The 57,237-nt window shown below is 58.7% G+C and carries 47 protein-coding genes, 1 tRNA gene, 2 rRNA genes, 1 other RNA gene and 1 riboswitch; of the genes, 26 read left to right on the forward strand and 25 right to left on the reverse strand.

Annotated elements, in window-relative coordinates; translation table 11 throughout:
* From ACZ47E_RS12500 to recQ, 4 genes are all read left to right on the forward strand, one after another.
* Window positions 1-2,799: ribosomal RNA gene (locus ACZ47E_RS12500) — 23S ribosomal RNA — on the forward strand.
* A 264-nt stretch (window positions 2,800-3,063) separates the two neighbouring features.
* A 5S ribosomal RNA gene (gene rrf / locus ACZ47E_RS12505) occupies window positions 3,064-3,178 on the forward strand.
* Between the two features lie 219 nt (window positions 3,179-3,397).
* A tRNA-Met gene (locus tag ACZ47E_RS12510) sits at window positions 3,398-3,474 on the forward strand.
* A 401-nt stretch (window positions 3,475-3,875) separates the two neighbouring features.
* A complete protein-coding gene (gene recQ, locus ACZ47E_RS12515; protein ID WP_278067483.1) occupies window positions 3,876-5,684 on the forward strand; it encodes a DNA helicase RecQ in 1,809 nt (602 codons plus the stop codon).
* A 50-nt stretch (window positions 5,685-5,734) separates the two neighbouring features.
* Here recQ and ACZ47E_RS12520 read toward each other — a convergent pair whose 3' ends face one another.
* Window positions 5,735-6,967, reverse strand: coding sequence for an ROK family transcriptional regulator (locus ACZ47E_RS12520; RefSeq protein ID WP_004439004.1), 1,233 nt, complete (start codon window positions 6,965-6,967; stop codon window positions 5,735-5,737).
* A gap of 264 nt (window positions 6,968-7,231) precedes the next feature.
* Between ACZ47E_RS12520 and ACZ47E_RS12525 the strand changes: the two genes are divergently transcribed.
* The 8 genes from ACZ47E_RS12525 (at window position 7,232) to nrdF (ending at window position 15,420) form a co-directional block, all read left to right on the forward strand.
* Window positions 7,232-8,254: a sugar ABC transporter substrate-binding protein gene (locus tag ACZ47E_RS12525; protein WP_004439006.1), complete on the forward strand. Its 1,023-nt coding sequence runs from the start codon at window positions 7,232-7,234 to the stop codon at window positions 8,252-8,254.
* 224 nt (window positions 8,255-8,478) lie between these two features.
* The gene (locus tag ACZ47E_RS12530; RefSeq protein ID WP_004439008.1) at window positions 8,479-9,561 is read left to right on the forward strand and encodes an ABC transporter permease; all 1,083 of its coding nucleotides are present in this window, start codon (window positions 8,479-8,481) and stop codon (window positions 9,559-9,561) included.
* The gene (locus ACZ47E_RS12535) at window positions 9,561-10,343 is read left to right on the forward strand and encodes an ATP-binding cassette domain-containing protein (protein WP_004439010.1); all 783 of its coding nucleotides are present in this window, start codon (window positions 9,561-9,563) and stop codon (window positions 10,341-10,343) included. Before ACZ47E_RS12530 ends, ACZ47E_RS12535 begins: the two co-directional genes overlap by 1 nt.
* Entirely contained in the window at window positions 10,340-10,969 is a 630-nt protein-coding gene (locus tag ACZ47E_RS12540; protein ID WP_022555336.1) for a nucleoside triphosphate hydrolase, read from the forward strand. Before ACZ47E_RS12535 ends, ACZ47E_RS12540 begins: the two co-directional genes overlap by 4 nt.
* Before the next feature lie 132 nt (window positions 10,970-11,101).
* A riboswitch (cobalamin riboswitch) is annotated at window positions 11,102-11,325 on the forward strand.
* A 298-nt stretch (window positions 11,326-11,623) separates the two neighbouring features.
* Window positions 11,624-11,845, forward strand: coding sequence for a glutaredoxin-like protein NrdH (nrdH, locus tag ACZ47E_RS12545; protein WP_004439013.1), 222 nt, complete (start codon window positions 11,624-11,626; stop codon window positions 11,843-11,845).
* A gap of 11 nt (window positions 11,846-11,856) precedes the next feature.
* Window positions 11,857-12,255 carry a class Ib ribonucleoside-diphosphate reductase assembly flavoprotein NrdI gene (gene nrdI / locus ACZ47E_RS12550; protein ID WP_004439016.1) on the forward strand — a complete coding sequence of 133 codons (399 nt, stop codon included), beginning with the start codon at window positions 11,857-11,859 and terminating at the stop codon, window positions 12,253-12,255.
* Window positions 12,243-14,429, forward strand: a complete 2,187-nt coding sequence (gene nrdE / locus ACZ47E_RS12555) for a class 1b ribonucleoside-diphosphate reductase subunit alpha (protein ID WP_427832842.1) — start codon at window positions 12,243-12,245, stop codon at window positions 14,427-14,429. The genes nrdI and nrdE overlap by 13 nt, the downstream gene beginning before the upstream one ends.
* A gap of 16 nt (window positions 14,430-14,445) precedes the next feature.
* A complete protein-coding gene (gene nrdF, locus ACZ47E_RS12560) occupies window positions 14,446-15,420 on the forward strand; it encodes a class 1b ribonucleoside-diphosphate reductase subunit beta (protein ID WP_004439022.1) in 975 nt (324 codons plus the stop codon).
* 25 nt (window positions 15,421-15,445) lie between these two features.
* Here nrdF and ACZ47E_RS12565 read toward each other — a convergent pair whose 3' ends face one another.
* Window positions 15,446-16,558, reverse strand: coding sequence for an alpha/beta hydrolase (locus ACZ47E_RS12565; protein WP_464016861.1), 1,113 nt, complete (start codon window positions 16,556-16,558; stop codon window positions 15,446-15,448).
* Window positions 16,559-16,710: 152 nt separating this feature from the next.
* On the opposite strand from ACZ47E_RS12565, the gene recF reads away from it, so the two are divergent.
* Genes recF through ACZ47E_RS12580 form a run of 3 tightly spaced genes read left to right on the forward strand, consistent with a single transcriptional unit; the run spans window position 16,711 to window position 19,101 of the window.
* Window positions 16,711-17,838, forward strand: a complete 1,128-nt coding sequence (gene recF, locus ACZ47E_RS12570) for a DNA replication/repair protein RecF (RefSeq protein WP_278067122.1) — start codon at window positions 16,711-16,713, stop codon at window positions 17,836-17,838.
* A 22-nt stretch (window positions 17,839-17,860) separates the two neighbouring features.
* Entirely contained in the window at window positions 17,861-18,628 is a 768-nt protein-coding gene (locus tag ACZ47E_RS12575; RefSeq protein ID WP_278067123.1) for a molybdopterin-synthase adenylyltransferase MoeB, read from the forward strand.
* Window positions 18,625-19,101, forward strand: coding sequence for a GNAT family N-acetyltransferase (locus ACZ47E_RS12580; protein ID WP_113380824.1), 477 nt, complete (start codon window positions 18,625-18,627; stop codon window positions 19,099-19,101). Before ACZ47E_RS12575 ends, ACZ47E_RS12580 begins: the two co-directional genes overlap by 4 nt.
* 67 nt (window positions 19,102-19,168) lie before the next feature.
* Here ACZ47E_RS12580 and ACZ47E_RS12585 read toward each other — a convergent pair whose 3' ends face one another.
* Complete coding sequence (locus ACZ47E_RS12585) at window positions 19,169-20,173, reverse strand: 2-hydroxyacid dehydrogenase (protein ID WP_004439034.1); 1,005 nt, start codon at window positions 20,171-20,173, stop codon at window positions 19,169-19,171.
* A gap of 180 nt (window positions 20,174-20,353) precedes the next feature.
* On the opposite strand from ACZ47E_RS12585, the gene ACZ47E_RS12590 reads away from it, so the two are divergent.
* The gene (locus ACZ47E_RS12590; protein ID WP_034496360.1) at window positions 20,354-20,887 is read left to right on the forward strand and encodes an SH3 domain-containing protein; all 534 of its coding nucleotides are present in this window, start codon (window positions 20,354-20,356) and stop codon (window positions 20,885-20,887) included.
* Here ACZ47E_RS12590 and ACZ47E_RS12595 read toward each other — a convergent pair.
* Window positions 20,880-21,872 carry an adenosine kinase gene (locus tag ACZ47E_RS12595; RefSeq protein ID WP_004439040.1) on the reverse strand — a complete coding sequence of 331 codons (993 nt, stop codon included), beginning with the start codon at window positions 21,870-21,872 and terminating at the stop codon, window positions 20,880-20,882. The genes ACZ47E_RS12590 and ACZ47E_RS12595 overlap by 8 nt on opposite strands.
* Before the next feature lie 464 nt (window positions 21,873-22,336).
* Here ACZ47E_RS12595 and ACZ47E_RS12600 point away from each other — a divergent pair, with 464 nt between their 5' ends.
* A complete protein-coding gene (locus ACZ47E_RS12600) occupies window positions 22,337-23,281 on the forward strand; it encodes an AEC family transporter (RefSeq protein WP_004439041.1) in 945 nt (314 codons plus the stop codon).
* Window positions 23,282-23,286: 5 nt separating this feature from the next.
* Here the strand turns inward: ACZ47E_RS12600 and ACZ47E_RS12605 are convergent, their stop codons facing one another.
* From ACZ47E_RS12605 to rimP, 9 genes are all read right to left on the reverse strand, one after another.
* Entirely contained in the window at window positions 23,287-24,303 is a 1,017-nt protein-coding gene (locus tag ACZ47E_RS12605) for a class I SAM-dependent methyltransferase (protein ID WP_006699833.1), read from the reverse strand.
* A 75-nt stretch (window positions 24,304-24,378) separates the two neighbouring features.
* A complete protein-coding gene (pnp, locus tag ACZ47E_RS12610) occupies window positions 24,379-26,526 on the reverse strand; it encodes a polyribonucleotide nucleotidyltransferase (RefSeq protein ID WP_278067124.1) in 2,148 nt (715 codons plus the stop codon).
* Window positions 26,527-26,806: 280 nt separating this feature from the next.
* Window positions 26,807-27,076, reverse strand: coding sequence for a 30S ribosomal protein S15 (gene rpsO, locus ACZ47E_RS12615; protein WP_004439050.1), 270 nt, complete (start codon window positions 27,074-27,076; stop codon window positions 26,807-26,809).
* Window positions 27,077-27,257: 181 nt separating this feature from the next.
* Window positions 27,258-28,205 (reverse strand): tRNA pseudouridine(55) synthase TruB, encoded by a 948-nt coding sequence (gene truB, locus ACZ47E_RS12620; protein ID WP_004439053.1) that lies wholly within the window; start codon window positions 28,203-28,205, stop codon window positions 27,258-27,260.
* A 3-nt stretch (window positions 28,206-28,208) separates the two neighbouring features.
* The gene (gene rbfA / locus ACZ47E_RS12625) at window positions 28,209-28,625 is read right to left on the reverse strand and encodes a 30S ribosome-binding factor RbfA (protein ID WP_004439055.1); all 417 of its coding nucleotides are present in this window, start codon (window positions 28,623-28,625) and stop codon (window positions 28,209-28,211) included.
* 134 nt (window positions 28,626-28,759) lie between these two features.
* Window positions 28,760-31,495 carry a translation initiation factor IF-2 gene (infB, locus tag ACZ47E_RS12630; RefSeq protein ID WP_004439058.1) on the reverse strand — a complete coding sequence of 912 codons (2,736 nt, stop codon included), beginning with the start codon at window positions 31,493-31,495 and terminating at the stop codon, window positions 28,760-28,762.
* 102 nt (window positions 31,496-31,597) lie between these two features.
* Entirely contained in the window at window positions 31,598-32,299 is a 702-nt protein-coding gene (locus ACZ47E_RS12635; protein WP_278067125.1) for an RNA-binding protein, read from the reverse strand.
* Window positions 32,296-33,912 (reverse strand): transcription termination factor NusA, encoded by a 1,617-nt coding sequence (gene nusA, locus ACZ47E_RS12640; RefSeq protein WP_003524306.1) that lies wholly within the window; start codon window positions 33,910-33,912, stop codon window positions 32,296-32,298. Before nusA ends, ACZ47E_RS12635 begins: the two co-directional genes overlap by 4 nt.
* Window positions 33,913-33,975: 63 nt before the next feature.
* Complete coding sequence (gene rimP / locus ACZ47E_RS12645; RefSeq protein WP_004439068.1) at window positions 33,976-34,572, reverse strand: ribosome maturation factor RimP; 597 nt, start codon at window positions 34,570-34,572, stop codon at window positions 33,976-33,978.
* A 287-nt stretch (window positions 34,573-34,859) separates the two neighbouring features.
* On the opposite strand from rimP, the gene ACZ47E_RS12650 reads away from it, so the two are divergent.
* Window positions 34,860-36,488 (forward strand): MFS transporter, encoded by a 1,629-nt coding sequence (locus ACZ47E_RS12650; protein WP_004439071.1) that lies wholly within the window; start codon window positions 34,860-34,862, stop codon window positions 36,486-36,488.
* Between the two features lie 163 nt (window positions 36,489-36,651).
* Here ACZ47E_RS12650 and ACZ47E_RS12655 read toward each other — a convergent pair whose 3' ends face one another.
* Both ACZ47E_RS12655 and recR read right to left on the reverse strand, forming a co-directional pair.
* Window positions 36,652-37,917: a lytic murein transglycosylase gene (locus ACZ47E_RS12655; RefSeq protein WP_278067126.1), complete on the reverse strand. Its 1,266-nt coding sequence runs from the start codon at window positions 37,915-37,917 to the stop codon at window positions 36,652-36,654.
* A gap of 34 nt (window positions 37,918-37,951) precedes the next feature.
* Window positions 37,952-38,557: a recombination mediator RecR gene (gene recR / locus ACZ47E_RS12660; protein WP_278067127.1), complete on the reverse strand. Its 606-nt coding sequence runs from the start codon at window positions 38,555-38,557 to the stop codon at window positions 37,952-37,954.
* 37 nt (window positions 38,558-38,594) lie between these two features.
* Between recR and ACZ47E_RS12665 the strand changes: the two genes are divergently transcribed.
* Window positions 38,595-39,230 carry an MOSC domain-containing protein gene (locus ACZ47E_RS12665; protein WP_278067128.1) on the forward strand — a complete coding sequence of 212 codons (636 nt, stop codon included), beginning with the start codon at window positions 38,595-38,597 and terminating at the stop codon, window positions 39,228-39,230.
* Between the two features lie 64 nt (window positions 39,231-39,294).
* Here ACZ47E_RS12665 and ACZ47E_RS12670 read toward each other — a convergent pair whose 3' ends face one another.
* From ACZ47E_RS12670 to ffs, 3 genes are all read right to left on the reverse strand, one after another.
* Window positions 39,295-39,618 carry a YbaB/EbfC family nucleoid-associated protein gene (locus ACZ47E_RS12670; RefSeq protein ID WP_004439084.1) on the reverse strand — a complete coding sequence of 108 codons (324 nt, stop codon included), beginning with the start codon at window positions 39,616-39,618 and terminating at the stop codon, window positions 39,295-39,297.
* Window positions 39,619-39,642: 24 nt separating this feature from the next.
* Window positions 39,643-41,517, reverse strand: a complete 1,875-nt coding sequence (locus ACZ47E_RS12675; protein WP_072493779.1) for a DNA polymerase III subunit gamma/tau — start codon at window positions 41,515-41,517, stop codon at window positions 39,643-39,645.
* A 78-nt stretch (window positions 41,518-41,595) separates the two neighbouring features.
* An RNA gene (gene ffs, locus ACZ47E_RS12680) (signal recognition particle sRNA small type) lies at window positions 41,596-41,692 on the reverse strand.
* A 65-nt stretch (window positions 41,693-41,757) separates the two neighbouring features.
* On the opposite strand from ffs, the gene ACZ47E_RS12685 reads away from it, so the two are divergent.
* A complete protein-coding gene (locus ACZ47E_RS12685) occupies window positions 41,758-42,186 on the forward strand; it encodes an HIT domain-containing protein (protein WP_006699828.1) in 429 nt (142 codons plus the stop codon).
* Window positions 42,186-43,148 carry an NAD(+) diphosphatase gene (gene nudC, locus ACZ47E_RS12690; RefSeq protein WP_006699827.1) on the forward strand — a complete coding sequence of 321 codons (963 nt, stop codon included), beginning with the start codon at window positions 42,186-42,188 and terminating at the stop codon, window positions 43,146-43,148. The genes ACZ47E_RS12685 and nudC overlap by 1 nt, the downstream gene beginning before the upstream one ends.
* Window positions 43,149-43,163: 15 nt before the next feature.
* Here nudC and ACZ47E_RS12695 read toward each other — a convergent pair whose 3' ends face one another.
* Together ACZ47E_RS12695 and ACZ47E_RS12700 are read right to left on the reverse strand one after the other, a co-directional pair.
* On the reverse strand, window positions 43,164-44,027 hold the full coding sequence (locus ACZ47E_RS12695; protein WP_004439096.1) for a prephenate dehydratase: 864 nt from the start codon (window positions 44,025-44,027) through the stop codon (window positions 43,164-43,166).
* Window positions 44,028-44,038: 11 nt separating this feature from the next.
* The gene (locus ACZ47E_RS12700; protein WP_004439098.1) at window positions 44,039-44,794 is read right to left on the reverse strand and encodes a 3-deoxy-manno-octulosonate cytidylyltransferase; all 756 of its coding nucleotides are present in this window, start codon (window positions 44,792-44,794) and stop codon (window positions 44,039-44,041) included.
* 149 nt (window positions 44,795-44,943) lie between these two features.
* On the opposite strand from ACZ47E_RS12700, the gene ACZ47E_RS12705 reads away from it, so the two are divergent.
* Window positions 44,944-45,519, forward strand: a complete 576-nt coding sequence (locus tag ACZ47E_RS12705) for a c-type cytochrome (RefSeq protein WP_153776440.1) — start codon at window positions 44,944-44,946, stop codon at window positions 45,517-45,519.
* A gap of 79 nt (window positions 45,520-45,598) precedes the next feature.
* On the opposite strand, the gene ACZ47E_RS12710 is transcribed toward ACZ47E_RS12705, so the two are convergent.
* The 3 genes from ACZ47E_RS12710 to ACZ47E_RS12720 all read right to left on the reverse strand — a co-directional run bounded on the left by ACZ47E_RS12710 (window position 45,599) and on the right by ACZ47E_RS12720 (window position 49,530).
* Window positions 45,599-46,327, reverse strand: coding sequence for a sugar transferase (locus ACZ47E_RS12710; protein ID WP_035206493.1), 729 nt, complete (start codon window positions 46,325-46,327; stop codon window positions 45,599-45,601).
* 288 nt (window positions 46,328-46,615) lie between these two features.
* Window positions 46,616-48,928 carry a transglycosylase domain-containing protein gene (locus ACZ47E_RS12715; RefSeq protein WP_184285117.1) on the reverse strand — a complete coding sequence of 771 codons (2,313 nt, stop codon included), beginning with the start codon at window positions 48,926-48,928 and terminating at the stop codon, window positions 46,616-46,618.
* Window positions 48,929-49,071: 143 nt separating this feature from the next.
* Window positions 49,072-49,530: a YbaK/EbsC family protein gene (locus tag ACZ47E_RS12720; protein ID WP_107339862.1), complete on the reverse strand. Its 459-nt coding sequence runs from the start codon at window positions 49,528-49,530 to the stop codon at window positions 49,072-49,074.
* 470 nt (window positions 49,531-50,000) lie between these two features.
* Between ACZ47E_RS12720 and ACZ47E_RS12725 the strand changes: the two genes are divergently transcribed.
* The gene (locus ACZ47E_RS12725; protein WP_003492998.1) at window positions 50,001-50,210 is read left to right on the forward strand and encodes a cold-shock protein; all 210 of its coding nucleotides are present in this window, start codon (window positions 50,001-50,003) and stop codon (window positions 50,208-50,210) included.
* 386 nt (window positions 50,211-50,596) lie between these two features.
* On the opposite strand, the gene ACZ47E_RS12730 is transcribed toward ACZ47E_RS12725, so the two are convergent.
* Both ACZ47E_RS12730 and ACZ47E_RS12735 read right to left on the reverse strand, forming a co-directional pair.
* Window positions 50,597-51,988, reverse strand: coding sequence for a dipeptidase (locus tag ACZ47E_RS12730; RefSeq protein WP_006699824.1), 1,392 nt, complete (start codon window positions 51,986-51,988; stop codon window positions 50,597-50,599).
* A 164-nt stretch (window positions 51,989-52,152) separates the two neighbouring features.
* Window positions 52,153-52,587: a MarR family winged helix-turn-helix transcriptional regulator gene (locus ACZ47E_RS12735; RefSeq protein WP_035206501.1), complete on the reverse strand. Its 435-nt coding sequence runs from the start codon at window positions 52,585-52,587 to the stop codon at window positions 52,153-52,155.
* A gap of 414 nt (window positions 52,588-53,001) precedes the next feature.
* On the opposite strand from ACZ47E_RS12735, the gene polA reads away from it, so the two are divergent.
* From polA to rpmF, 3 genes are all read left to right on the forward strand, one after another.
* On the forward strand, window positions 53,002-55,989 hold the full coding sequence (gene polA, locus ACZ47E_RS12740; RefSeq protein ID WP_278067485.1) for a DNA polymerase I: 2,988 nt from the start codon (window positions 53,002-53,004) through the stop codon (window positions 55,987-55,989).
* Between the two features lie 75 nt (window positions 55,990-56,064).
* A complete protein-coding gene (locus ACZ47E_RS12745; RefSeq protein ID WP_278067131.1) occupies window positions 56,065-56,784 on the forward strand; it encodes a DUF1868 domain-containing protein in 720 nt (239 codons plus the stop codon).
* A gap of 192 nt (window positions 56,785-56,976) precedes the next feature.
* A complete protein-coding gene (gene rpmF, locus ACZ47E_RS12750) occupies window positions 56,977-57,162 on the forward strand; it encodes a 50S ribosomal protein L32 (protein WP_003507205.1) in 186 nt (61 codons plus the stop codon).
* Window positions 57,163-57,237: the final 75 nt, after the last annotated feature.

Raw genomic sequence — 57,237 nt, forward strand, 5'->3', positions numbered from 1 at the left:
GAAGAAGTGAATTAAGGGCATTTGGTGGATGCCTTGGCATGCACAGGCGAAGAAGGACGTGATACGCTGCGAAAAGCCGTGGGGAGCTGCGAATAAGCTTTGATCCATGGATCTCCGAATGGGGCAACCCACCTTAAATGCTTGGAAAATCCAGTCTGTTTTAACGAACGGCCTGGGTTTCCAAGCATTGTGATAAGGTATCTTACTTTCGAATACATAGGGGTAAGAAGCGAACGCAGGGAACTGAAACATCTAAGTACCTGCAGGAAAGGACATCAACCGAGACTCCGCAAGTAGTGGCGAGCGAACGCGGACCAGGCCAGTGGCAATGATGAATAAAGCGGAACGATCTGGAAAAGTCGGCCATAGAGGGTGATAGCCCCTTACGCGTAGAACAGTCATTGTCCTTGAGTAGGGCGGGACACGTGAAATCCTGTCTGAACATGGGGAGACCACTCTCCAAGCCTAAGTACTCGTGCATGACCGATAGCGAACAAGTACCGTGAGGGAAAGGTGAAAAGCACCCCGACGAGGGGAGTGAAATAGAACCTGAAACCGGATGCCTACAAACAGTCGGAGCCCGCAAGGGTGACGGCGTACCTTTTGTATAATGGGTCAACGACTTAGTGTAACTAGCAAGCTTAAGCCGGTAGGTGTAGGCGCAGCGAAAGCGAGTCTGAACAGGGCGATTGAGTTAGTTGCATTAGACCCGAAACCGAGTGATCTAGCCATGAGCAGGCTGAAGGTTGGGTAACACCAACTGGAGGGCCGAACCCATAACTGTTGCAATAGTTCGGGATGACTTGTGGCTAGGGGTGAAAGGCCAATCAAACTCGGAAATAGCTGGTTCTCCGCGAAATCTATTTAGGTAGAGCGTCGACCGAATACCCTCGGGGGTAGAGCACTGGATGGGCTATGGGGACTCACCGTCTTACTGATCCTAACCAAACTCCGAATACCGAGGAGTACTAGTCGGCAGACACACGGCGGGTGCTAACGTCCGTCGTGAAAAGGGCAACAACCCTGACCTCCAGCTAAGGTCCCCAAGTCATGGCTAAGTGGGAAAGGATGTGAGGATCCCAAAACAACCAGGATGTTGGCTTAGAAGCAGCCATCATTTAAAGAAAGCGTAACAGCTCACTGGTCTAAATAAGGGTCTTTGCGCCGAAAATGTAACGGGGCTAAAGCCATGCACCGAAGCTGAGGATTTGCAGCAATGCAAGTGGTAGCGGAGCGTTCCGTAAGTCTGTGAAGGCGGACCCGTGAGGGCTGCTGGAGATATCGGAAGTGCGAATGTTGACATGAGTAACGATAAAGGGAGTGAGAGACTCCCTCGCCGAAAGACCAAGGGTTCCTGCTTAAAGTTAATCTGAGCAGGGTTAGCCGGCCCCTAAGACGAGGCGGACACGCGTAGTCGATGGGAACCACGTTAATATTCGTGGGCCTGGTGGTAGTGACGGATCTCGTGTGTTGTTCAACCTTATTGGATTGGTTGGGCGGCGAAGAGGTTCCAGGAAATAGCTCCACCGTATAGACCGTACCCGAAACCGACACAGGTGGTCAGGTAGAGTATACCAAGGCGCTTGAGAGAACTATGTTGAAGGAACTCGGCAAATTGCACGCGTAACTTCGGAAGAAGCGTGACCCTTTTGTACGCAAGTATGATGGGGTGGCACAGACCAGGGGGTAGCGACTGTTTATCAAAAACACAGGGCTCTGCGAAGTAGCAATACGACGTATAGGGTCTGACGCCTGCCCGGTGCTGGAAGGTTAAAGGGAGGGGTGCAAGCTCTGAACTGAAGCCCCAGTAAACGGCGGCCGTAACTATAACGGTCCTAAGGTAGCGAAATTCCTTGTCGGGTAAGTTCCGACCTGCACGAATGGCGTAACGACTTCCCCGCTGTCTCCAACATAGACTCAGTGAAATTGAATTCCCCGTGAAGATGCGGGGTTCCTGCGGTCAGACGGAAAGACCCCGTGCACCTTTACTATAGCTTTACACTGGCATTCGCCAAGGCATGTGTAGGATAGGTGGTAGGCTTTGAAGCAGGGACGCCAGTTTCTGTGGAGCCATCCTTGAAATACCACCCTTATCTTCGTGGATGTCTAACCGCGGTCCGTTATCCGGATCCGGGACAGTGTATGGTGGGTAGTTTGACTGGGGCGGTCGCCTCCGAAAGAGTAACGGAGGCGCGCGATGGTTAGCTCAGACCGGTCGGAAATCGGTCGTCGAGTGCAATGGCATAAGCTAGCCTGACTGCGAGACTGACAAGTCGAGCAGAGACGAAAGTCGGTCATAGTGATCCGGTGGTCCCGTGTGGAAGGGCCATCGCTCAACGGATAAAAGGTACGCCGGGGATAACAGGCTGATGACCCCCAAGAGTCCATATCGACGGGGTTGTTTGGCACCTCGATGTCGACTCATCGCATCCTGGGGCTGGAGCAGGTCCCAAGGGTATGGCTGTTCGCCATTTAAAGCGGTACGTGAGTTGGGTTCAGAACGTCGTGAGACAGTTCGGTCCCTATCTGCCGTGGGTGTAGGAATATTGACAGGATCTGTCCCTAGTACGAGAGGACCGGGATGGACGTATCTCTGGTGGATCTGTTGTCCTGCCAAGGGCATAGCAGAGTAGCTATATACGGAATGGATAACCGCTGAAGGCATCTAAGCGGGAAACCAACCTGAAAACGAGTGTTCCCTATCAGAGCCGTGGAAGACGACCACGTTGATAGGACGGGTGTGGAAGCACAGCAATGTGTGAAGCTTACCGTTACTAATAGCTCGATCGACTTCTTCGTTCCCATTGTTCATGCTCATCAAGCGAAGCTTGATGATCTGTTCTGTCTTCACGCTGACGTGGCCTTCGGCCACTACGCTGCAGACGGCGCGCCAAACGATTGGCGACGGACTAGCGTCCTGTATGGGCGCCACGCTCGACCTCGAGCAAGGCAACATACGGATAAGTCACAGAAACGACGTGTAAATTAAATAGAGCCTTGAGCTCTCCAGCTTCTCGAAAACAACGTTCATGTGAAAACATGAACAATGTTGCGTTTTGCCGACCTGGTGGTTATCGCGGGGCGGCTGCACCCGTTCCCATTCCGAACACGGCCGTGAAACGCCCCAGCGCCAATGGTACTTCGTCTCAAGACGCGGGAGAGTAGGTCGCTGCCAGGTCTGCAAAACGCATCAAAATCTTCTCATCACATCCCTCGGCCCAGCCGAAAAAAAAGGGCCGCCAAAAGCGGCCTTTTGCAGTTTAAGACAAAACTTAAGGAAAACGCCAAGTGCGTCCCTTACAGGAGATAAATTGCTCCGCAATTTACTCCGGCAAAGATCCGTCGTCGCTAAAGCAACGACGTAACCGCGACATTCGGCCTTGCCGAATGCGCTGGACGCGGGGTGGAGCAGCCCGGTAGCTCGTCAGGCTCATAACCTGAAGGCCGCAGGTTCAAATCCTGCCCCCGCAACCAAAATTACGAAGAAAGTAAACACGAAAGCCCTCTCCCAAAAGAGGGCTTTCTTGCGTTTCGGGCATAGCATAACACTAGCACAAATCCGCCCCCGAGCACGCGCGCAAGTGGATGCACCCAAACACAGTCGAACAATCCGAAAACAACCCGGCTTCACAAAGTCTCGGATGCACCCTGGCCCGAAGCCGTGCAATCTGAAGCCATACAGGAAGCCGCTCGTTCCAGGCGTCCCTCCGGGGAGGACCCGACCGGATGGCTTGTGATGTTGGCGTGCCTCAAGCGGTTTCTGTACGCCAACGCCTGACACCGCTTCTGTCTTAGCGGCCAATTCCACATTCGGGATTGCCATGGAACCGAAACTGGCGATGATGCGCCATCCTCGAGACACAGAAGAAGAAGCCGTGAACGACGATCCGTTGCAAATCCTCAAGACCGTTTACGGCTATGACAGCTTCCGTGGGCGACAGGCGGAAATCATTCGGCATGTCATGGCTGGAAACAACGCCTTCGTGCTGATGCCGACGGGTGGCGGAAAGTCACTGTGTTACCAGATTCCGGCGCTCGCCCGCAAAGGCATGGGGCTGATCGTCTCGCCGCTGATCGCGTTGATGGTCGATCAGGTGGCGGCGCTTCGGCAGGCCGGCGTGCGGGCCGAGGCACTCAACTCCGACCTTTCGCCAGAAGAGCGGCGTGCGCTCTGGCAGGCCATGCGCTCCGGAAATGTCGATATTCTCTATGCTGCGCCGGAAACCCTTCTCAAACCGGAGGTTCTCGAGGCACTTCAATCCATTGATCTGTCGCTAATCGCTGTCGACGAGGCTCACTGCCTTTCGCAATGGGGGCACGACTTCCGTCCGCCCTATCGCCAACTCGATCTGCTTATCGAGCGTTTTCCGAAGACGCCGCGCATGGCGCTGACGGCGACAGCCGACGAGCCTACCCGCGCCGAGATCCTCGGCCATCTGGATATCAAAGAGGACGATGCCTTCATCGCGGGTTTCGATCGTCCCAATATCCGCTACGCGATCATGGAAAAGGATAATCCCCGCGCTCAGATCAAACGTTTTCTGAAAGACCGGGAAGACCAAAGCGGCATCGTTTACTGCCTGTCGAAACGCAAGGTCGAGGAAACGGCCGCCTGGCTGCGCGAAGAAGGACGTGACGCACTGCCTTATCATGCCGGCATGGACAAAGCCGCGCGGGAGGAGAACCAGACCCGTTTCCAGCACGGCGAAGCCGTCATCATCGTCGCGACGGTTGCCTTCGGCATGGGCATCGACAAACCGGACGTACGTTTTGTCGTCCATATTGATCTGCCCGGCAGCATTGAAGCCTATTATCAGGAGACCGGCCGCGCAGGCCGTGATGGTCTCCCGTCCGACGTGCTCATGCTCTACGGTTATGAAGACATTGCGTTGCGTAATCGTTTCATCGAGGAATCGGACGCCGCGGATCAGCGCAAACATATGGAGCGGCAGAAGCTGGATGCGCTGCTCGGTCTTGCGGAGACGGCAAGCTGCCGCAGGCAGATATTGCTTTCCTATTTCGGCGACAGATGCGAGCCATGCGGCAATTGCGATACATGCACAGAGCCGCCGGATCTGTTCGACGGTGCCATAGCCGCACAAAAACTGCTTTCCTGTATTTACCGCACCGGAGAAAGATTCGGACAAGCCTATGTCATCCGCGTCCTGCTGGGCCTCGAAGACGAAAAGATTTCCCGATTCGGGCATGATCGCATAACCACTTATGGCATCGGTAAGGAGCACGACAATCGCACTTGGCGCGCCATTCTTCGCCAGCTGGTCGCGTTGCGACTGATTGATGTCGATTTGTCCGGACATGGCGGATTGTCCATTTCCGCCGACGGGAGGCAGTTCCTGCGTGAAAAACCGTCGCTGATGCTGAGAATACCATCTGCGCCCCGTGCAGCCCGGCAGCAGGCGCCGCGAAACGCCGCATCTGCCGCCCTGCCAGACGCTGACCGCGGCCTCTTCGAGGTTCTGCGCGCAAAACGCATGGAAATCGCCCGCGCACAGAACGTTCCGCCTTATGTGATTTTTCACGATAAGACGCTCATCGAGCTTGCCGCCGCAAAACCTGTCTCCGTGAAGGATATGGCGCAGATTCCAGGCGTGGGGGATACCAAACTGGAACGTTACGGTCCGGCCTTTCTTGAGGCGATCATGCAGCATGCCGCCAGCGACTGACCGGCCGACACCCAGAGGAAATCCCGCCGGAATAAGTCACATGAGCCGGGTCAGCCGGTCGTGTCTTTAAACAGAACGTTCTGATCGATGAGGTAGCGAGAAAACAAGGGCAGGCTGGCGCCACCGATTGCACGCGCCTGGCTGCCGACGGCGCCTTCGACGATCTCCGGCAGCGTGACGCCCTGAAGATCGTGGCGTTTGAGCGCCTCCCGGGTGGCCGCAACGATCCTTGTCCTGACCCAGTCCGGAAAGCCGCCATCAATGATGACGCTGGAAAAATCGATGATGGATGCTGCGGCGATGACAGCCTGGGCTAGGGCTGCCGCAGTTTTTCCGATCCAGCTTTCCAGCGGCTCGCCAAAATCGATCCATTCGTCGGGCGAGAACCAGAGGGGTCGCGGATCGATGCCCCTTTCGCGCAGCATGTTCTCAAGAACGAAGATGGATGCGATTTTGAGGAGCTGAACGGTATTACCATCCTCCCCCTGGACGGGCAGTGGGCCGATTGCGCCTGCGGTACCGGTCTTTCCGGAAAACAGCGCTGAATTCAGGACCACGCCGCCGCCTATGAAGGAGCCGATAAAGACGTAGAGAAAATCGGTATAATTCTGGCCCGCACCAAATACCAGTTCAGCACCGCAGGCGCTGGTTGCGTCATTCTGCAGAAACACCGGGTAGCTGACGTTTTCGGCGATGCCCGCCCGAATATCGACATCCCGCCACCGTTCCATCTCAATCTGCGGCGCCCCGACCTCCTGCGCCCAGTTCCAGAGTTCGAACGGGGCGGCGATACCCACACCGGCTATTTTCTGCCGTTCTGCGGGGGAAAGCTTCGATTCCAGTTCCGCCATACCCTCGATCACGAAGGGCAATATCCATTCCGGTAGCGGATAGGGGTAGGTCCTGCGGAGCTTGAGCCTGATGTGGCCGACAAAATCCATCAACACCAGATCGACGCTGCGCCGGCCGATCTTGACGCCGAAGGAGAACACGGCGTCGGGATTGAGGCGCATTGGGGTCGATGGTTGGCCGACCCTGCCGCGCAGCCTTTCGCCGCGAATGAGAAGCCCGTCCTTTTCGAGTGAGCGCATGATAACCGAAACGGTCTGCGCGGAGAGACCGCAAAGTCTGGCAATTTCGGCTTTTGACAACCCGCCATGGCGGCGAACGAGGGAGAGCACAAGCCGCTCGTTATAAGCGCGCACACCGATCTGGTTGGCGCCACCGCTCATATCCATGGTAGTGGGCGGCGCTTGCTGCGCCGTCTCGACAGATTGTCTCATAATGTCATCCTCCCGCCTTCCATATCTGCCGCGGCCGATACAGCTGGCTTTATGGCAATCTTGCTATCGCAACGTAAACGTCATTGGCGATATTCCTCCATGCCGGGCCTCAGAATGCCACACAGAATTAATAATTCAATCGGATTTATTTATTGACAGCCGTTTCCTTTGGTGGTTCCATCGGAGCTAACGATCATTGTTCTCGGAGGAGACGAGATCGTCGGGTAGCCGAATAGGTGCTCAAATATCCATTGGGAGGATCTCATGAAGACCACTGTTTCCGCTCTTCTGGGCGCGCTTGCGCTTGGCGTTTCTTTCGCTTCCGCCGCTTCCGCCGCCGACACATCTGTTTGCCTCATAACCAAGACCGACACCAATCCATTCTTCGTCAAGATGAAGGAAGGCGCGACTGCCAAGGCCAAGGAGCTTGGTGTGACGCTGAAATCCTACGCAGGCAAGATCGACGGCGATTCCGAAAGCCAGGTCGCAGCGATCGAGACCTGCATCGCCGATGGCGCCAAAGGTATTCTGATCACAGCATCGGATACCAAAGGCATCGTTCCGGCCGTGCAAAAGGCACGTGATGCGGGGCTTCTGGTCATTGCCCTCGACACGCCTCTGGAGCCTGTCGATGCCGCTGATTCCACCTTTGCCACCGACAATCTTCTGGCTGGCGAGCTGATCGGTAAGTGGGCCGCCGGCACGCTGGGCGACAAGGCCAAGGACGCAAAAATCGCCTTCCTCAACCTCACCCCTTCCCAGCCGACTGTGGATGTGCTGCGCAACCAGGGCTTCATGAAGGGCTTTGGCATTGATGTGAAGGACATCAACAAGATCGGTGACGAGAACGACCCGCGTATCGTCGGCCACGATGTCACCAATGGTAACGAGGAAGGCGGCCGTGCGGCGATGGAGAATCTGCTGCAGAAGGACCCGACCATCAATGTCGTCCACACCATCAACGAACCTGCGGCTGCCGGCGCTTATGAGGCGCTGAAGGCCGTCGGCCGTGAAAAGGACGTGCTGATCGTTTCCGTCGATGGTGGTTGCCCGGGCGTCAAGAACGTCGCGGAGGGCGTTATCGGCGCGACCTCGCAGCAATATCCGCTGCTGATGGCGGCGCTTGGCGTCGAAGCCGTCAAGAAGTTTGCGGACACGGGTGAAAAGCCGAAGCCGACAGCAGGCAAGAACTTTGTCGACACCGGCGTGACGCTGGTAACCGACAAGCCGGTCAAGGGCCTCGACTCGATCGATACGAAGGAAGGTCTCAACAAATGCTGGGGCTGATGCCTCACCGTTGAAACCCGCGGGGGCATTCGTGCCCCCGCCCTTGGGCCAGAATGAATATCAGGCACGATCCGGGGGATCGGACAAAGGAATAAACGAGCGCGTTGCGCGCCCTTCGGGGATGACAAAGGCCGCTTCAACACTTTGAAATCTACGCATCACTCTCTTTGGAGATAGACCTCGGTGTCAGGGCGGATGCGATGGAGCGATCGGGAGGAAAATCCATGAGCGATCAGCCGGTGCGGGCTCAGCCGCATAATGAATTTGAAAAAGTGCTCTCCGGAAGTTCGACGCAGGTCGCCGCTTTCGATACGCACGACAAGAGCGCGCTGGAAAAATTCCAGCACTTTCTCCATTCCAGCCCGGCAGCCGTGCCGCTTATCGTTCTGGTGCTGTCGCTGATTATTTTCGGCCTGCTCCTCGGCGGCAAGTTTTTCTCGGCCTTTTCGCTGACCCTCATCCTGCAGCAGGTCGCGATCGTCGGCATCGTCGGCGCGGCACAGTCGCTGGTCATCCTGACGGCGGGCATCGACCTTTCGGTCGGCGCGATCATGGTTCTGTCCTCGGTCGTCATGGGGCAGTTCACTTTCCGTTACGGTCTGCCAGCGGAGCTCTCCATTCTCTGTGGTCTCGCCGTTGGCGCATTTTGCGGCTTCATAAACGGCGTTCTGGTTTCGCGCATGCGCCTGCCGCCTTTTATCGTCACGCTTGGCATGTGGCAGATCGTGCTCGCGACCAACTTCCTCTATTCCGCAAATGAGACGATCCGGGCTCAGGACATTGCCCAGCAGGCACCGATCCTGCAATTTTTCGGCGCCAATCTTCGTATAGGCAATGCGGTCTTCACCTACGGCGTCATCGCCATGGTTCTGCTTGTTGCTCTGCTCTGGTATGTCCTGAACCGCACCGCCTGGGGCCGCCATCTTTATGCCGTGGGTGACGATCCGGATGCCGCAGAGCTCGCCGGTGTCAATGTCAAACGTATGCTGACCACTGTTTACACCCTGTCAGGCCTCATCTGCGCCTTTGCCGGTTGGGCTCTCATCGGCCGCATCGGGTCGGTTTCGCCGACTGCTGGCCAATTCGCCAATATCGAATCCATCACGGCGGTGGTTATCGGCGGTTTATCACTGTTCGGTGGACGCGGCTCCATCATGGGCATGATCTTCGGCGCCCTGATCGTCGGCGTCTTTTCGCTCGGCCTCAGGCTTATCGGGACAGACCCGCAATGGACCTATTTGTTGATCGGCGTCCTCATCATCTTGGCTGTCGCAATCGACCAGTGGATCAGAAAGGTAGCAGGCTGATGACAAAAGAACCCATTCTCACAGCACGCAATCTCGTTAAGCGCTATGGCCGTGTAACGGCCCTGGATCACGCCGATTTCGATCTCTATCCGGGCGAAATCCTGGCCGTGATCGGCGACAACGGCGCCGGAAAATCCTCTCTCATCAAGGCGATTTCAGGCGCGGTTACGCCCGATGAGGGGGAAATCCGGCTGGAGGGCCAGCCTGTGCAGTTCCGTTCGCCGATTGAGGCGCGCAAGGCGGGTATTGAAACCGTCTATCAAAACCTGGCCTTGTCTCCTGCACTTTCCATAGCCGACAATATGTTTCTTGGCCGGGAAATCCGTAAGCCCGGCATACAGGGCAGCCTCTTCCGCGCGCTGGATCGTCCGGCCATGGAAAAATTCGCCCGCGAAAAACTGTCGGAACTCGGCCTGATGACGATCCAGAACATCAATCAGGCGGTGGAAACCCTCTCGGGCGGTCAGCGCCAGGGCGTCGCCGTGGCACGTGCAGCCGCCTTCGGTTCCAAGGTCGTGATCCTCGACGAACCGACTGCCGCGCTTGGGGTCAAGGAAAGCCGCCGTGTCCTGGAACTTATTCTCGACGTGCGTTCCCGCGGCCTGCCGATCGTTCTGATTTCGCATAACATGCCGCATGTTTTCGAGGTTGCCGACCGCATCCATATCCATCGGCTTGGCAAGCGCCTGTGCGTCATTAATCCGAAGGACTATTCCATGTCGGATGCCGTCGCCTTCATGACCGGCGCCAAGGAAGCACCGAAGGAAACGCTTGCCGCATGACGCTGAAGCTTGAGACGATCGTCGAAGAGGTTCTTCAGCGGGCAGAAGGCCACTCCCGTTTCATCGTCGCGATTGCCGGTCCCCCTGGGGCCGGCAAATCCACGTTGGCGGATGCTCTTTGCGACGCCTTGCGCGCACGGGGCGAAACGGCCGCCATTCTGCCCATGGACGGCTTCCATATGGACAATGGCATCCTCGAAGAGCGAGGACTGCTGCCAAGGAAGGGTGCGCCGGAAACATTCGATGTGCGTGGCTTCCTCGATATCGTCTCCGCCGTTCGCAAGGGCGGGCAGGAGGTGCTTGTCCCGGTGTTTGATCGCTCCCGTGAAATCGCCATTGCGTCTGCCCGTGCGATTGCTCCGGAAACACGCTTCATCCTCGCCGAGGGCAATTATCTGCTGCTGAACGAAGCGCCCTGGACAAACCTTTCCGGAAGCTTTGATCTCACTATCTTCGTGGGTCCGTCCGTCGCGGTGCTGGAAGAGAGGCTGCGAAACAGATGGCTGGGTTATGGTCTCGATGCAGCTCAGATCCACGCCAAGCTTTTCGCAAACGATCTTCCCAACGGGAAGAGGGTGATCGAAAACGCCCGTCCCGCCGATATCCATATCGATATCTGGGAATAGATTAAGATCTTCATCTCCCGCGCGGTGTGTCCGGCCTGCCGTTAAGTCATTGTTGACCATGCGTTGAATCTTTTTGATCCACAGGGCGGGGCTTTTGTGTGTCTATTTATTGACGAGAAAATTTCCTCATATACTATATGTGGTGTTCGAGGTTCTTCCGATTCGCAAGGATTGGGAGCTAAGACGGGAATTCGGTGCGTGACGCCATCGTGGTGAAGCAAGGCCGAAACTGCCCCCGCAACTGTAAGCGGCGAGCATCGTTCCGATTTGAGTCACTGGAGCTGAGCGCTCCGGGAAGGCCGGAATAGATGTTGTGACCCGCAAGTCAGGAGACCTGCCTTGAGCGCAAACGTCCACGGGCGGGGTGTCCGGAGGAAGGTGTAGACGCAGATGATTTGCGTGCGCCCTTTTCTGCCCCCTCCAGAACAAGCTTCGGGGTGAAGTCATGCCAGTGCATATTTTTGAGTTGCTACGCTCGTCTGCGTAGGGAGTGATTTTTCTGCGGCTTTCAGCAGTTCCAGGAGAACCCAGTCGGATTTCCCAAGGAAACTCCGAGAGAGCACGCCCCACCTGAATGACAAAACCACCGCCGCCCGATTGCGATTGCAATCGGCAACGCTTTGCCGCGTCCAAAATGGCTTCGAAAGGGAAATTATGACCATCACCGTTTACAGCAAACCCGCCTGCGTCCAGTGCACCGCCACCTATCGCGCACTCGACCGCATAGGCGTTCCCTATGAGATCGTCGATATTTCCGAAGATGCTGACGCTCTCGATCATGTCCGTGGTCTCGGTTACATGCAGGTTCCGGTGGTGGTTGCCGGTGAACGCCATTGGGCGGGGTTCCGGCCGGACATGATCGGCTCGATCGGCTGAGGCGGCAGGCGATGGGTCTGATCGTCTATTATTCCAGTCGTTCCGAAAACACCCATCGTTTCCTTCTGAAACTGGGGCGGCGGTTGCTTCGCCTGCCGCTCGGCGCTGAGGATGACGTGCCTCAGGTGTCGGAACCCTATGTGCTCGTCACGCCCACCTATGGCGGCGGCGGCACCAAGGGTGCCGTGCCGAAGCCGGTCATCCGGTTTTTAAACGAGCCCTCCAACCGCAATCTCATTCGCGGCGTCATCGCGGCGGGAAACACCAATTTTGGCGCAGCTTTCGCATCCGCCGGAGATATCGTCTCGCGCAAATGCGCAGTGCCGTTTCTCTATCGCTTCGAGCTTCTCGGCACTGAGGAGGATGTCGCCAACGTCAAACATGGATTGGAACGATTTTGGACACGCTGACCGCTAGCGCGCTGCGCAAGGACACCAAACAGCCAACAGCCGCAAGCCAGACGCCGCTCGATGCAGGCCTGGACTACCACGCGCTGAACGCGATGTTGAACCTTTATGACGAGAACGGAAAAATCCAGCTCGACAAGGATCGTCTTGCTGCCCGTCAATATTTCCTCCAGCACGTCAACCAGAACACGGTGTTTTTCCATAACCTCAGGGAAAAGCTCGATTATCTGGTAGCGGAGGGCTACTACGAACAGGAGGTGCTGGACCAGTATTCCTTCAATTTCGTTCGTGACCTCTATGACGAGGCCTATGCCCGGAAGTTTCGCTTTCCGACCTTCCTCGGTGCGTTCAAATATTACACCTCCTACACGCTGAAGACTTTCGACGGAAAACGTTATCTGGAGCGTTACGAGGATCGCGTCTGCATGGTGGCGCTTTCCCTTGCGCGCGGTGATGAGCAGCTGGCACGCAATCTGGTCGACGAGATCATTTCCGGCCGCTTCCAGCCGGCGACCCCGACGTTCCTGAACGCGGGCAAGAAGAGCCGCGGCGAGCTGGTCTCCTGTTTCCTGCTGCGCGTGGAAGACAATATGGAAAGCATCGGCCGCTCCATCAATTCGGCGCTGCAGCTCTCCAAGCGTGGTGGCGGCGTTGCCCTTTCACTGACCAATATTCGCGAGGCTGGCGCGCCGATCAAACAGATCGAAAACCAGTCCTCCGGTGTCATACCCGTGATGAAGCTACTGGAAGATTCGTTTTCCTATGCCAACCAGCTCGGCGCCCGCCAGGGCGCGGGTGCTGTCTATCTGCATGCCCACCACCCCGACATCATGCGTTTCCTCGATACCAAGCGTGAAAACGCCGACGAAAAAATCCGCATCAAGACCCTGTCGCTCGGCGTTGTCATCCCCGACATCACCTTCGAGCTCGCCCGCAACAACGAGGATATGTATCTGTTCTCCCCCTATGATGTGGAGCGGGTCTACGGCGTGCCCTTCACCGAAATCTCGGTGACGGAAAAATACCACGAGATGGTCGCCGACAGCCGCATCCGCAAGAAGAAGATCAAGGCGCGCGAATTCTTCCAGGTGATCGCCGAAATCCAGTTCGAGAGCGGTTATCCCTACATCATGTTTGAGGATACGGTGAACCGCGCCAATCCGATTGCCGGTCGCATCAGCATGAGCAATCTCTGCTCGGAAATCCTGCAGGTCAGCGAAGCGAGCGCGTTCAACGCCGATCTCTCCTATAGTCACATGGGCAAGGATATTTCCTGCAATCTCGGTTCATTGAATATCGCCGCGGCAATGGATTCGGCCGATTTCGGGAAGACCATTGAAACCTCCATCAGGGCACTGACGGCGGTGTCGGACATGAGCCATATCTCCTCCGTTCCGTCTGTTGAAAAGGGAAATGACGAAAGCCATGCCATCGGGCTCGGTCAGATGAACCTGCACGGTTATCTGGCGCGCGAGCGCATCTTTTATGGCTCGGAGGAAGGCATAGATTTCACCAATATCTATTTCTACACCGTGACGTATCACGCTATCCGCGCCAGCAACCGGCTGGCGGTGGAAAGAGGCCAGAGCTTCAAGGGCTTTGAAAACTCCCAATATGCCTCGGGCGAATATTTCGACAAATATACCGACCGGGAATGGTTGCCCGCGACGGAAAAGGTCCGCGACTTGTTCGAAAAGGCCGGTATCGCCATTCCGACGCAGGAAGACTGGAAGGTCTTGAAGCAGGAGGTCATGGCATCAGGCCTCTATAACCAGAACCTTCAGGCCGTGCCGCCGACAGGCTCGATCTCCTATATCAACCACTCCACATCCTCCATTCATCCGATCGTCTCGAAGATCGAAATCCGTAAAGAGGGCAAGATCGGCCGAGTTTATTACCCGGCTTCTTATCTCTCGAACGACAATCTCGAGTATTACCAGGATGCCTATGAGATTGGCCCTGAAAAGATCATTGATACCTACGCGGCGGCTACCCAGCATGTCGATCAGGGCCTGTCTCTGACGCTGTTCTTCCGTGATACGGCCACGACCCGCGACATCAACCGGGCACAGATTTATGCCTGGAAGAATGGCATCAAGACCATCTACTACATCCGTTTGCGCCAGATGGCGCTGGAAGGCACGCAGGTTCAGGGCTGCGTTTCCTGCACGCTCTGATTTGAGGGAAAAGTCCATGAACATCGCCGTAAAACCCGTGTCCCGCATCCGCGCGGTCAACTGGAACCGCATCGAGGACGACAAGGACCTGGAAGTCTGGAACCGCCTGACCTCGAATTTCTGGCTTCCGGAAAAAGTGCCGCTTTCCAACGACATCCCCTCCTGGGGAACACTGAGGCCCGAGGAGCAGAAACTGACGATCCGTGTCTTCACCGGCCTGACATTGCTGGACACAATCCAGAACGGCGTCGGCGCGGTGCGCCTGATGGCAGATTCGGCAACACCGCATGAGGAGGCGGTTCTCTCAAACATTTCATTCATGGAAGCGGTGCACGCCCGTTCCTATTCATCGATCTTCTCGACGCTCTGCCTCACGCCTGACGTCGATGATGCCTATCGCTGGTCGGAGGAAAACGAGTTCCTGCAGCGCAAATCCGCACTCATCATGCGGGAGTATGACAGCGGCGATCCGCTGAAGAAAAAGATCGCCAGCGTCTTTCTGGAAAGCTTCCTGTTCTATTCCGGCTTCTACCTGCCGATGTTCTGGTCAAGCCGCGCCAAGCTTACCAACACGGCGGACCTGATCCGCCTCATCATCCGCGACGAGGCCGTGCACGGCTATTATATCGGCTACAAGTTCCAAAGGGCGGTAGACCGCCTTAATGAAAACGAAAGGCAGGAGATCAAGGATTTCGCCTTCGACCTGCTTCTTGAGCTTTACGATAACGAGGCAAAATATACCGAGGACCTCTATGACGGCGTCGGCCTGACCGAGGACGTCAAGCAGTTCCTGCACTACAACGCCAATAAGGCCCTGATGAATCTGGGTTACGAGGCACTGTTTCCCGCCGAGGCTTGCCGGGTCAATCCGGCGATCCTTTCAGCGCTCTCGCCCAACGCGGATGAGAACCACGACTTCTTCTCCGGCTCCGGCTCGTCCTACGTCATCGGCAAGGCGGTCGCGACCGAGGACGAAGACTGGGACTTCTGAAACCTTTGGGTAACCCGCAGTATTTTTACTGCGGGTTCACCACCTGGCTGGCAAGCCGGAAGGGGCTCGATACGGTCGCGCCGATAGCATCGAACACGAAAGCGCCCGCACGGCCGATGCCGTTTTGTCCATTGCCGTTGCGGCTTGCCTCCAGCTGCGGCACGAGTGACGCCAAAGCAGCATAGCGGTCGTGGTTGAGCGGGTCCGACGCCTTCAGCTTGGAAATATCCACGAACTGAACGCCCTCCTTGAGGGCGGCGTCCTGCACCTTCGGATCCGTGACGTCAAGTGCGCCGATCCGCGTGACGTCTGCGCCCAGTATGGAGGAGGCTTTCAGGGCGCGGTCGTCCTTGGAAACCAGAACGGTGAGCGGCGGGTTGAGCCGGCCAACCACCTCGATCTGTTTGCGGAAGACATCGGCATCGATGTCGGGCGCGGCAAGAACCACCTGCAGCTTGGCAATAACGTCGCTTCGCCCCTCGAAACGCAATTGGCGTAGCGCTTCCATGACCAGCCAGCCGCCCATGCTATGGCCGAAAACGACAATGTTCTTGCGTGGAGAACGGCGTGTGAGGTCTGTCAGCAGATTGGCGAGTGCGTCACGGGAGTAGGTCGCCGATTCCTTGTCGGCAACGTAGCCGGCGACATTCGCCTGCGAGGGCCAGGAAAATACCAGCGGCACACCATCCAGATTGGCATCGGCTGCCATCTGCGCTGCCCGGAAAAGCGCTTCCTGATAGCTGTAATTATAGCCATGCACGAAAAGCGCAATCTGCTTGCCGGAGCGGGTGATATCTCCGAGGTCATCGTTGAAACGAGCCTTGCTCAACATCTGCGCCTGCGTGACGACAAAATCCTTCTTCGCGTCGGGTTTGCCGGTCGACCACTCAATTTTTCCGCTCTTGTGGGTGGGTGGTATCGAAATGTCGAAGCGGGCATAATTCGGTTCGGCCGCTCTGAGCGCACTGAAGCCCTTTTTGGCCTCCTCGCTTCTTTCGCGCGTGCTTGCCACATAGGCGGTCACGATTTTGGCATCCTTCGCCCTGGTGTCGACCGCTTGCAGCACGTCCGCTCCCGGCCGTCCGGCGCAGGAGGAAAGAAGACCGAGCATGATGAAAAGAGGCAGAAGGAGACGCATGGAAGAGTTACCGGTGATAACGAACCGGCTATAAATAGCCGCCCGCTAAAAAAGTTGCCACTACTGAATAATTCGCATGGTTTCGGCGCTAGGCAATAAACATGGGCAAGAGCCGCCTTGCCATCGGGGCAGCTTCGTTTTAGGCCGTAACCATGACGAACAAGGTCTCGCTTTCCCGACTGAAACTCACGGACTTCCGCAACTACGCGGCGGCATCGCTTTCCCTGGATGAACGCCATGTGGTGCTGACCGGCGACAATGGGTCCGGCAAGACCAACCTTCTGGAGGCGGTGTCGTTTCTGTCGCCCGGACGCGGACTTCGCCGCGCGGTCCTGTCCGACGTCACACGCGTGGGTGCGGAAGCCACCGGCTTTTCTATTTTCGCAGATGTCGATGGCATGGATGGCGAGGTCGCGATCGGCACGGGGATTGAAGGCGATGGCGAGGTGGTGTCGCGCCGGCTGCGGCTGAACGGCACGGCAGTCAAATCCGTCGATGAATTGACCGACCATCTGCGTGTCCTGTGGCTCACCCCCGCCATGGACGGCCTTTTTACAGGCTCATCGTCTGACCGCCGGCGTTTCCTTGACCGGCTTGTGCTATCGCTTGATCCCGCCCATGGTCGACGCGCCAGCGATTTTGACAAAGCGATGCGTGGGCGTAACAGACTGCTTTCCGAGGGCCGTTTTGATCCGGTCTGGCTGGATGGTATCGAAAAGCAGATGGCTGAACTCGGCATCTCCATGGCGGTTGCCCGTTATGAGATGCTCGGCCTGCTCCGGAGTTTGATCGAAGGGCGGACGGGCGATGCGGCCTTCCCCTCAGCGATGCTGTCGCTTTCCGGCTTTATGGATGATGGCCTGAACCGTCCCGCCGTCGATCTGGAAGACGAATATGGCTTGATGCTGCGTGAAGGTCGCTACCGGGACGCCGCCGCCGGGCGCACGCTTGATGGGCCGCACCGTGTCGATCTCTTCGTGCGGCATGCGGAAAAGGACATGGAAGCCGAACGCTGTTCGACCGGGGAGCAGAAGGCGCTGCTGGTGGGTCTGGTGCTCGCGCATGCGCAGCTGACCGCCAACATGACGGGTTATGCACCGGTTCTGCTGCTGGACGAGATTGCCGCTCATCTGGACGAGGGCAGGCGGGCGGCCCTGTTCGATCTCATCCACGCGCTGGGGGGACAGAGTTTCATGACTGGAACGGATGCGGCCATGTTCTCCGCCCTTGGCGAGCGGGCACAATTCTTCAATGTATCCCACGGGAGCATCACCGCATGAAGGCAAAGAGAGGGAGTGCGACATGGACCCGCTGAGCCCGGAAGAAATAGAACGCTATAAACGCCATATCCTGCTGCCGGAAATCGGCGGTGCAGGCCAGCAACGGCTGAAGGCCGCGCGCGTGCTGGTCATCGGGGCGGGTGGTCTTGGCGCGCCGGTGCTTCATTATCTCGCCGCCGCCGGGGTCGGCACACTCGGCATGATCGACGATGATGTCGTGTCTCTCTCCAACCTTCAGCGCCAGGTGATCCACGATAGCGGGACGATTGGCGAGCAGAAGACGGAAAGTGCCCGAAAGGCCATCGCTCGCCTTAACCCTCATGTGCGTACAATCGTGTATGAAGGCCGCTTTTCGCAGGTCTGGGCGCATGATCATTTGCAATCCTTCGATCTCCTGATTGACGGATCGGACAATTTCGACACGCGATATTCCGCAGCGGACACGGCGGAAACGGCAAAAAGGCCGCTGGTGACGGGCGCCGTTGGCCGGTTTGATGGCTCTGTGACGGTGCTGAAGCCCTATGAGACAAATGCCGAAGGCACGTTGCTACCCGGCTATCGTGACCTGTTTCCCGAGCCGCCGCCGCAGGGCCTCATCCCGAATTGTGCGGAAACAGGGATTGTCGGCGCGCTGACCGGCGTTATCGGCACGCTGATGGCCATGGAGGCGATCAAGCTGATCACCGGTGCCGGCGAACCGCTGATTGGCCGTCTGCTCCTCTATGACGCCCTATCGGCGCGTTTCGAAACAGTGCGATACAAGCGGCGTCAAGGGACAAAGAAAACATGATGGAAATCAAAAGAATTGGGGACGACTTCGACCGCTGGCATGAATTGCTGGCGCTTATCATGACGTCCTTCGCTTACATGGATGGCGTCATCGACCCACCATCTTCAGCCCATCGCCTGACGCCTGAAAATCTCGCCGAAAAGGCAAGGGCGGAGATTGCTTTCGTGGTTTTGGACGGGAATGAACTGCTGGGCTGCCTTTTCTGCAGGCCGGAGCCGCCATCCTGTCTTTACGTCGGCAAATTGTGCGTTTCCCCGAAAGCGCAGGGAAAGGGCATCGGTAAAATGTTGCTGGCGCAAGCCGAGGCCTTGGCCCGTGAACTGGCGCTGCCGGCGCTACGGCTGGAAACTCGGATTGAGCTTGTCGCCAATCATGCAAAGTTCGGGGCTTGGGGTTTCGTCAAGACGGCAGAAAATGCCCATGCGGGATATGATCGCACGACCTCGATCGAGATGACCAAGATCCTCGGCTGAAGCGACTTCCCTCCGGCGCGATTGACAAGAACCGGGAGGTCCGATCTTCGGGCCTCTGTCTCAGAACTCAGTTTCGCCCGGGCAGCACCCGGTTCGGCGGGCGGTGACCATCGAACAGCGTGCGGATATTGATGATGACCTTGTCACCCATCTCGATGCGGCCTTCGATTGTCGCTGAACCCATATGTGGAAGCAGCACCACCTTGCCTTCCTTGGCAAGCTTGATGAGCTTGGGGTTCACCGCAGGCTCGTTCTCGTAGACATCCAGTCCAGCGCCGGCGATCTTGCCCTCGCGCAGGCACTGGATCATCGCTGCCTCATCGATGATGTCGCCGCGCGCGGTATTGACGATGTAGCTCGTCGGCTGCATCAGCGCGAGTCGCCGGGCGGAAATCAGGTGATAGGTCGCGGGCGTCGAAGGGCAGTTGACCGAAACGATGTCCACCCGCGCCAGCATCTGGTCGAGACTGTCCCAATAGGTCGCTTCGAGCTCCGCCTCCGTCGCCGGATTGACGCGTTTGCGGTTGTGATAGTGAATGGAAAGCCCGAAAGCCTTGGCGCGCCGCGCCACCGCGGTGCCGATGCGGCCCATCCCGACAATACCGATACGCTTGCCGGAAATGCGCCGTCCCAGCATCCAGGTTGGTGACCAGCCGAGCCACTCATCCGCGCCATTGGCAAGCACGCGTGTGCCCTCGATCATGCGGCGCGGTACGGCCAGCACCAGCGCCATGGTGATATCGGCGCTGTCCTCGGTCAGTACGTTGGGCGTGTTCGTCACGGTGATGCCCTTGCGGGCCGCGGCGTCCACATCCACATGGTCGATGCCGTTGGAGAAACTCGCGATCAGCTTCAGCTGCGGTCCAGCCTGCTCGATCATCGGGGCGGTAATGCGATCGGTGACCGTTGGCACCAGCACGTCCACCCGCTGCATGGCGGCGACCAGTTCTTCCTCGCTGCGCGGAGTGTCATCGATATTGAGTTCTGCGTCGAAAAGTTCGCGCATTCGGGTTTCGACGACATCAGGCAATTTGCGGGTGATATAGACTGTCGGTCTCTTCTTGGGGGTCATCGTTTGCCGCTGCCTTGTTCAGAAGTCATTAACCAGAAAGAGCGATAATTTCTTTCAATCAGGGCGTTTCTACCAGACCCACCGGCGAAGACAAACAAAACTCGCTGAAGCTTGAGGCATGTGGAAACGAGCCTCCTTAAATATCATCCGGTTTGCAGAAGGCGGGAAACGGAAATGGGCATGCGCAGTGTGGTTTCTATTGTTTGCATTGCATTGTCTTTGGGCCTCCTCGGTGCGGCAACCGACGCCATGGCGCAGGGCGCCGCGAAAGGCGCCAGCGGCCTGCCGCTGCCGCGTTTCGTCAGCCTGAAATCCAAACGCGTGAACATGCGCATCGGTCCGAGCACGGATTACGCCGTGTCATGGATGTATCTGAAATCCGGGATGCCGGTCGAGATCATCCAGGAATATGAAAACTGGCGGCGCATCCGTGATGCCGATGGGACGGAAGGCTGGGTCAACCAGGCCCTCCTCTCCGGTGAGCGCACGGCCGTCGCTGCCCCATGGATGCGCGGCAAGGGCAAGGAAGTCTATGTCAACATGCGTCGCGAGGCGCAGTCCGGCGCAGCCGTCGTCGCACGGCTTGAGCCGGGCGTGGTCTTCAGGATCGGCGAATGCAATGGGGACTGGTGTCGCGCCGAGGCCGGTCAGGCCTCGGGCTGGGTTTCGCAGGGCGAAATCTGGGGTGCTTACCCGGGTGAAGCCTTTAAATAAGGCCGTGCTTCTCGCCAAGCGCCTTCAGCGATGACATGGGACGAGGCCCGACCTGCTGAATGACAGCGGCAGCCGCAAGGCAGCCAAGCTTGCCGCAATCTTCGAGCGACCGGTCCTGCGTATAACCGAACAGGAAGCCGGCGGCGAAAAGATCGCCCGCACCCGTCGTGTCGACCACGTCATGCACCGGATAGGCATCCACCTTTACGCGTTCCGTGCCGCGCAGGATAACCGCGCCTTCTTCGCTCATCGTCACCGCCGCGATCTTGCAGTCGGCGGCGATCCTGGTCAGCGCAAGCTCGAAGTCGTCGGTTTCATAAAGGGAAAGCGCTTCCTGCTTGTTGGCGAAAACGATATCCACTGTGCCGGAGCGCATCAGATCGAGAAACTCCTCACGGTAACGGCCGACGCAGAAACTGTCGGAAAGCGTCATGGAAACTTCGCGGCCGTTTTCATGAGCAATGCGGGCGCATTCGCGGATCGCATCCTTGGCGCGCGGCGGATCCCACAGATAACCCTCGAAATAGGTGACCTTGGTCTGCGCCACCACGTCATCTTCCACATCCTCAGGGCCCAGATCGACGCAGGCGCCGAGATAGGTGTTCATCGAACGCTCGCCATCTTCGGTCACGAAGATCATCGAACGGGCCGTTGGCGGAAAGGTGCCTTGCGGCTTGGTTTCGAAATAAACGCCCTGAGCGCGGATGTCGTGCTGGAAGATTTCGCCGAGCTGGTCTTCCGCCACCTTGCCGAAATAGGCAGCCTTGCCGCCGAAATTCGCCACACCCGCCGCCGTATTGCCAGCGCTGCCGCCGGAGGCTTCGAGAGCCGGCCCCATCAGCGAATAAAGCAGCTCTGCCCGTTCTGCGTCTATGAGGTTCATCGCCCCTTTGGTAATGGCATTGTCGTTGAGAAAGCGGTCATCGCAGCGGGAAATGATGTCGACGATGGCATTGCCGACAGTCAGTACGTCAAATTTCGTCATTGGCCCTATCCGGTTCGCACGGGGTGTGCGTCTTTTTTCAAAGGTCTTAAACATTTCTGGCTGCAAGAAAAGCCTAAAGCGGAAATATGCGGTTCTGCGCGAAAGAAGAAAACGCGTCATTTGCCTGTAATATGGTTAAGCTATCTCTGCGACCAGAGCAGAGGTGTGTGAATGCGTACCGAAGTGGAAGACATGAGGTCTTCTGGCTCAACCGTTATCTCCGCCACGGATGTACTGGCGGCATATAACGGACATAAAAGGCGGGGGAGACCCCGCTTTTTCTTTTAGGCAGACGTCACCATCGCATGGGCCGGACGCCCGCCCGGTAGATGTGGTGCGAAGGCTGCCCAGCCTTCCATGCCGCGATTAAAACCGGAACATGAAGCGTTTTCGCGATTCCATTCCGGCCGAAAAGGCTCTAAAGCGGAGTATCCTCCCGCAAAAGCCGCGAAAGCTTTCCCTCCATGTCTGCCGTTGCCGCGAATGTCGCCCCGATTTTCATTCTCATCCTGATCGGCTGGTTGACCGTGAGAGCTGGCCTCTTCCGGGCAGACGCAGGAGAGATCTTGAGCGACTTCGTCTTCAAGATCGCCGTGCCGACCTTGATTTTCCGCACCCTTGCGGAAGCGAATTTCCACGGTGCCTCGCCGTTCCGGCTCTGGCTCACTTATTTTGCTGGCGTGGCCGTCACCTGGACAGTCGGGCATATCGTCACCCGCCATGTGTTCAAGCAGGATGTCCGCATCGCCGTCATTGCCGGCATCTCCTCGGCCTTTGCGAATAATATCTTCATTGGCCTGCCTCTTGTCGGTCGCTCCGTGGGCGACGAAGGGCTGGTTGCCCTTTCCATCCTGCTCGCCATCCACCTGCCGGTCATGATGATCGCCGGCACGATCCTGATGGAAAATGCAACGCACAAGGCAATCGGTGGAGAAAAGCGCAGCACGGCCGCGGTCTTCAAGCAGGTCGGCAGAAATCTCGTCACCAATCCTCTTGTGATTGGCCTCGTCATAGGGCTTTCGACCAACGTTTCCGGTCTGGCGCTGACGCCTGTCCTGAAAACAGTGGTGGATCAGATCGCCTCCATGGCAGGACCCGCAGCCCTGATCTCGCTGGGCATGGCGCTGACGAAATACACCATCCGCGGCAATATGGGCATTGCCGTCACCATGACTTTTTTTAAACTGCTGCTCCTGCCAGCCTGTGTCTGGGCCATGGGCCACGTACTTGGGCTAAGCCGTGAATGGACGGCGGCGCTTGTCCTCACCTCGTCGGTGCCAACGGGCGTGAATGCCTGGCTCATCGCCAACCGTTTCGGCATCGGCCACAGCGTTGCGGCCTCAACCATCAGCATATCCACGGCGACCGGTGTCCTTTCCGTGTCGCTATGGGCCTGGCTATTGAGCTGATTTTCTTACTTCTGCGCGCTCAGAATCTTGAAGCGGGCATTTCGGCATACTTCCGTGCTGGTGCGGAATTCTGCTGCCAGCACCGGCTCATAGGGCAGCCCGCGATTGGCGACCATCAGCAACTTGCCACCGCTGCGCAGCGCCCCGGCCGCAGCCTTGATGAAGGCCTGACCCAGCGCCGGCTCTGCCGCCTGTCCACTTGAATGGAAAGGCGGGTTCATGATGATGAGGTCGTATTTCTCCTTCGGCGGCTCGTTTGCCAGATCCTGCCAGAAGAAACGCGCCGTCAGGCGAGGGTTGTTTTCGAGAAGATTGGTCTTGGCGAATTCGAGCGCATTCCAATCCGCTTCGAACAGATCGATACGGGCCGTGCGCGGCGATTTTTCCGCCAGCATGATGGAGAGATAACCCCAGCCGGCGCCGAAATCGGCAGCATTGCCGTCGAAATCGGTCGGCAGGCGCGATGCGAGCAGTTCCGAACCATCATCCACGCGGTCATGCGAGAACATGCCGGGAAGGGCGGTGAAGCGGCCTTCCACCGTCACGGGCTTCTGAGCAAGTTTCGACACGACGGCAGAGATATCGTCCGGCCGTTTGAACCACAGGGCGACGCCGTGATATTTCGGCGTCGAGTCCACCTCGATGCCGAGCTTTGTCAGCGTCTTACGCAGCGTCAGAATACCGTCTTCCTTCGATCCGGCTGCGACGATCAGGCCGCCGGCCTTCACCCGGGAAAGCGCTTCAGCGACACGGTTTTCATTTTCGCCGCGGTGTTTGCCGCAAAGCAGCAGCGCCGCATCGTAATCTTCGCCCGAAATATCCGGAGTGACCTTTGCACCCTGAGCCTCAAGAGCGCGATAGAGCGGCCGAAGATGCTGAACCGCGACGATTTCCGCGTCGAAACCGTCGAGCCGCGGACCCGCCTCCGCTCCCAGAAAAAGAACGCGTTCGCCGTCTTTCGGCATGGCAAGCATGTCAGAGGCAAAGGGATGGAAAAGGGTTTTTACGGCGTCACGGCTCATGGGAGCATCCTCACGGTAGAATAGAAAAAAGGCGCGGGCAAAACCCGCGCCTCGACAGGATCTGGTGGCGCGGCCTTATTCGGCAGCGGCTTCACCGTCTTCCTTCTTCTTGTCGGCAACGATTTCCTTGCCGCTTTCCTGGTCGACAACCTTCATGGACAGGCGAACCTTGCCACGCTCGTCAAAGCCCATCAGCTTGACCCAGACCTTGTCGCCTTCCTTGACGACGTCGGAGGTCTTGGCAACACGCTCGGAAGCGAGCTGCGAGATGTGGACGAGGCCGTCACGGGCGCCGAAGAAGTTGACGAAAGCGCCGAAGTCGGCGGTCTTGACAACCGTGCCTTCATAGATGGCGCCGACTTCCGGTTCCGCAACGATGGAGTGGATCCACTTGCGGGCCGCTTCGATTTCCTTGCCGGAAGAAGAAGCGATCTTGACGGTGCCGTCGTCTTCGATGTTGATCTTCGCGCCGGTCTTTTCGACGATTTCGCGAATGACCTTGCCGCCGGAGCCGATGACTTCACGGATCTTGTCGACCGGGATGTTCATCACTTCGATGCGCGGCGCAAATTCGCCGAGCTGACCGCGGCTCTCGGTGATGGCGTTGGCCATTTCGCCGAGAATGTGCTTGCGGCCACCCTGTGCCTGCTCCAGAGCGATCTTCATGATCTCTTCGGTGATACCGGCGATCTTGATGTCCATCTGCAGCGAGGTGATGCCGTCAGCCGTACCTGCGACCTTGAAGTCCATGTCGCCGAGGTGGTCTTCGTCACCGAGGATGTCGGAAAGAACCGCGAAACGGTCGCCTTCGAGGATGAGGCCCATGGCGATACCGGCAACCGGCTTGGCAAGCGGAACGCCTGCGTCCATCAGCGCCAGCGAGGTGCCGCAAACCGTTGCCATCGACGAGGAGCCGTTGGATTCGGTGATTTCGGAAACGACGCGCAGCGTGTAGGGGAACTGTTCGGCAGTCGGCAGCATCGGACGGATAGCGCGCCATGCGAGCTTGCCGTGGCCGATTTCACGACGGCCCGGAGAGCCCATGCGGCCTGTTTCACCGACCGAGTAGGGCGGGAAGTTGTAATGCAGCAGGAAGCGTTCCTTGTACATGCCGGTGAGGCTGTCGACATACTGCTCGTCTTCGCCGGTGCCGAGGGTCGCAACAACGATCGCCTGGGTTTCACCGCGGGTGAAGAGCGCCGAACCGTGCGTGCGCGGCAGAATGCCGACTTCGGAAACGATCGGGCGAACGGTCGACAGGTCGCGGCCGTCGATGCGGCTCTTGGTGTCGAGAACGTTCCAGCGAACAATCTTGGCCTGAAGGTGCTTGAAGACAGCGCCGATTTCTTCCGGCGTGTACTTGGCTTCGCCTTCTTCCGGCAGGAAGTGCGCCTTTACCTTAGCCTTGACGGCGTCGACGGCGGCGTAACGGGCGGCCTTTTCGGTGATCTTGTAAGCGTCGCGCAGTTCAGCTTCGGCGAGTGCCAGCATCTCGTTTTCGAGAGCGGAAAAATCTTCCGGTTCGAATTCGCGCGGTTCCTTGGCGGCAACTTCGGCGAGCTTGATGATCGCATCGATAACGGGCTGGAAACCGCGGTGACCGAACATGACCGCGCCGAGCATGACGTCTTCGTTGAGTTCCTTGGCTTCCGATTCCACCATCAGGACGGCGTCCTGCGTGCCGGCAACAACCAGGTCCAGAACCGACTCATCCATCTCGTCGAGATGCGGGTTCAGAACATATTCGCCGTTGATGTAGCCAACGCGCGCGCCGCCGACCGGGCCCATGAAGGGAACGCCGGAAAGCGTGAGCGCCGCGGATGTGGCGATCGTGGAGAGGATGTCAGGATTGTTTTCCAGGTCGTGTTGGATAACGGTGACGACAACCTGGGTGTCGTTCTTGTAACCTTCAGGGAAGAGCGGACGGATCGGGCGGTCGATCAGGCGCGAGACCAGCGTTTCGTTTTCGCTCGGACGGCCTTCACGCTTGAAGTAACCACCGGGGATCTTGCCGGCTGCGTAGGTCTTTTCCTGATAGTTGACCGTCAGCGGGAAGAAATCCTGACCCGGCTTCGGAGACTTAGCGGAAACCACAGTCGCGAGAACCATGGTCTCGCCGTAGGTTGCGATGACGGCGCCATCAGCCTGACGGGCAACCTTGCCGGTCTCGAGCTTCAGCGGGCGGCCTGCCCATTCGATTTCCACGGAGTGTTGATTGAACATATCTTGTCCTTGGTTGTGGCTGCCCGCTCGGTCATCGTGACCGGCCGTGGCAGCGCTGTGACTCAATCACGGGCAAGACAGCGGGAGGCTTGGGCAGGCAAGCATCCGGCAATCCTGCCCCATGACAGGTCTGCGGTTGAAAAAGGCGGCACCGGCCCATCCGGTTCACCCTTATCGCCCCGGGGGCCACATCTGCGGCAAACGCCCGGAAAATCATGCGGCCTGAAGGGCCGGAATTAAAAACCGGCGGGCATCATTGAGAAGCCCGCCGGAAACCTTATTAGCGGCGAATGCCGAGAGCACCGATCAGCTTGGTGTAACGGGCTTCGTCCTTCTTCTTCAGATAGTCGAGAAGCGAACGACGGCTCGAAACCAGGGTCAGAAGGCCACGACGCGAGTGGTTGTCCTTCTTGTGATCCTTGAAGTGACCGGTCAGGTTGTTGATCCGCTCGGTAAGGATTGCGACCTGAACTTCCGGCGAACCGGTGTCGCCTTCCTTCGTTGCATATTCCTTGATGAGGGCGGCTTTACGCTCTGCAGTAATCGACATCGGACGATCCTTTCAGTTTTAAGGAAAACGGGACGCCTAGAGCCGGGATGTCGTCCAGCTCTGGCCATGAAAAGCAAAGGCAAAGCCCAAGCTGGCGCTGCCTATAAACTATTCCGGGTGCAATGGAAAGAGGCGATTGACAGCGCTCCGCCACGCGTCAGCAAACGCGTGACGCTCCGACTCAGCCGAAAACCCTCTTCGGGCGAAACTCGCCTTCGCCGATTTCGCCAATGGCGACCAGCTTGCCATGCGCGGTAGCGTAGGCTTCCGGATGGCTGGCCGGCGCGTCGCGCCCGCGCAGCAGGATGGGGTTGCCCATCTTCAGCCGGTGCGCCTGGTCGTCGTTGATGATGAGGCGGGGAAGAGCGGAAAGCGCTTCGGCCGTGTCGATCAGATAGGCGTCCAGCGCTTCCAGCCGCTCGTCGCGGTCTTCAACGGCTTCCAGCGCGGTGAGCGTTTCGAGCGGCACCATCATGTCTTCGCCGAATGGAGCGACCATGGTGCGGCGCAGTTCCGAGATATGGCCGAAACAGCCGAGATCGCGGCCCATGTCACGCGCAAGCGCCCGCACATAAGTGCCTTTGCCACATTCCACTTCGAAATGGGCCGTATCGGCATCCGGGCAGGCCAGCAACGTCAAGCGATGGATTTCCACCTCGCGTGCGGGAATTTCCACGGTCTCGCCGTCACGTGCCAGATCATAAGCGCGTTCACCGGCGATCTTGATAGCGGAGAATTGCGGCGGGGTCTGCATGATCACCCCGGTATAATTGGGCAGAAGATCGCGGATCGCCTGCTCGTCCGGGCGCTGGTCGGAAGATTCGACCACTTCGCCTTCCAGATCGTCGGTCGTGCGCTGCTCGCCCCAGGTCACTGTGAATTCGTAGATTTTCCGGCCGTCCATGACGTAAGGCACGGTCTTGGTGGCGTCACCAAGCGCGATCGGCAACATGCCGGAGGCTAGCGGATCAAGCGTGCCCGCATGGCCTGCCTTCTGGGCATTGAACAGCCACTTGATCTTGGAGACGGCCTCGGTAGAGCCGAAATCGAGCGGCTTGTCGAGGATCAGCCAACCGGAAATCGGACGGCCCTTGGGTTTGCGGTTCTGCTGTTTGCGTGGTTTGGACATGCTTCAGTTCTGTTCGTCGTCTTTTTCGTTTGAAGGTCCAAGATCGCGCTGCACTTCGGGCGAGCGTAGAAGCGCGTCGATCTTCTGATAATTGTCGAAACTCGTATCGTCGCGGAAACGCAGTTCCGGCATGTATTTCATCTGCCGGAGCTGCGGGCCGAGGCGGCCGCGCATGAACTTGGCATGGCGGTTGAGTGCCGTGATGATATCGGTGTGGTCGGCAACGCCGAGCGGCGTCACGTAAGCTGTCGCGATCTTGAGATCGGGAGACATGCGCACTTCCGAAATGGAAATGACGGTGCTTTCGATCAGATCGTCGCGGACTTCCCCGCGCTGGAGAATCTGGGTCAGGGCGGCGCGCACCTGTTCGCCGACGCGCAGCATGCGTTGGGAAGGGGCCGATGATGTAGCTTTTGCCATGGGTTATGCCTCAAACGGAGCGAGCGCCGGTAAGCCGGCGCCCGACAGTAAAGTCCTGTTTTGCGGCGAGAACGCTCTTTGTTCTATCGCATTTCTGGACGGAAAACCGGGGGTCCACTTTTCCTGGAAATGCTTTAGAGCGTTCTCGTGATGTGTTCGACGCGGAAGCACTCGATGGTGTCGCCGGCGCGGATGTCTTCGTAGTTTTCGAAGGCCATACCGCATTCCTGACCAACAGGCACTTCGTTGACTTCGTCCTTGAAGCGCTTGAGAGTCTTGAGCTTGCCTTCGTGGATGACGACGTTGTCGCGAACCAGACGAACACCCGCACCACGTTCCACCTTGCCTTCGACGACACGGCAACCCGCGACCTTGCCGACCTTGGTGATGTTGAACACCTCGAGGATTTCGGCATTGCCGAGGAAGGTCTCGCGACGTTCCGGCGAAAGCAGACCCGACATCGCCGCCTTCACGTCATCCACCAGATCGTAGATGATGTTGTAGTAGCGGATCTCGATACCGGCGCGTTCGGAAGCCGTGCGTGCCTGTGCATTGGCGCGAACGTTGAAGCCGATGATTGCGGCGTTGGAGGCCTCGGCAAGCGAGATATCCGATTCCGTGATGGCGCCAGCACCCGAATGAACGATACGAGCGCGGACTTCGTCGGTGCCGAGCTTGTCGAGCGAAGCGATAATGGCTTCGACCGAGCCCTGCACGTCTGCCTTGATGACCAGCGGGAATTCCTTCATTCCCGACGTTTGCAACTGGCTCATCATCTGTTCCAGCGAACCGCGCTGGCCGGTCTGACGTGCGACAGCCTTGTCGCGTGCCAGACGCTGGCGGTACTCGGAGATTTCGCGAGCACGGCTTTCGTTTTCGACAACCGCGAAACGGTCACCCGCCGACGGCGTGCCGGAAAGACCGAGAATCTCGACCGGCATGGCCGGACCGGCTTCCTTGACATGTTCGCCCTTGTCGTTGACGAGCGCGCGCACACGGCCCCACTGATCACCGGCAACGATGATCTGGCCGGGCTTCAGCGTGCCCTTCTGAACCAGAACCGTGGCAACGGCGCCGCGGCCGCGGTCGAGCTCGGCTTCGATGACCGTACCTTCCGCCGTGCGGTTCGGGTCCGCCTTGAGGTCAAGGATTTCGGCCTGCAGCAGGATCGCTTCAAGCAGCTTGTCGAGGTTGAGCTTGTTCTTGGCCGAAACTTCGACGTCAAGAACTTCACCGCCCATCGATTCCACGAAGACTTCGTGCTGCAAGAGCTGCTGGCGAACCTTTTCAGGGTTGGCCTCGTGCTTGTCGATCTTGTTGATCGCAACGACGATCGGAACACCCGCCGCCTTGGCGTGGTTGATGGACTCGATCGTCTGCGGCATCACGCTGTCGTCTGCGGCAACCACCAGAACGGCGATATCCGTCGCCTGCGCACCACGGGCACGCATGGCGGTGAAGGCGGCGTGGCCGGGGGTGTCGATGAAGGTGATCTTCTGACCATTCTTCTCGACCTGGTAGGCGCCGATATGCTGGGTGATGCCACCGGCTTCGCCGGCAACAACGTTCGCCTGACGGATGGCGTCGAGAAGCGAGGTCTTGCCGTGGTCGACGTGACCCATGATCGTCACGACGGGCGGACGCGGCAGCATTTCGCCTTCGTCGTCCGCCTGGTTGAAGATGCCTTCTTCCACGTCGGATTCGGAAACGCGCTTGACGGTGTGGCCGAATTCGACCGCAATCAGTTCCGCCAGATCGGCGTCGATCACGTCGCCCGGCTTCATCATCTGGCCTTCCTTCATCAGGAACTTGATGACGTCGACGGCACGTTCCGACATGCGCTGCGACAGTTCCTGAATGGTGATGGTTTCCGGCAGGATCACTTCGCGCATTACCTTTTCGCGGGTCTCCTGCATCTGGCTGCGGCGGAACTTTTCCTGCCGGCGGCGCATGGATGCCATGGAGCGGCCACGTGGCGTACCGTCTTCATCCAGGTTGGACGAGGTAACGGTCAGCTTGCCACGGCGGCGTTCTTCTTCTGTCTTCAGGCGTGCAGCCGGCTTGGCCGGCGCCGGCGCTGCAACCTTGCCACGGACTGGCAGGTTACCACGGCGTGCACCGCGATCGTCCTCCTCGTCGCCGTCAGTGCGGCGACCGCGCGGAGCGGCGGTTTCGGTGGCCGGGCGGGCAGGGGCAGCGGCGGGCTGAGGACGAGCCTCGGCGCGGGGCGCCGGCTGAGCGGCAGAAACCGGCTTCTCAGCGGCCGGTTCGGATTTCGCTTCCGCGGCCGGCTGGCTTGCCGCGAGCTTTGCTGCTTCAGCCTCCTCGGCGGCGCGGCGGGCGGCCTCTTCCTTTTCCGCAGCAATGCGGCGTTCTTCTTCCACCTTGCGGCGAGCCTCTTCTTCGGCGCGCTGCTTGGCTTCAATGACGTCACGGGCCTGCGCTTCCATCAGTGCGCGGCGACGGGCTTCCATTTCACCGGCGGAAAGGTCATGCAGAACATTGCCGCGCGGACGCTCCGGCTGGCGCTGCTGGGGCGCTGACGAGCCGGGACGCTGCTGCTGCGAAGGGGAAGAACCCGGACGCTGCTGCTGGTTGCTGGGCTGGTGGATGCGTGGCTGCGGAGCCTGTGGACGCGGTGCTGCTGCGGCGGGAGCCGCCGGCTTCGGAGCGGGGGCCGCAGCCGAATGTACCTGCTTCTCGTCTTCGGGACGCATGGGGCGGCGCTTGCGTGTTTCCACGACAACCGCGTTGGTGCGACCTCGACCCATATCCTGCCGCACGGTGCCCTGATTCATCCCGCCCGGCTTCAGGGTAAGAGTCTTCTTGGCAGGCGCGTTGAGTGTCTTGTCGTCGTTGTTGTCGGTCATTCCGTTCCCGTTCCTTCGGACGAGAACCGGATGACGTTCATCAGGTCTCGTCGTTCAATTGCTGCATCGGAACGCGGCGACCGTTCATATCGGGCAACCGCGTCATTGTTCTGTCCGGGCAGCGTCGCGTTCCGCATGAGCCCGACCGCCATTGCGGTACTGCTCAAGCATCGTTGCGCGCTTCACTACACCCTCACCCGCCTGCCCTGCAAGCGCGCAGGCATGGATAAAAGCATTCTGGCCCATCAACTCGTCCATTTCGGCTTCGCTAAAGAGCCGGAAGGACGGAATTTCATTGCCGGCATTGCTGCCGAGTGCCCAGGCCTTGCGGGCCTGGTCCAGTTTTCTGACGCCATCGGCCGCAGCGTCGGTCGCGTGAAACACGGCGATCGCGTTCCCGGACCGAACGGCAGCATCGACCTTCGTCGCGCCGCTGATGAACTGGCCCGCCTTGCGCGCCATGTTCATCATGCCAGCCACATGCTGCGCCATCAGACGGTCGAGAAGAGCGAGAAGCTCAGGCCCGGCCTTGACGTCACGTTTCAGAGCCCGCGCGAAGATCTTCTTCGCGATGGCTTTCTCGATCAGGGCGCGCTCGGGTGTCACCCAGCAGCCGCGTCCCGGCAATTGGCGTTTCAGGTCCGGAACGACGTTGCCGTCCGGGCCTGCGACGAAGCGGATCAGCTCATCTGGCGATCCGCTCTGCCGTGTCACAATGCACATACGTCCATTGACGTCGCCTTTGATCCGCCCGTCATCGTCAGTCTCGGGCAGCTCGTCCGGCTCATGCGCCTGCGATGTCATTCCTGCTCGGCGGTATCCGCCTCCTCGGCAGCTTCCGCATCAGCTTCCTGTTCGGAAGCGAGCTCTTCGGCGGTGATCCAGCCTGCCAGAAGGCGAGCCTGCACCACCATGTTCTCGGCCTCGACGCGCGAAACATCGAGCTTGGAGAAGATGCCTTCGAACTTCTTCGTCTCGCCGTCCTTGCGCTCGCTCCAGCCAACGAGATCGTCCGCTGCGCAGCCGGCAAAGTCTTCGATGGTCTTGATGCCGTCTTCGCCGAGCGCAACCATCATCTGCGAGGTCAGGCCGTCGATCTGGCGCAGCTCGTCGGAAACGCCGAGTTCCTTGCGCTTGGCGTCCATTTCGGCTTCCAGGCGTTCCAGATATTCGCGGGCGCGGGTCTGGATTTCATCGGCGGTGTCTTCGTCGAAGCCATCGATCGAGGAGATTTCGTCGAGATCGACATAAGCCAGTTCTTCAACCTGCGCGAAGCCCTCCGAAGCCAGAACCTGGCCGACCATTTCGTCGACGTCGAGCGCTTCCATGAACAGGGCCGTACGCTCGTTGAATTCCTTCTGGCGACGCTCGGATTCTTCCTGCTCGGTCATGATGTCGATGTCCCAGCCGGTCAGCTGCGATGCCAGACGCACGTTCTGACCGCGGCGGCCGATGGCGAGCGACAGCTGCTCGTCGGGAACAACCACTTCGATACGCTCGGATTCTTCATCCAGAACGACCTTGGCGACTTCCGCCGGCTGCAGGGCATTGACGATGAACGACGCCGGCTCCTGGCTCCACGGAATGATGTCAATCTTCTCACCCTGGAGTTCGCCGACGACGGCCTGAACGCGCGAACCGCGCATACCGACGCAGGCGCCGACCGGATCGATCGAGCTGTCGTTCGAGATGACGGCGATCTTGGCGCGTGAGCCAGGATCACGGGCAACCGATTTGATCTGGATGATGCCGTCGTAAATTTCCGGAACTTCCATGGTGAAGAGCTTCACCATGAACTGCGGATGGGTACGCGACAGGAAAATCTGCGGGCCACGCTGTTCGCGGCGAACGTCGTAGACGTAGGCGCGTACGCGATCGCCGTAGCGCATGTTTTCGCGCGGGATCATCTCGTCACGACGGATAATGCCTTCGCCACGGCCGAGATCGACGATGACGTTGCCGTATTCGACGCGCTTGACGGTGCCGTTGACGATTTCGCCGATACGGTCCTTGAACTCGTCATACTGGCGGTCACGCTCGGCCTCGCGCACCTTCTGCACGATGACCTGCTTGGCGGACTGGGCAGCGATACGGCCGAAATCCATCGGTGGCAGCGGATCTGCAATGAAGTCGCCGAGCTTGGCATCCGGGTTGCGGTCGCGGGCAAGCTCCAGCGGGATCTGGGTCGAATAGTCCTCAGCCGCTTCGACAACTTCCAGAAGACGCTGCAGGCGGATTTCGCCGGTCTTGGAGTTGATATCAGCGCGGATGTTGGTTTCCGAACCATAGCGCGAGCGGGCGGCTTTCTGGATAGCGTCGGCCATTGCGGCAAGCACGATTTCGCGGTCGATGACCTTTTCGCGCGCCACAGCATCGGCGATCTGCAGAAGCTCAAGCCGGTTAGCACTCACTGCCATTTTTTTATCTCCGTAAGTCGCATAATTGCGGGGATCGCCCGTTTTCCGGGCTTTACGTTGGAATTAGTCTTCGTCTGCTTCGTTTTCGTCGTTCTGGTTTGCGGCAGCGGCCTTGGCCGCCTTGTCTGCCCGCAGCGCATCACGAATAAGGTCGTCCGTCAGAATGAGCTTCGCATCGGAAAGCGCAGTGAACGGAATAACGACGGTCGGCTCTTCGCCATAAGCGATCTGGTCGCGTTCCAGCTTGAAACCGTCAGCATCAACCTCAACGATCTTGCCGCGAAACCGCTTGCGGTTCTCGACCAGAATGGAGGTTTCGACCTTCACCAGATGGCCCTGCCAACGGGTGAAATCCGATTTGCGAACCATCGGCCGGTCGATGCCGGGCGAGGAAACTTCAAGATGATACGCTTTATCGACCGGATCTTCCACATCAAGAACCGGTGAAATGGCCATGGAAATGGCTTCACAGTCCTCAACGGTCATCGTGCCGTCTTCCCGTTCCGCCATCACCTGCAGCGTCATGCCGTTCTGATTGGAAAGCCGCACGCGCACCAGAACATAGCCCATACCCGTCAGAACGGGTTCGATGATCTCGGCAATACGCTGGTCGATGCCGGTTTCGGTTATAAGTCGCGGTTCGTGTGCGGTGTCTGCCATCTGGCCTTCCGGTTTTGGATTGTCGCCGGGCTTTCAGCCCTCTGTTTCCGGTTCGCCTAACGAAAAAGAGCGGAGCCTTGCGGCCCCACTCTTCATCAAGCGATCAAGAATTTCAGTGGTCATATAGACCCATCGGTGCAGGATTGCAAGGTTTTCGCGGGTAGACTCGCTTCCGCTGCGCCCTCGGCCATATTTTCACCCTTCCCGTGCGGGAAAGGCTGGCATGATTTTCGGCACTGTCTATAGTTGCCGTTTGATAAATCGCAGTTGCATCAAGTGGACAGAGCGTGCCTGACCGTAAATCGCCACTCGCGCCTTTAAGGCATTTGACTTACAGACGAATCTGGATCGCGAGCCTTGCCTCGAATTTCGGTGGACTGATCCAGGCGGTGGGCGCCGCATGGATGATGACGTCGCTCTCCAGTTCGGAAAACATGATCGCGCTGGTGCAGGCCTCCACCTCTTTGCCGATCATGCTGTTCTCGCTGATTTCAGGTGCGCTGGCCGATAGTTTCGACCGCCGCCGCATCATGATTTCGGCGCAGCTGCTGATGCTGACGGCGTCCGTGCTGCTTACCGTTTTTGCCTGGTCCGGCTGGCTCACTCCGTGGCTTCTGCTTTTCTTCACCTTTATGATCGGCTGTGGCACGGCCCTCAACAATCCGTCCTGGCAGGCATCCGTCGGTGAAATGGTGCCGCGCGAGGATTTGCCTGCCGCCGTCACGCTGAACAGTGTCGGCTTCAATATTACCCGCAGTGTCGGCCCGGCCATCGGCGGTATCATCGTCGCCGCCGCCGGTGCGGCCGCCGCATTTTTCGTGAATGCGCTGAGCTATTTCACGCTGATCTACGCCCTGTTTCGCTGGCAGCCGCCCAAATATGCCTCGACCCTGCCGCGGGAGCAGCTTCTGGCCGCCATTTCGGCCGGCATGCGTTATGTGGCGATGTCGCCCAATATCGGCAAGGTGCTGGTGCGCGGCTTCCTTTTCGGCCTTTCAGCCAGCGCCATCCTCGCCTTGATGCCCATCGTCGCCCGCGACCTGGTGGAGGGCGGCCCGCTGACCTATGGCGTCATGCTGGGTGCCTTCGGCGTCGGCGCGATTGGCGGTGCGCTGATCAGCGCGAGATTGCGCGAGGTGCTGTCCAGCGAATGGATCGTGCGCGTCGCATTTCTAGGCTTCGCCTTCAGCGCCGGCGTAACGGCGGTGAGCACGAGCGCGATCATCACGTCACTGGTCTTGACCGTTGCCGGCGCCTGCTGGGTGCTGGCACTGTCGCTCTTCAATACCATTGTCCAGCTCTCCACCCCGCGATGGGTGGTTGGCAGGGCGCTCTCGCTTTACCAGACGCTCACCTTCGGCGGCATTGCGGTCGGCAGCTGGCTGTGGGGTGAGCTGGCGGAAGATTACGGCATTTCCTATTCGCTGCTCTGTTCCTGCGCACTGATGCTGCTTGGCGTCGTCGTCGGCCTCAAACTCGCCATGCCAGCCTTCGCCTCGCTCAATCTCGATCCGCTCAACCGTTTCGTGGAGCCGCCGCTGAGACTGGACATCAAGCCGCGCAGCGGGCCCATCGCCATCCTCATCGACTACGAAATCCATGACGAGGATCTGGGCGAATTCCTGCCGCTGATGGCCGAGCGCCGCCGCATTCGCATTCGTGACGGCGCGCGCAACTGGAACCTGATGCGGGATCTCGAAAACCCCGACATCTGGACGGAAAGTTACCATGTGCCGACCTGGGTGGAATATGTCCGCCATAATCACCGCCGCACCCAGGCAGATGCAGAGGCCTGGGACCGGCTGCTGGAGCTTCACCGCGGCAAGACGCGGCCACGGGTGCACCGGATGATCGAACGTCAGACCATCCCGCCAACCGACGATATCTTTCACAAGCCTCATACCGATCAGCATTGAGAGACGATGGGTAAGTGAGTGGCGATGCCCTTCCCACACACTCCCCGTCATCCTCTGGCCTGTCCCGAGGATCCAAACACCTATCATTAAATCAATCGGTTGCAGATGCTCGGGACAGGCCCGAGCATGACGGAGGAGAGGTTTTCACACGCTGCCAGCAACGCTACTTCAGCTTCGCCTTCAACGTAGCATCGGGAAAGCAGGTTGGAGCGAGCCCGTTTTTCAACTGCCAGTCCCCGAGTGAGCGGCGCGTCTTGAAACCGGCGAGGCCATCTGCCTTGCCGACATCATAGCCCTTGGCAACCAACGCCTTCTGCATTGCCAGAACATCCGAGCGCAGCATCGATCCGACATTGCCCCATTCCCCCTGGAACGGCCCCGCGCCGTGGGCGATGCGGTCAGCGAGATTGCCGATGAAGAGCGCATAGAGATCGGAATTATTATATTCCTTGATGACGTAAAAATTCGGCGTCACCACAAATTCCGGCCCGTGTCGCCCAGCCGGGACCAGCATCATGCCATCGGCAGAGAGGTCATTGGCCGGGAAGGCTTTTCCGGAAATGCGTGTGATGCCCATTTTCGCCCAGTCCGCCACAGGTCGTGCGAGATCAGGCCCTTCCTGCGCGCAGGAAACATTGGCGGGGATCGAGACTTCGAAACCCCAGTCGCGATTGCGTTGCCAGCCGCGCTGAGAAAGATAGTTAGCTATGGATGCCAACGCGTCCGGCACGGAGTTCCAGATGTCGCGGTGGCCGTCGCCATCAAAGTCCACGGCATACTTCAGATAGCTCGACGGCATGAATTGCGGCTGGCCGAGCGCGCCGGCCCAGGAGCCCATCATGCGAGAGGCCGCGATATCGCCACTCTCGACGATCTTCAGCGCATCGATCAGCTCGGTGCGGAACATCTCCTTGCGGGTGGACATATAGGCTTTCGTCGCCAGCACATCGACCACGGAATGCGGCAGCTTGGCTCGGCCGAAACCGGATTCGCGGCCCCAGATCGCAACGACGATATCACCCGGCACACCGTATTTCGCCTCTATCCGGCGCAGCGTCGCCCGGTGGGTGGAAGCAAGCGAACGCCCGGTGGCGGCAAGACCCTGCAGCCGCTTTTCCGAGAAATAGGCGCCGGGCGAGGAAAATTCCGACTGGCTCTGGCTCTGCTCCTTCGGCGGCTTCTGGCCGGGAATGACGAGATCGGGCAGGTTCCAGCTGATGGAGAGACCGCTGAGCGTGGCCTCAAGCGTCCTTTGCGAAATGCCGGCCTTGCGCGCTTCCGGCCAGATTTCCTTTTTCAGCCAGGCATTAAATTCGGCATCATATCGGGCTGCCGCTGCTCCTGTCGGTGCCGATTGCGCCAACGCCGTCGTTGCTGAAAAAACGGAAAGAAGGGCAGCCAGTGCCTTCGGGGCAAGACGGTTTCGCATTCGGTCTCCTCTTTGAATGACGGGGGGGGGGACTTCAGATTGTCGTTCGCGCCCGAAGCGCGGCCGTCAAGGTGCCCTCGTCGAGATAATCGAGCTCACCGCCCACCGGCACGCCATGCGCAAGCCGGGTGATCTTGATGTCGAGACCGGAGAGGCGGTCGGTGATGTAATGGGCGGTTGCCTGCCCTTCCACCGTCGCATTGACGGCGATGATGAGCTCGCGGATGCCGCCGGCGCTCACACGGTCGATCAGGCCCTTGATGTTCAGGTCCTCCGGCCCGACCCCGTCGAGCGGCGACAGGGTGCCCCCCAGCACGTGATAGGCAGTGTTCATCGCACCCGTCCGCTCCAGCGCCCAGAGATCAGACACATCTTCCACCACGATGATGACCGACTGGTCGCGCCGGTCGTCGTCGCAGACGGTGCAGGGGTCTATCGTATCGACGTTGCCGCAGCAGGAGCAGATCTTCACCTTGTCATAGGCCTCGCCCATGGCATGGCCCAGCGGCCCGAGAAGCTGTTCCTTCTTCTTGATGAGATGCAGTGCTGCCCGCCGCGCCGAGCGGGGCCCAAGCCCCGGCACTTTTGCCAGGAGCTGGATCAGTTTTTCGATTTCGGGGCCGGTGACTCGTTTTGCCATGAGCGCTTTCTACTGCATAAATCGGGAAACGGGAATCATGAAGCGCAAAGGGTTGTTCATGAAAATCAGGGCGGTGTGCCGGGGCGAGGCGAAAAGGCTGCAGGGAAAGACCACGAAGACGGGCATCTTCAAACACGCCGTGCAGGGTCCCGTCATGGTCGATGCGGAAGGCATCGTCAGTGACGCCGTCTGCAATCGCAAACATCACGGCGGGCCGGATCAGGCGATTTACGTCATGGGCTCCGCCGATCTCGACTTCTGGTCCCGCTCTCTGGGCTTTGCGGTCGAACCCGGGTTTTTTGGTGAGAACCTCGTTCTTGATGGTGTCGACAGCGCAAAACTCCACGTTGGCGACAGGTTCTCGGCAAATGACGTTGAGCTGGAAGTGACTGCCGCCCGCATTCCCTGCGCCACCCTGTCGGTTCGCATCGGCGATCCCGATTTCGCACTGCGTTTCCGTCGGGCGGGCCAACCGGGGTTCTACTGCCGGGTGCTGAAAGGCGGCATGTTGGCTGCCGGGGAGGATATCGTGTTCAAACCCTATCAGGGATTAAAGCTGCCAATACCGACCATCTTGCAGCGCTTTCGCCCCATGCAGCTCAATGCAGCCGAACGCCGGGCCTTTCTGGAAACGCCGCTGGCGAGCCGGTTTCGCGCGATGCTGGAAGCTTGAAGCCGTCATGGGACAAGGAGGGCGCCCGCTCCATGCGCTTCGCCCTCTCTTTAGATCGGTTATATCAGAACGGCAGCTTCATGCCGGGCGGCAGCGGCAGGCCGGCGGTCAGCCCAGCCATCTTTTCCTGCGCCTGCGCTTCGCCTTTTTGCTTGGCGTCCTTATGCGCTGCGACGATCAGGTCCTCAAGGATTTCCACCTCGTCTTCCTTCAACAGCGAGGGATCGATTTTCAGGCCGCGCATTTCGCCCTTGCCGTTCAGAATGACGGTTACCAGACCGCCGCCAGCACGCCCCTCGATTTCGAGCGCAGCGATTTCTTCCTGCACCTTCTCCATCTTGGCCTGCATTTCCTTGACCTTGCCCATCATGCCCATGATGTCACGCATGTGCCAATCTCCTGTTCTTTTTGTTTAAAACTCGATATCGTCGCCAGGAAGGATGTCGCCTTCGCTCGATTCGGCAACCGATGGCGGCGCGATCTCTTCAGCCTCATCCTGTGCGGCGGCGCGGATGCGCACGTCGGTAATTTTTGCGCCGGGAAACTGCGCCAGGATGGCAGCCACATCAGGGTCCTGGCGTGCATCGACGAGACGCGCGTCCCGTGCGTTGCCCTCAGCCTCGACAAGGGTCGGTTCCCCTTGCTCCTTGCTGAGGCTGATGATCCAGTGGATGCCGGTCCATTCCTTGAGCTTGACGCCAAGTTCGCCGGGCAGGGAGCCGGGGGCACCTTCCCCGAGGCGCATATCGAGCCGGCCGGGCTCCAGCCGTACCAGCCGTACGAAGTTGCGCACTTTCGCCCGCATGACGGGATCGCGGTTCTTCTGGCACAGATCGGCAATATCCTGCACGGAACTGACGGGAACTTTCGGCTCCGGCCGCTCCTCCGTTTTCGGTGCTGCGACCTGCATTTCCTGCGGGCGGCTATCTGGAATGGCGCGCAGTATGGCGGAGGTCTGTGGCGTTGCCTGGCGCTGGTTGGGAAGATCGACAGGTCGTCCCGCGGCCACGGTCTGTGCTGACGAATAGGCGCGCGCACCGCCGCCATTGCCACCGCCGGAAGGTCCGCCATTGGCGTAACCCCCGTCACCGTTCGAAAGCTCCAGCAAGCGCCGGGCAGCATCTTCGGGTGCGGGAAGATTGGCAGCGTGCGCCAGCCGGATGAGAACCATTTCGGCAGCGCCGGCCGGGCGCGAGGCATTTTCCGTTTCCGGTATGCCCTTCAGCAACATCTGCCAGATGCGCGAAAGCGCGGTGACCGCAATCGTGTCGGCAAATTCCGCACCGCGCACGCGTTCTATTTCAGAAAGCGAGGGATCTTCCGCTGCATCCGGCACATATTTCATGCGGGTCACGAGATGGGTGAAATCGGCGAGATCGTTAAGGACCACAACCGGGTTCGCGCCCGCCTCATATTGACCGTTAAATTCCGACAGAGCGGCCGCGACATCGCCTTTGACGACATGCTGGAAGAGATCGACGATGCGGGCCCGGTCGGCAAGACCGAGCATGCCGCGTACCGCTTCAGCTTCCACCCGGCCACCGCCATGGGCGATTGCCTGATCGAGCAGCGACAGGCCGTCACGGGCAGACCCTTCCGCCGCGCGGGCGATCATCGAAAGCGCCTGCGGTTCGGCTTCGAAACCTTCCTTGCCGGCGATGGCGGTAAAAAGACCGACGAGATCGGCGGCGCTGATGCGGCGCAGGTCGAAACGCTGGCATCGTGACAGAACCGTAATCGGAACCTTGCGGATTTCCGTTGTGGCGAAGATGAACTTCACATGCTCCGGCGGCTCTTCCAGCGTCTTGAGCAGGCCGTTGAAAGCCTGCGTCGACAGCATGTGCACTTCGTCGATGATATAGACCTTATAACGCGCCGAGACAGGGCGATAACGCACCTGTTCGATGATTTCGCGAATATCGTCGATGCCGGTATGGGAGGCGGCATCCATCTCGATCACGTCGACATGGCGACCTTCCATGATCGCCTGACAATGTTCACCGGGAATGCGCAGATCGATGGTCGGCTTGTCGATGGTGTCGGTTTTGTAATTCAGCGCTCGGGCGAGAATGCGGGCCGTGGTCGTTTTGCCCACGCCGCGGACGCCGGTCAGCATATAGGCCTGCGCAATACGTCCGGTCTCGAACGCGTTTGTCAGCGTGCGGACCATCGGCTCCTGTCCGACCATCAGATCGGAAAAATCCTTCGGGCGATATTTGCGCGCCAGTACCCGATAGCCGGTCCCGACCTGGGATTCGCTTGATGTGGTGGGTACGCTGTCGTTCATCGCCTCGCCAGTTTGTTTTGCCAGTTTGTCTTGGGGCGCTGAACTGGCCCGGCGAAAGCTGAGCACGTCTTTTAAAAGGTGGGAGGCTGGCACGGCGACCCGTGCCGGGCTCGTTAGGGCTGCTTCCTTCCGGACCTGACCCGGTTGGCGAGTGGCTCGTCCACCACCAACCTCCCGGGGCCACATATCGGCAATATCGACAGCAAATGCAAGCCAAGCATTCAAAAAACTGCTATCACAATGAAAACAAACATGGAGGACACCTTGGAGACATTCCAGCTGGACGAAAGACTGGCGCGCGATAGCGTGCTCGTGACGCGTTTGGGGCTATGTGAACTGCGTTTGCAAAATGACAGCCGCTGGCCATGGCTGGTGCTGGTGCCGCAGCGAGAGGGCGTCAGCGAGCTGTTCGATCTTACTCCGCTTGATCAGGCCGTGCTGACATTCGAGACCAATCTTGTCGCGTCCGCCTTGAAAGAAATTACCGCGGCCACCAAGATCAATGTGGGCGCTCTGGGCAACATCGTCCGGCAACTGCATGTCCATATTATCGCCCGCAATGAAGGCGACACCTGCTGGCCCGGCCCCATCTGGGGTCACGGGACGCCCGTGCCTTATGCCGCAGGCGAAAAGGAAACTTTGATGAAAAAAATCTCCGGCGCACTCTGATGATTTCCATGAAAATTTTTGAAACCACTGCCCCCCATCCCGAAGCAAGCCTGCTGACGGCCTTTTCCAAAAACGCCCTCGATCGTTTCGCTGAAAAGCGGACGGAGGAGTGCGTTGCCGATGCGCTGAAAATAGACGGCACCCATATTTTTGCCTTTTCCGGCAACCGGCTTGTCCTGAAGCATGACGAGCAGGTCATCGACCCCCTGTTTTCCGCCTATGAGCTGGCCGAATTGCAGCCGGATTTCGACAATGCCGTCCTGCTTGGATATCGGGAGACCGGCGAACCGCGAATCGCCGTTCCGGTTGCCGTGGCCGAAGACCAGCTGGCGAGCCACTACAAGCTTGCCGATGCCCGCACGCTTTATCGCGATCACCTGCTGGAAGAGGAATTGCTGAGTGAGGTCGCCCAGGCCGTCAGCCTCACACATTGGAACGCCGACAACCGCTTTTGCGGGAAATGCGGTGGAGCCATGGAGCTGCGAATCGGCGGCTACAAGCGCATCTGCGCCGCCTGCAGCCACACTATCTTTCCACGCACCGATCCCGTCGTCATCATGATGACGATCGATATCGAGCGCGATCTGTGCCTGCTTGGCCGCGGAGCGCATTTTGCGCCGGGCATGTATTCGTGCCTCGCCGGTTTTGTGGAGCCGGGCGAGACCATCGAACAGGCTGTTCGCCGTGAAACGCACGAGGAATCCGGTGTCGAAATCGGCCGCGTCCGTTATCACGCCTCCCAGCCTTGGCCGATGCCGCATACGCTGATGATCGGCTGTTATGCCGAGGCGTTGTCTTTTGAGATCGCACGCGATGAGGTCGAGCTTGAGGATTGCCGCTGGTTCACGCGGGAAGAGGTGGCAAAGATGCTGGAGGCCCCGGCGGGCGAAGGTCTTTCTGCGCCGCCCATGGGAGCCATCGCGCATCGCCTGATGCGCGACTGGGTGGAATGGCCGAAGTAGGAGATCGCGGCAGGCTCAGCTCTGGTTGAGCTTGCCGCGCATCGCATGGCCCTTGTAGACGCCGAGAATGCGGACTTTTTCAGAGAAGAAGCGCAGCTCGTCCAGGGCATGCCGCACGGGTTCGTCATCGGGATGGCCTTCAATGTCGGCATAAAATTGCGTCGCCACGAATTTGCCGCCGAGCTGGTAGCTTTCGAGCTTCGTCATATTGATGCCGTTCGTCGCAAAGCCACCCATGGCCTTGTAGAGTGCCGCGGGAATGTTGCGGACGTTGAAAACGAAGGTCGTGACGACGATTTCTTCGCTCGACTGGCGCTTGGCCCAGTTTTCATCGCGGGACAGCACTACGAAGCGCGTGACGTTGTTTTCCGAATCCTCGACATTCTCGGCGAGAATATCGAGACCGTAAAGGCTGGCGGCAAGACGCGGCGCAAGCGCCGCCATGCTGCGGTCGCCCGTTTCGGAAACGAGCCTTGCCGATCCTGCCGTATCGCCGGCGATGACGGGTTTCCAGCCGTTGGAACGAATGATCTTGCGGCACTGGCCAAGTGCGTGGATGTGGCTGTGGACGGTGCGTATTTCGTCCTTTTTCACGCCCGGCATCACCATCAGCTGAAAGCGGATCGGCATGAAATATTCGCCGATGATATGCAGGCGCGATTCCGGCAGCAGGTGATGAATATCCGCCACGCGGCCGGCCAGAGTGTTTTCGATCGGGATCATGCCGAGATCGGCTTCGCCGTTTTCAATGGCGTTGAACGCATCCTCGAATGTCGGACACGGCAATGGTTCCATGTTCGGAAACATGTCGCGGCAGGCCATGTCGGAGTTCGCGCCGAATTCGCCCTGAAAGGCAATGCGATTGGTGATCAAGCTCATGGGACTGTCCGTTAAAGGGTTCTGCTTGCAAGAATTTTGCGGGCTTTTTCGAGATCGTGCGGCGTATCGACACCGAGCGGCACGGAGCGGACGATCTCGGCATCGATGCGCATGCCCGCTTCGAGAGCACGCAGCTGCTCCAGCCGCTCGCGCTTTTCCAGCGGTGAGGGCGGTAGACTCACGAATGTCTCGAGCGCAGCACGGCGATAGGTGTAGAGCCCGATATGATGATAAAGCGGCCCCTCGCCGTAAGGCGCGGTGGTGCGGGTGAAATAAAGCGCGCGCAGACGTGTTTCGGAAAGTGGGCTGCCCACAACTTTCACTACGTTCGGATTGGTTTTTTCTTCCTCGTCGGTGATTTCGACCGTCAGTGTCGCAATGTCGACGGCGGCGTTCTCCAGCGGGCGCAACGAGGCGCGTATAGTTTCCGCCTCGATGGTTGGAAGGTCGCCCTGAACATTGATAACATATTCCGCCTTGCCATAGGGGTCGGCCTTCTGCAGCGCTTCGAAAATGCGATCCGAACCGGATTGATGGTCGTCACGCGTCATCATCACGTCGAAACCGGCATTTTGAACCGCCGAAAATACCTGTTCGTCATCGACCGCGACGACGATTCGCTCCGCGCCGGCCTCACGTGCCCGCTGCGCAACCTGCACGATCATCGGCTTGCCACCAATGTCGGCAAGCGGCTTGCCGGGCAGGCGCGTGGAGGCCATTCGCGCCGGTATGAGGACGACAGCTTTCTCGAAATCCCGATTATTCATCCGACACCCTTCAAATCCCGCCCGAAAAGTGTCAAAACGTCACGGTGTGGGGAGCATTATTCAAGTTGCGCAGGCTGTGCAAAAGCCATAGCTTTCGAGCAATTTCAAGATGCCCGTTATATCGAGCGGATGCGAGGGAGCGCGTTTAGATGAATTCTTATGTTAATATGGGCGTTGGGGCGTTTCTGGGTACAGTATTCGTCCTGATGTCGGTGTCGATTGCGTCCGAGGGCATTTTCCATGCGCCCGCGCCCGAAAAGGAAGGTTACGCCATCGTCGCGGAAGAAAGCAGCGGCGGAACGGGCGGCGGAGAAGCGGCGGCTGCGGCCACCCCGATCGCACAGTTGCTCGCCAGCGCGGACGCCGCCAAGGGCGAAGCGGTCTTCAAGAAATGTACGAGCTGTCATACCGGAGAGAGTGGTGGTGCAAACAAGGTCGGCCCCAATCTCTTCGATGTCGTCAACCGGCCGATCGCCAGCCACGAAGGTTTCAGCTACTCCGCAGCGATGAAGGATTTCTCCAAGGGCGGATCCGAGAAGTGGGATTACGATCATCTCAACTATTTTCTCGAAGCCCCGAAAAAGCACGTTCCAGGCACGGCCATGGGCTTTGCGGGTGTGAAGAAAGAAACGGAAAGAGCAGATCTTATTGCCTATCTCCGCACGCTGTCTGCGAACCCGGCGCCGCTGCCGGACCCGGCTGCAGCTCCCGCGCCGACAAATTGAAGGTGACGACAGTTCATGAGAAAAGCCCGGCAGAGATGCCGGGCTTTTCTTTTCGCAATCTTGCCTTGCCTCTTGAAGATCAGAAGCCCTTGCCGCCCCGCAACTCGGAAATCACCGTTCCGACCATGATCCTGACATCCAGCCAGACCGAAAAATTTTCGACATAATAAAGATCGGATACGATGCGTGCCCTTGCCTTGTCGCTGCGATCCGTCGGCCCGCGCAGGCCCCGCATCTGGGCAAGTCCCGTGATGCCTGGCCGCATCCGGTGCCGCAGGTGATAGTGCGGAACCAGCTCCTCGTAGAGACGGCCGGCCGCCAGCATGCCGATGGCATGGCAGCGCGGTCCGACCAGCGACATGTCACCCTTGAGCACATTGATGAGCTGTGGCAGCTCATCAATATTCGTGCGCCGGAGAATGGCGCCGATGCGGGTTATTCTCGGGTCATTCTTCACTGTTTGCGCCACGCCGGTGGCGTCGCACATGTCTGTTCTCATTGAGCGAAATTTATAGACGCGAATCTTCCGCCCATTCATGCCCCAGCGGACCTGCGAGAACAGGACCGGCCCGCGGCTGTCGAGTTTGACGAGCGCTGCCACCGTCAGAAGGACGGGAGCCAGTGCGACGAGGGCGATGGACGCCCCCGCAATGTCCATCGTTCTTTTGAGCGCGAACTGGCCGCGTTGTAGTGGAGATACCCGTTTCTCAAAAATGCAGGGCTGCGTTTCCGGTGTCTCGAAAGTGATGGCCGAGGAATAGGGATCGCCGAAAAAAACGGCATGGGATGAGCCTTTAGTACCCAACATAATATAGGATCCTGAAAAACTTATTTTGATAGAAGAAATTTAATTTATATGAACGATTAATAATTCATTTACCCTAAAAAGTCATCCGAAATGTAGCCGTGTCTGGGCAAATATCAATCTAAAGTTAACGTATGCACGCAGGTGTTGCGCTTCAGGCGCCGATTCGCCGCCGTGGATGGGGCGGCGGCCGGTTCGGCCACCGAAAGCGTGAAACGAAAGGGGTGAAGGACGTGGACCTCGGTCGCTTCGTCCTTCGTTGCCGGGACTTGGCGACGATTTAAAAACCTGTCAGCGACCCATCAGAATGTCGAGCAGGGTGGTTTGTTTCGGTCCCGACACGTCAGGCGCTTCACCGCCAATATCGGCCGGCGGCACAGGGCCGTTGCCGGCGGAATAACGGGGTTCGATATCCCGCGAAGGAATATTAGCCGGGGGCGTCAGCCCTCCCGGCTGCCCATCTGGCTGATTCGGTGTGGGTGATGCCGGCGCCGCGGGATAGGCGCGGTTATCAGTCGTTCCGCCGCCCAGCGCGTTGGAAATGATGTCGCCAATGGAGGAGGGCGCATTCTCCGGCGCCGGTTGCTGCATATCCATGAGCGGCGGCACGCCGCCTGCACCAAGACCGAAGAGGGGCGAAGGCGAAAGACCGGAATGAGCCGCGGTCATGAACTCTTTCCACGCCCTTGCAGGAAGGCCGCCGCCCGTGACCTTTTTCATGGAGGTGCCGTCGTCGTTTCCAAACCAGACGCCGGTCGTCAGATTGCTCGTATAGCCAACAAAGAGCGCATCGCGGAAAGACTGCGTGGTGCCGGATTTCCCCGCTGCCTGCCAGCCCTGCAGGCGCGCGGCCTTGCCGGTACCTTCGGTGATGACGCGCGACAGCATGCCGTTCATCGTGGCGGCAATTTCTTCGCTCAGCACCCGTGGCGGATTGTCATATTTGTTTTCATAAAGCACCTTGCCATCGGCATCGGTGATACGCTTCACGATGTGCGGCGTGGCTTTATAGCCGCCATTCATGAAGGGAGCATAAGAAGCTGTCAGTTCCATCAGCGACACTTCCGAAGTGCCGAGCGCGATGGAGGCATTGTTCTGCAGCTCCGATTCGATGCCCATGCGATGCGCCACCTGTGTCACCCGCTCGGGACCGACCTCCATCACCAGCTGGGCGGCGATGGTGTTCAGGGAGTTGGCCAGCGCTGTGGCCAGTGTCACTTCGCCGCGAAATTTCTTCTCATAATTTTCCGGGGTCCAGTTGCCGATACGAACAGGCCCGTCATTACGAATGGTATAGGGCGTAAGCCCGGATTCGAGGGCGGCGACGTAGACGAAGGGCTTGAATGCCGAGCCGGGTTGGCGTTTTGCCTTGGCGGCGCGGTTAAACTGGCTTTCGGCATAATCCGCACCGCCAACCACGGCCCTGATCGCGCCCGTACCATCGATGGAAACCAGTGCCGCCTGGGAGGCGCCCTGTTTTTTGCCGTCGCCCTGCAGCACGTGGGTCAGCGCCTTTTCGGCATCGCGCTCAAGATCGGGATCGATTGTCGTATCGACGACGATATCCTGCTTGACCTCGCCAACCAGGCCGCGCACCTCTTCCAGCACCATGTCGGCGGCGTAATGTTCGGCACCGGACCAGAAGCGTTTCGCTTTGGTCGGCGGCTGCGACATGGCGGTCTTGATCTCATCATCGGTAATGAAACCGACGTCGCGCATGGATTGCAGCACGACCTGCGCCCGTTCTTCCGCTGCCTGTGGGTCCCGTGCCGGCGAAAGGCGCGAGGGCGCTTTGAGAAGCCCGGCAAGCATTGCCGCTTCGCCCAGATTGACGTCGCGGGCGGACTTGTTGAAGTAGCGCCGCGAGGCCGCCTCGACGCCATAGGCGTTGGATCCGAAATAGACGCGATTGAGGTACATCGCCAGGATCTGATCCTTGGTGAACTTGTGCTCCAGCCAGAAGGACAGCAGCACTTCCTGAACCTTGCGTTCGAGGGTCCTGTCCGGCGAAAGGAAAAGGTTTTTCGCCAGCTGTTGCGTCAGTGTCGAGCCGCCCTGCACGGTTCGCCCCGTCAGCACATTCGTGACGATGGCACGTCCGAGACCAAGCGGATCGACCCCGAAATGGGAATAAAACCGCCGGTCCTCAATCGCCATGACAGCCTGTGGAATATAGGGCGACATGTCTTCCAGCGCGAGCGCCTCGCCGCCGGTCGTGCCGCGGTTTGCGAGCACGCTGCCATTCACGGAAACGATCTTCACATTCGGCGGACGTTCTGGAATGGACCAGCTGCTGGCACTCGGCATGCGCGCGCCATAATAAAGCACAAGTCCGGCAATCCCGATACCGCCCCAAATGCCCAGCACGATGCACCAATAGACGAGGGACCGGATGAAACCCGTCGCCCCCCGACCTGTGCTGCGGGCGCGCTTTTCGTTTTTCGTCGTCTTGGGTCGGCGTGAAGCCTGTTTCGGTTTCTTCGGCGACTGTTTTGCAGTGCCGCTGATGCGCTCGCTGGCGTCAAGACGCAGATCGTCACCGGACTCGTGGAAATCCCCGAAAGAGGGTTCTACCCGTTCGCGTGATCTACCCTTGCCTGCCATCCAGCCGAAATCGCTCCTTTTGCGGGACCGCCTGTGCCCTGTCGGCCTCAGGCGTCTATGCCTGCGCGATCCTTAATCCAGGATGAAGAGTTTAAATGCGGCAATTTAAGGCGGGGTTAAGCCCAAGCCGGATCAAATCGGCGTCATTGGCAGACGTCGACCCATTCAGCTTTAGTCAGTTCGACCATCACATGGGGAGAAATCCGCACCGCTGCGTTGGTAGCGCCGGCTGCCGGAACCACTTCAAGATAATCTCTCAGCGATATGTCGCAAAACACCGGCAAAGGCGACGGCAAGCCGAAGGGGCATACGCCGCCGACAGGATGGCTGGTCACCGCAACCACCTCGTCCGCCCCCAGCATGCGCGGTTTCGTTCCGAAATGATCACGGAATTTCCTGTTGTCGAGGCGTTTCGTACCCGCGGTGACAACGAGCAGAATTGCATCGCCCGCCTTGAGGCAGATCGTTTTGGCGATCTGGTCTGGCTCGACGCCATGTGCTTCAGCGGCGAGCGCAACGGTTGCCGAACTGGCTTCCGTTTCAATGATCGTCACCTCGGGTGATTTTTCGGCAAAAAATGCTCTGACGGATTGAATAGACATGCGTATTTGTTAGGCGGTTAGAAATGGTTGTTCAAGATGTCACGCTTCAGCTATGCAATAATCGCAATGCTGCGCTGCGATAGAATGTCTGTTTTTTGAGCGGCGATGTTGTATGTTCAAAACATCGAAGCGACGCACTCCTCCTCCCAGCGTCGCCCGATTGGACTGACAATACTCCTCCTCCCAATTGTCAGTCAGTTTCAAGAACCCGGCGCACCTCCTCCCGCGCCGGGTTTTTGCTATTTGGCGCTTCCTTTTTCGAGCCCTGGCGGACCCCTGATGCGATAGTTTCGTTCAAAGAAACTTGACTTTCAGCCCCTTCCAACCTAGGTACTTCGCCATCGATATTTGTTTGACGACCAGAGCTTCGGCGTCTTTCCAGACGCTCACGACGATCTTTTCCTTCAAATTCGACCCCAAGACCGCGCTGCTCGCAGCGCAAATACAATTGCCAACGGAAGGAAATCGTTATGGCGACTGGTACAGTAAAGTGGTTCAACGCAACCAAGGGCTACGGCTTCATTCAGCCGGACGACGGTTCGCAGGACGTATTCGTTCACATCTCGGCTGTTGAGCGCGCAGGTCTGACCGCCCTCAACGACGGCCAGAAGCTTTCTTACGAACTGATGCAGGACCGCCGCTCTGGCAAGATGTCCGCAGGCAACCTCGTCGCTGCCTGATACGCAACAGGCCCGAAAGGGTTTCTTGCATGAACTGAAAGGCCGGATTTTTCCGGCCTTTTTCTTTGGAAGGAAGTCCGGCGGGCGGGGTCTTGAAAACGGCGGTAAGTATACCGATATAGGGTTCAACAGTGTTTCAGATGAAAACTGTCAGGGGCGTCTTAAGATGCCGCTGTTGTTGCGTTAACCAAAAATTAACCAAAACAGATGATCCTGATTGTGAAAGCAGCGTCGGAAATCGACGCGCTCTGAAACATCAGACCGTTGAACCGCTTTGACCACGGATGTACTGGCATTGACGGAAAACGGATGGAAAGGTCGGGCTTGCCCGGCCTTTTTGTTTTTGGAGTGAGCGGAGGCGCCCGACCAGTGGCGCCTCCTCTTTTTTATTTCGCGGCCAGTGCGTCGAGAATGCGGATCCAGGAGCGAATGCCCTTGTGGAAGGACTGCAGGTCGTATTTTTCATTCGGCGAATGAATGCGATCGTCCGTCAAGCCGAAACCGACGAGCAGCGAATCCATGCCGAGCATCTTCTGGAAATCGCCCACGATCGGGATAGAGCCGCCCATGCCGATCACGACGGCCGGTTTGGGCCACTCTTCCGAAAGGGCGTTCTTCGCCTTGGTCAGGACGGGTGAATCGTATGAAAGCTGGATCGCCGGCGATGCGCCATGCTCGTGGAATTCCACGGAGCAATCAGCCGGAATTTTCGAGCGTACATAGGCCCGGAAGTTTTCGCGAATGGCGGCGGGGTTCTGTTCGCCGACAAGGCGGAACGACACCTTGGCGGAAGCTTTTGCTGCAATAACGGTCTTGAAGCCATCACCGGTGTACCCGCCTATGATGCCGTTGACCTCCGCTGTCGGCCGCGCCCAGGTCTGTTCCAGCACGGAGCGGCCCTTTTCACCCGAGGGAACCGAAAGGCCCACTTCACCGAGGAAGGTTTCTGCGGTGCGGCCCAGCGTTTCCCAGGCAGCCTTGATATTGGCGGGCGTTTCTTCCACGCCGTCATAGAAGCCGTCGAGCGTCACGCGGCCGGTCTCGTCATGCAGGCCAGCGAGAATGTCGGTCAGGATGTGGATGGGGTTTGCGGCGGCACCACCGAAAAGACCCGAATGCAGATCGCGATCGGCGGCGGTGATGACGATTTCTTCGCCGACCAGACCACGCAGCGCCGCGGCAATGGCGGGCGTATCCCGGTCCCACATGCCGGTATCGCAGACCAGGGCATAATCTGCCTTCAGCTCTTCCGCATTCGCTTCGAGGAACGGCTTCAGCGAGGGCGAACCGGATTCTTCTTCACCTTCAAAAAGAATGGTGACGCGCACCGGCAGGCCGCCATTCACGGCCTTGTAGGCGCGGCAGGCCTCCACGAAGGTCATCAGCTGGCCCTTGTCATCCGCCGTACCGCGTCCTGTAATCACCTGACGGCCTGCGCCGATATCCTTGACGGCGGGTTCGAAAGGATCGTTTTCCCAGAGATCGAGCGGATCGACCGGCTGTACATCATAATGGCCGTAGAAAAGCACATGTGGGGCGTCTTCATTGGCCGCATCGTGATGCGCCACCACCATGGGGTGACCGGCTGTATCGCGAACGGAGGCGGTAAAGCCGAGCGCTGAAAGCGTTCTCACAAGCCATTCCGCCGCCTTGCGGCACTCGGCCTTGTAAGCGGGGTCCGTGGAAATCGACGGAATGCGGACGAGTTCGAACAGTCGCTCGAGGCTGGAGGTGAGATTGTCATCGGCAGTGGAAAGAATGGGGGAAACGTCTGTCATCGCTGATCCTGTCATGTCTGTCGTGACCCGGCGATAAGACGAAACATCCGGGCATCGCGCATCGCGGGAAACAAGGGCCGGCGTGTCGTGAATCGGCAAACGCGCGGCCGCGGGAACGATAGAGCAGTTCAGGAAAACTGCGAAGCGGTTTCGAGTTGGAAGCGCTATTTTGCTTTTTTTGCGCTCTCGATGGCGCGGCGCATATATTCCAGCAGAAGCTGGCGTTCAAAACGCCGGAAATCCGCAAGCAACATGTCTTCGGTGGCCTCAGAAGCGGCAATGGCATTCGCTTCCAGGTCCCTGCCGCGCTGCGTCAATTCGATGATCTGGGCGCGGCGGTCAGCGGGATGCGTCTTTCGCACGATCAGCCCGTCGCGCTCCATGCGTGAGAGCGTGTTAGCAAGCGTTGCCTGTTCGACATCGATTCTGTCGAGCAACTGCCTTTGCGTCAGCCCTTCTTCATGCCAGAGCTCGATGAGAATGGGGAATTGGCCGGGAGAGAAGCCCAATGCGGCGGCTCTTTTCTGCAGCGCCATAGTGAACTCCCGCGCCATTTTGGCGGCGAGATAGATGGCCGATTCATCCCGGGAAAACCCCATTCCTCCGTCCCTCAGACAGTTTGGCCAGGCGGCGCCGGCAATTCAATAGTGCGGTATATATCGCACGATATGTTTTTGCCAGCTGGTAACAGGCGCAAAATAAAACCGCCATGGCCTGGAGGGGACGGCCATGGCGGTCATATTGGAGGACAAAGGCCCGGAGAGGGGGAAAGGCCTTTGTCCGGTCTGACGCGGCGGGGGACGAGCCAGCTATCAGACTACGGCGTGATCAGGCGCCGTCCTCTAAGAAATGTGTCTGCAAATGCGGCTTTTCAAGGGAAAGATGGATTACAAATCGGTAACGTTCGGGTGAAATGCGACGCGCTTTTTCACCACCTCCGTTCCGGCTCTTTACCGTATGTTCCGCGAAGTTTCGGTAGACGTTAAAACGCCCCCGCGCTATCCATGCTACCCATGAAAAAAGGCGATCATCTCTTCCTCGTTGACGGGTCCGGTTTCATTTTCCGGGCCTTCCATGCCATCCCGCCGCTGAACCGCAAGTCGGACGGGCTGCCGGTCAACGCCGTTTCCGGCTTCTGCAACATGTTGTGGAAGCTCCTGAAGGATGCGCGCAACACCGATGTCGGCGTGACGCCCACGCATTTTGCGGTAATTTTCGATTATTCGTCAAAGACATTCCGCAATGAGCTTTATGATCTCTATAAAGCCAATCGCACGGCGCCGCCGGAAGATCTGGTGCCGCAATTCGGGCTGATACGGGAGGCGACGCGCGCCTTCAACCTTCCCTGCATCGAGACGGAAGGCTTCGAGGCGGACGATATCATCGCCACCTATGCCCGGCAGGCGGAGGCCATTGGGGCCGATGTCACCATCATCTCCTCCGACAAGGATCTGATGCAGCTCGTCACTGCCAATGTCCACATGTACGATGCGATGAAGGACAAGCAGATCGGCATCCCCGATGTCATAGAGAAATGGGGCGTGGGTCCCGAAAAGATGATCGACCTGCAGGCCATGACCGGCGATTCGACCGACAATGTTCCGGGCATCCCCGGCATCGGTCCAAAGACGGCCGCGCAATTGCTGGAAGAATACGGCGATCTCGATACGCTGCTCGCCCGGGCAGGTGAGATCAAGCAGCAGAAGCGTCGGGAAAATATCATCGCCAACGCGGAACTTGCTCGTATTTCCAGACAGCTCGTGGCCCTGAGAACCGACGTGCCGCTGGATCAGCCGCTTGAAGCACTGGTGCTGGAACCTCAGAACGGCCCGAAACTCATTGCCTTCCTGAAGGCGATGGAATTCACCACGCTGACGCGGCGGGTTGCCGAAGCGACAGAGACCGATGCTTCCGCCATTGAGTCCGCCAATGTGCCGGTTCAGTGGGGCGCCGACGCCCATGGTCCCGATCTCGATGCGCCGGCCGCGCGTGAAGCGGCTGCTGGCGTAACGGGCACTGCGGCTTCGCCCGCTATTCCGGCGCGGAAAGGTGCAGGGGAGGGCAGCGCGCCGGCTGATCTTGCCACCGCCCGCCAGACGCTTTTTGCCGCCGCCAAGATCGACACGAGCGCCTACACGACGATCAGGGATCTTGCGACGCTGGACCTCTGGGTTGCGGCGGCGCGGGAAACGGGGGTCGTCGCCTTCGATACGGAAACGACCTCGCTTGATCCGATGCAGGCGGAGCTCGTCGGGTTTTCGCTGGCAATCGCCGATAATGGCAAGGATGCCTCGGGCAGCGATATACGCGCCGCCTACATTCCCTTGACGCACAAGACTGGCTCCGGCGGCGATCTATTCAGCGATGGTATCAGGCTCGCCGAAGGCCAGGTGCCCTTTGACGAAGCACTGGTCCGTCTCAAGGACTTGCTTGAAGACGAGGCCGTGCTGAAGGTCGCGCAAAATCTCAAATATGACTATCTGCTCATGAAACGCCATGGCGTCGTCATGCAGAGTTTCGACGATACGATGCTGATCTCCTATGTGCTTGAGGCTGGCAAAGTGACGCACGGCATGGATTCGCTGTCCGAACGTTGGCTCGGCCATACGCCGATCCCCTATAAGGACGTGGCGGGATCGGGCAAGTCGAGCGTTACCTTCGATTTTGTCGACATCGACAAGGCGACGGCATATGCAGCGGAGGACGCTGACGTCACCTTGCGGCTGTGGATGGCGCTGAAGCCGCGGCTTGTTTCAGAACGGCTGACCAAGGTTTACGAGCGGCTGGAACGTCCGCTTGTGCCTGTTCTGGCGCATATGGAGGAGCGTGGCATCACCGTCGACCGGCAAATACTCTCACGTCTTTCCGGCGAACTCGCCCAGAAGGCGGCAGCGTTTGAAGAGGAAATCTACGAGCTGGCCGGCGAGCGTTTCAACATCGGCTCGCCAAAGCAGCTCGGCGACATCCTGTTCGGCAAGATGGGCCTGCCGGGCGGCTCCAAGACCAAGACCGGCCAATGGTCGACCTCGGCACAGGTGCTGGAGGATTTGGCGGCTGAAGGTATTGAACTGCCCCGCAAGATCGTCGACTGGCGGCAGCTGACGAAGCTGAAATCCACCTATACGGATGCTCTGCCGGGATATATCCACCCGGAGACCAAACGTGTGCATACATCCTATGCGCTGGCCTCCACCACAACAGGCCGTCTGTCGTCCTCGGAACCGAACCTTCAGAACATCCCCGTCCGCACGGCGGAAGGGCGAAAAATCCGCACGGCTTTCATCTCGACGCCCGGCCACAAGCTTCTTTCCGCCGACTACAGCCAGATCGAACTGCGCGTGCTGGCCCATGTCGCCGATATTCCGCAGCTTCGCAACGCCTTCGAAAACGGCATCGACATTCATGCCATGACGGCTTCGGAAATGTTTGGTGTGCCTGTCGAAGGCATGCCCTCGGAAGTGCGCCGCCGCGCCAAGGCCATCAATTTCGGCATTATCTACGGTATTTCGGCTTTCGGTCTCGCCAACCAGCTCGGTATCGCCCGTTCTGAAGCCGGCGAATATATCAAGAAATATTTCGAGCGTTTTCCCGGCATCCGCGACTACATGGAGGCGACAAAGGCTTTCGCCCGTGAGAACGGTTATGTCGAGACGATTTTCGGCCGCCGCGCCCATTATCCGGAAATCCGCTCGTCCAACCCTTCCGTGAAGGCCTTCAATGAGCGCGCCGCCATTAACGCCCCGATCCAGGGCTCCGCGGCGGATATAATACGGCGCGCCATGGTCCGTATCGAACCGGCGCTGGAGGCTGAAAACCTTTCCGCCCGCATGCTGTTGCAGGTGCATGACGAACTCATCTTCGAGGTCGATGAAGCGGAAATCGAGAAAACTCTGCCCGTCGTCGTCTCGGTCATGGAAAATGCGGCCATGCCGGCAATCTCCATGAAGGTGCCATTGCAGGTGGATGCCCGCGCGGCTGACAACTGGGACGAGGCGCATTGACCGGCTTTTGGCCGGTCCATGTCATGGCTGTGTCGCGTGCACGGATTAGAGGAAACGCTTCACGAGGAGTTTCCCATGCACGCCCCGCTCGTCTCGAAAGATCTCGGCTATATTTCTGCTGCCTGTCATGATCAGCCGCCGCGCCATCTCGGCAGCCGCTTTAATGAGAATGGTGAGTTTCTGCCTGAGCCGGGCAATACGGTCGTCTGCCATCTTGTCGGGGGCTCGCAGACCGAAAACGCGATCATTGCGACGCGTCGGCGCTTCCTGGATATGCCGGAGGCATCCCAGCTTGCTTTCACACCGGCTTCCAGCCTGCACATGACGGTGTTTCAGGGCATCATCGAGTTTCGGCGTGCTCTGCCCTATTGGCCGCAGACAATGCCGCTTGATACACCGATCGACACGATGACGGACTATTATCGCGACCGCCTTTCTGCTTTTCCGGCGCTGCCGGGATTCAACATGCAAGTTACCGGTTTGCGGCCGGTAGGTCTGATCCTGACGGGAGCCACGCCCGAGGATGATCGCATTGTGGCCCTGTGGCGGGATACATTCGCCGATTTCTTCGGATATCGCCATCCTGATCATGACAGCTACGAGTTTCACATCACCCTTTCCTACATCATCAGCTGGTTCAAGCCCGCGTGCCTGCCGCGCTGGCAGGCGATGCTTGACGAGGAACTGGAAAAGCTGCGTGCCGCGGCGCCAGTTATGGAGATGCGTCCGCCGGCTTTCTGTGAATTCAGGGATATGAACCACTTCAAGGAGCTGGTTGTTTTCGATAGAAGGTGAAGCATGATTGGCATTGCCTGAGGGCAGTTTGCCGCATGGTTTTTGCCGAATCCGAAAAAATGCGCGTCAGGGCTGGTCAAAGCCCGTTTGGGCATGTATAAGCGCGCCAAATTTCCGATATCGAGACATCCGACATTCGGCCTTTGGTTCTGGCCGGTTCCGTTGTTTCGCCGCTTAAGTGGAGTAACAAAAATGGCTGTACCAAAAAGAAAAACAAGCCCGTCCAAGCGTGGCATGCGCCGCTCGGCTGACGGTCTCAAGTCTGCGACCTATGTTGAAGACAAGAACTCCGGCGAACTGCGCCGTCCGCACCATATCGATCTGAAGACCGGTATGTATCGCGGCCGTCAGGTTCTGACGCCGAAGGAAAGCGCATAAGCTTTTCCGACGTGACTTTGCAAAAACCGGCCCTCGTGGCCGGTTTTTTGTTTTTAGCGATCTCTCACGGTGTCC

The sequence above is a fragment of the Agrobacterium sp. 5Ca39 genome (assembly GCF_055382365.1).

What these genes read in the sequence shown, in the direction of transcription:
- ACZ47E_RS12520 (WP_004439004.1), bottom strand. Translation starts at nt 6,967, where the DNA reads ATGAGACAATCTGTCGAGACGGCGCAGCAAGCGCCGCCCACTACCATG.
- ACZ47E_RS12525 (WP_004439006.1), top strand. Translation starts at nt 7,232, where the DNA reads ATGAAGACCACTGTTTCCGCTCTTCTGGGCGCGCTTGCGCTTGGCGTT.
- ACZ47E_RS12530 (WP_004439008.1), top strand. Translation starts at nt 8,479, where the DNA reads ATGAGCGATCAGCCGGTGCGGGCTCAGCCGCATAATGAATTTGAAAAA.
- ACZ47E_RS12535 (WP_004439010.1), top strand. Translation starts at nt 9,561, where the DNA reads ATGACAAAAGAACCCATTCTCACAGCACGCAATCTCGTTAAGCGCTAT.
- ACZ47E_RS12540 (WP_022555336.1), top strand. Translation starts at nt 10,340, where the DNA reads ATGACGCTGAAGCTTGAGACGATCGTCGAAGAGGTTCTTCAGCGGGCA.
- nrdH (WP_004439013.1), top strand. Translation starts at nt 11,624, where the DNA reads ATGACCATCACCGTTTACAGCAAACCCGCCTGCGTCCAGTGCACCGCC.
- nrdI (WP_004439016.1), top strand. Translation starts at nt 11,857, where the DNA reads ATGGGTCTGATCGTCTATTATTCCAGTCGTTCCGAAAACACCCATCGT.
- nrdF (WP_004439022.1), top strand. Translation starts at nt 14,446, where the DNA reads ATGAACATCGCCGTAAAACCCGTGTCCCGCATCCGCGCGGTCAACTGG.
- ACZ47E_RS12565 (WP_464016861.1), bottom strand. Translation starts at nt 16,558, where the DNA reads ATGCGTCTCCTTCTGCCTCTTTTCATCATGCTCGGTCTTCTTTCCTCC.
- recF (WP_278067122.1), top strand. Translation starts at nt 16,711, where the DNA reads ATGACGAACAAGGTCTCGCTTTCCCGACTGAAACTCACGGACTTCCGC.
- ACZ47E_RS12575 (WP_278067123.1), top strand. Translation starts at nt 17,861, where the DNA reads ATGGACCCGCTGAGCCCGGAAGAAATAGAACGCTATAAACGCCATATC.
- ACZ47E_RS12580 (WP_113380824.1), top strand. Translation starts at nt 18,625, where the DNA reads ATGATGGAAATCAAAAGAATTGGGGACGACTTCGACCGCTGGCATGAA.
- ACZ47E_RS12585 (WP_004439034.1), bottom strand. Translation starts at nt 20,173, where the DNA reads ATGACCCCCAAGAAGAGACCGACAGTCTATATCACCCGCAAATTGCCT.
- ACZ47E_RS12590 (WP_034496360.1), top strand. Translation starts at nt 20,354, where the DNA reads ATGCGCAGTGTGGTTTCTATTGTTTGCATTGCATTGTCTTTGGGCCTC.
- ACZ47E_RS12595 (WP_004439040.1), bottom strand. Translation starts at nt 21,872, where the DNA reads ATGACGAAATTTGACGTACTGACTGTCGGCAATGCCATCGTCGACATC.
- ACZ47E_RS12600 (WP_004439041.1), top strand. Translation starts at nt 22,337, where the DNA reads ATGTCTGCCGTTGCCGCGAATGTCGCCCCGATTTTCATTCTCATCCTG.
- ACZ47E_RS12605 (WP_006699833.1), bottom strand. Translation starts at nt 24,303, where the DNA reads ATGAGCCGTGACGCCGTAAAAACCCTTTTCCATCCCTTTGCCTCTGAC.
- pnp (WP_278067124.1), bottom strand. Translation starts at nt 26,526, where the DNA reads ATGTTCAATCAACACTCCGTGGAAATCGAATGGGCAGGCCGCCCGCTG.
- rpsO (WP_004439050.1), bottom strand. Translation starts at nt 27,076, where the DNA reads ATGTCGATTACTGCAGAGCGTAAAGCCGCCCTCATCAAGGAATATGCA.
- truB (WP_004439053.1), bottom strand. Translation starts at nt 28,205, where the DNA reads ATGTCCAAACCACGCAAACAGCAGAACCGCAAACCCAAGGGCCGTCCG.
- rbfA (WP_004439055.1), bottom strand. Translation starts at nt 28,625, where the DNA reads ATGGCAAAAGCTACATCATCGGCCCCTTCCCAACGCATGCTGCGCGTC.
- infB (WP_004439058.1), bottom strand. Translation starts at nt 31,495, where the DNA reads ATGACCGACAACAACGACGACAAGACACTCAACGCGCCTGCCAAGAAG.
- ACZ47E_RS12635 (WP_278067125.1), bottom strand. Translation starts at nt 32,299, where the DNA reads ATGACATCGCAGGCGCATGAGCCGGACGAGCTGCCCGAGACTGACGAT.
- nusA (WP_003524306.1), bottom strand. Translation starts at nt 33,912, where the DNA reads ATGGCAGTGAGTGCTAACCGGCTTGAGCTTCTGCAGATCGCCGATGCT.
- rimP (WP_004439068.1), bottom strand. Translation starts at nt 34,572, where the DNA reads ATGGCAGACACCGCACACGAACCGCGACTTATAACCGAAACCGGCATC.
- ACZ47E_RS12655 (WP_278067126.1), bottom strand. Translation starts at nt 37,917, where the DNA reads ATGCGAAACCGTCTTGCCCCGAAGGCACTGGCTGCCCTTCTTTCCGTT.
- recR (WP_278067127.1), bottom strand. Translation starts at nt 38,557, where the DNA reads ATGGCAAAACGAGTCACCGGCCCCGAAATCGAAAAACTGATCCAGCTC.
- ACZ47E_RS12665 (WP_278067128.1), top strand. Translation starts at nt 38,595, where the DNA reads ATGAAGCGCAAAGGGTTGTTCATGAAAATCAGGGCGGTGTGCCGGGGC.
- ACZ47E_RS12670 (WP_004439084.1), bottom strand. Translation starts at nt 39,618, where the DNA reads ATGCGTGACATCATGGGCATGATGGGCAAGGTCAAGGAAATGCAGGCC.
- ACZ47E_RS12675 (WP_072493779.1), bottom strand. Translation starts at nt 41,517, where the DNA reads ATGAACGACAGCGTACCCACCACATCAAGCGAATCCCAGGTCGGGACC.
- ACZ47E_RS12685 (WP_006699828.1), top strand. Translation starts at nt 41,758, where the DNA reads ATGAAAACAAACATGGAGGACACCTTGGAGACATTCCAGCTGGACGAA.
- nudC (WP_006699827.1), top strand. Translation starts at nt 42,186, where the DNA reads ATGATTTCCATGAAAATTTTTGAAACCACTGCCCCCCATCCCGAAGCA.
- ACZ47E_RS12695 (WP_004439096.1), bottom strand. Translation starts at nt 44,027, where the DNA reads ATGAGCTTGATCACCAATCGCATTGCCTTTCAGGGCGAATTCGGCGCG.
- ACZ47E_RS12700 (WP_004439098.1), bottom strand. Translation starts at nt 44,794, where the DNA reads ATGAATAATCGGGATTTCGAGAAAGCTGTCGTCCTCATACCGGCGCGA.
- ACZ47E_RS12705 (WP_153776440.1), top strand. Translation starts at nt 44,944, where the DNA reads ATGAATTCTTATGTTAATATGGGCGTTGGGGCGTTTCTGGGTACAGTA.
- ACZ47E_RS12710 (WP_035206493.1), bottom strand. Translation starts at nt 46,327, where the DNA reads ATGTTGGGTACTAAAGGCTCATCCCATGCCGTTTTTTTCGGCGATCCC.
- ACZ47E_RS12715 (WP_184285117.1), bottom strand. Translation starts at nt 48,928, where the DNA reads ATGGCAGGCAAGGGTAGATCACGCGAACGGGTAGAACCCTCTTTCGGG.
- ACZ47E_RS12720 (WP_107339862.1), bottom strand. Translation starts at nt 49,530, where the DNA reads ATGTCTATTCAATCCGTCAGAGCATTTTTTGCCGAAAAATCACCCGAG.
- ACZ47E_RS12725 (WP_003492998.1), top strand. Translation starts at nt 50,001, where the DNA reads ATGGCGACTGGTACAGTAAAGTGGTTCAACGCAACCAAGGGCTACGGC.
- ACZ47E_RS12730 (WP_006699824.1), bottom strand. Translation starts at nt 51,988, where the DNA reads ATGACAGACGTTTCCCCCATTCTTTCCACTGCCGATGACAATCTCACC.
- ACZ47E_RS12735 (WP_035206501.1), bottom strand. Translation starts at nt 52,587, where the DNA reads ATGGGGTTTTCCCGGGATGAATCGGCCATCTATCTCGCCGCCAAAATG.
- polA (WP_278067485.1), top strand. Translation starts at nt 53,002, where the DNA reads ATGAAAAAAGGCGATCATCTCTTCCTCGTTGACGGGTCCGGTTTCATT.
- ACZ47E_RS12745 (WP_278067131.1), top strand. Translation starts at nt 56,065, where the DNA reads ATGCACGCCCCGCTCGTCTCGAAAGATCTCGGCTATATTTCTGCTGCC.
- rpmF (WP_003507205.1), top strand. Translation starts at nt 56,977, where the DNA reads ATGGCTGTACCAAAAAGAAAAACAAGCCCGTCCAAGCGTGGCATGCGC.